Source organism: Caballeronia sp. LZ035 (genome assembly GCF_031451175.1).
Taxonomy (GTDB): domain Bacteria; phylum Pseudomonadota; class Gammaproteobacteria; order Burkholderiales; family Burkholderiaceae; genus Caballeronia.
On the sequence record NZ_JARUXS010000008.1, the window covers coordinates 1 to 45,093 of the forward strand.

The 45,093-nt window shown below is 60.3% G+C and carries 33 protein-coding genes and 8 pseudogenes; 19 read left to right on the forward strand and 22 right to left on the reverse strand.

Features of this window, described 5'->3' with window-relative positions; translation table 11 throughout:
• From QCE88_RS40495 to QCE88_RS40530, 8 genes are all read right to left on the reverse strand, one after another.
• A partial coding sequence (locus QCE88_RS40495) for a PIG-L family deacetylase (protein ID WP_309911587.1) occupies positions 1 to 357 on the reverse strand: 357 nt, incomplete at its 3' end.
• A 58-nt stretch (positions 358 to 415) separates the two neighbouring features.
• The gene (locus QCE88_RS40500) at positions 416 to 1,726 is read right to left on the reverse strand and encodes a cytochrome c (RefSeq protein WP_309911589.1); all 1,311 of its coding nucleotides are present in this window, start codon (positions 1,724 to 1,726) and stop codon (positions 416 to 418) included.
• A 4-nt stretch (positions 1,727 to 1,730) separates the two neighbouring features.
• Positions 1,731 to 2,150: a hypothetical protein gene (locus QCE88_RS40505; protein WP_309911590.1), complete on the reverse strand. Its 420-nt coding sequence runs from the start codon at positions 2,148 to 2,150 to the stop codon at positions 1,731 to 1,733.
• Positions 2,147 to 2,761, reverse strand: coding sequence for a cytochrome c oxidase subunit 3 (locus tag QCE88_RS40510; protein ID WP_309911592.1), 615 nt, complete (start codon positions 2,759 to 2,761; stop codon positions 2,147 to 2,149). The genes QCE88_RS40505 and QCE88_RS40510 overlap by 4 nt, the downstream gene beginning before the upstream one ends.
• Positions 2,758 to 3,474, reverse strand: coding sequence for a hypothetical protein (locus QCE88_RS40515; RefSeq protein ID WP_309911594.1), 717 nt, complete (start codon positions 3,472 to 3,474; stop codon positions 2,758 to 2,760). Before QCE88_RS40515 ends, QCE88_RS40510 begins: the two co-directional genes overlap by 4 nt.
• A complete protein-coding gene (locus QCE88_RS40520) occupies positions 3,471 to 4,382 on the reverse strand; it encodes a hypothetical protein (protein ID WP_309911595.1) in 912 nt (303 codons plus the stop codon). The genes QCE88_RS40515 and QCE88_RS40520 overlap by 4 nt, the downstream gene beginning before the upstream one ends.
• A gap of 17 nt (positions 4,383 to 4,399) precedes the next feature.
• The gene (locus tag QCE88_RS40525; protein WP_309911597.1) at positions 4,400 to 5,506 is read right to left on the reverse strand and encodes an enolase C-terminal domain-like protein; all 1,107 of its coding nucleotides are present in this window, start codon (positions 5,504 to 5,506) and stop codon (positions 4,400 to 4,402) included.
• 3 nt (positions 5,507 to 5,509) lie between these two features.
• Positions 5,510 to 7,306, reverse strand: coding sequence for a thiamine pyrophosphate-requiring protein (locus tag QCE88_RS40530; protein WP_309911598.1), 1,797 nt, complete (start codon positions 7,304 to 7,306; stop codon positions 5,510 to 5,512).
• Positions 7,307 to 7,568: 262 nt separating this feature from the next.
• Here QCE88_RS40530 and QCE88_RS40535 point away from each other — a divergent pair, with 262 nt between their 5' ends.
• Complete coding sequence (locus QCE88_RS40535; protein WP_409018331.1) at positions 7,569 to 8,267, forward strand: MgtC/SapB family protein; 699 nt, start codon at positions 7,569 to 7,571, stop codon at positions 8,265 to 8,267.
• 1,976 nt (positions 8,268 to 10,243) lie between these two features.
• Here the strand turns inward: QCE88_RS40535 and nikR are convergent.
• The 5 genes and pseudogenes from nikR to QCE88_RS40560 form a co-directional block, all read right to left on the reverse strand.
• Positions 10,244 to 10,702 carry a nickel-responsive transcriptional regulator NikR gene (gene nikR / locus QCE88_RS40540; protein WP_309911601.1) on the reverse strand — a complete coding sequence of 153 codons (459 nt, stop codon included), beginning with the start codon at positions 10,700 to 10,702 and terminating at the stop codon, positions 10,244 to 10,246.
• A gap of 58 nt (positions 10,703 to 10,760) precedes the next feature.
• Positions 10,761 to 10,916, reverse strand: a pseudogene (locus QCE88_RS40545) (IS30 family transposase); the annotation flags it as partial.
• Positions 10,917 to 10,981: 65 nt separating this feature from the next.
• Positions 10,982 to 11,548: pseudogene (locus QCE88_RS40550) on the reverse strand (RES family NAD+ phosphorylase).
• The gene (locus QCE88_RS40555; protein WP_309911603.1) at positions 11,499 to 11,903 is read right to left on the reverse strand and encodes a DUF2384 domain-containing protein; all 405 of its coding nucleotides are present in this window, start codon (positions 11,901 to 11,903) and stop codon (positions 11,499 to 11,501) included. Before QCE88_RS40555 ends, QCE88_RS40550 begins: the two are co-directional and overlap by 50 nt.
• Positions 11,904 to 12,552: 649 nt before the next feature.
• Positions 12,553 to 13,593 (reverse strand): IS110 family transposase, encoded by a 1,041-nt coding sequence (locus QCE88_RS40560; protein WP_309911604.1) that lies wholly within the window; start codon positions 13,591 to 13,593, stop codon positions 12,553 to 12,555.
• A gap of 238 nt (positions 13,594 to 13,831) precedes the next feature.
• Here QCE88_RS40560 and QCE88_RS42200 point away from each other — a divergent pair.
• The 8 genes and pseudogenes from QCE88_RS42200 to QCE88_RS40595 form a co-directional block, all read left to right on the forward strand.
• Positions 13,832 to 14,749: pseudogene (locus QCE88_RS42200) on the forward strand (flagellin); the annotation flags it as partial.
• Between the two features lie 177 nt (positions 14,750 to 14,926).
• On the forward strand, positions 14,927 to 15,652 hold the full coding sequence (locus QCE88_RS42205; protein ID WP_409018333.1) for a flagellin: 726 nt from the start codon (positions 14,927 to 14,929) through the stop codon (positions 15,650 to 15,652).
• A 186-nt stretch (positions 15,653 to 15,838) separates the two neighbouring features.
• A complete protein-coding gene (gene fliD / locus QCE88_RS40570) occupies positions 15,839 to 17,365 on the forward strand; it encodes a flagellar filament capping protein FliD (protein ID WP_309911607.1) in 1,527 nt (508 codons plus the stop codon).
• Positions 17,366 to 17,374: 9 nt separating this feature from the next.
• Positions 17,375 to 17,674, forward strand: a complete 300-nt coding sequence (locus QCE88_RS40575) for a flagellar protein FliT (protein WP_309911608.1) — start codon at positions 17,375 to 17,377, stop codon at positions 17,672 to 17,674.
• Positions 17,675 to 17,736: 62 nt separating this feature from the next.
• Positions 17,737 to 17,973, forward strand: coding sequence for a hypothetical protein (locus QCE88_RS40580; RefSeq protein WP_309911609.1), 237 nt, complete (start codon positions 17,737 to 17,739; stop codon positions 17,971 to 17,973).
• A 3-nt stretch (positions 17,974 to 17,976) separates the two neighbouring features.
• Positions 17,977 to 18,336 carry an EAL domain-containing protein gene (locus QCE88_RS40585; RefSeq protein WP_309911611.1) on the forward strand — a complete coding sequence of 120 codons (360 nt, stop codon included), beginning with the start codon at positions 17,977 to 17,979 and terminating at the stop codon, positions 18,334 to 18,336.
• 566 nt (positions 18,337 to 18,902) lie between these two features.
• Positions 18,903 to 19,205: a hypothetical protein gene (locus QCE88_RS40590; protein ID WP_309911612.1), complete on the forward strand. Its 303-nt coding sequence runs from the start codon at positions 18,903 to 18,905 to the stop codon at positions 19,203 to 19,205.
• A gap of 692 nt (positions 19,206 to 19,897) precedes the next feature.
• Positions 19,898 to 20,074 (forward strand): CsbD family protein, encoded by a 177-nt coding sequence (locus QCE88_RS40595; protein ID WP_309911614.1) that lies wholly within the window; start codon positions 19,898 to 19,900, stop codon positions 20,072 to 20,074.
• 145 nt (positions 20,075 to 20,219) lie between these two features.
• On the opposite strand, the gene QCE88_RS40600 is transcribed toward QCE88_RS40595, so the two are convergent.
• The 4 genes from QCE88_RS40600 to QCE88_RS40615 all read right to left on the reverse strand — a co-directional run bounded on the left by QCE88_RS40600 (position 20,220) and on the right by QCE88_RS40615 (position 26,510).
• Positions 20,220 to 20,438, reverse strand: coding sequence for a hypothetical protein (locus QCE88_RS40600; RefSeq protein WP_309911615.1), 219 nt, complete (start codon positions 20,436 to 20,438; stop codon positions 20,220 to 20,222).
• A gap of 1,371 nt (positions 20,439 to 21,809) precedes the next feature.
• Positions 21,810 to 25,088 carry an EAL domain-containing protein gene (locus QCE88_RS40605; RefSeq protein ID WP_309911617.1) on the reverse strand — a complete coding sequence of 1,093 codons (3,279 nt, stop codon included), beginning with the start codon at positions 25,086 to 25,088 and terminating at the stop codon, positions 21,810 to 21,812.
• A complete protein-coding gene (locus tag QCE88_RS40610; protein WP_309911618.1) occupies positions 25,085 to 25,522 on the reverse strand; it encodes a phosphate ABC transporter substrate-binding protein in 438 nt (145 codons plus the stop codon). The genes QCE88_RS40605 and QCE88_RS40610 overlap by 4 nt, the downstream gene beginning before the upstream one ends.
• Positions 25,523 to 25,532: 10 nt before the next feature.
• Entirely contained in the window at positions 25,533 to 26,510 is a 978-nt protein-coding gene (locus QCE88_RS40615; protein ID WP_309911620.1) for a hypothetical protein, read from the reverse strand.
• Between QCE88_RS40615 and QCE88_RS40620 the strand changes: the two genes are divergently transcribed.
• The gene (locus QCE88_RS40620) at positions 26,509 to 26,787 is read left to right on the forward strand and encodes a hypothetical protein (RefSeq protein ID WP_309911622.1); all 279 of its coding nucleotides are present in this window, start codon (positions 26,509 to 26,511) and stop codon (positions 26,785 to 26,787) included. The two genes, QCE88_RS40615 and QCE88_RS40620, sit on opposite strands and share 2 nt — an antisense overlap.
• A 907-nt stretch (positions 26,788 to 27,694) precedes the next feature.
• Here QCE88_RS40620 and QCE88_RS40625 read toward each other — a convergent pair.
• Positions 27,695 to 27,910, reverse strand: coding sequence for a hypothetical protein (locus QCE88_RS40625; RefSeq protein WP_309911623.1), 216 nt, complete (start codon positions 27,908 to 27,910; stop codon positions 27,695 to 27,697).
• A 2,586-nt stretch (positions 27,911 to 30,496) separates the two neighbouring features.
• On the opposite strand from QCE88_RS40625, the gene QCE88_RS40630 reads away from it, so the two are divergent.
• From QCE88_RS40630 to QCE88_RS40640, 3 genes and pseudogenes are all read left to right on the forward strand, one after another.
• On the forward strand, positions 30,497 to 30,715 hold the full coding sequence (locus QCE88_RS40630) for a hypothetical protein (RefSeq protein ID WP_309911625.1): 219 nt from the start codon (positions 30,497 to 30,499) through the stop codon (positions 30,713 to 30,715).
• A 756-nt stretch (positions 30,716 to 31,471) separates the two neighbouring features.
• A pseudogene (locus tag QCE88_RS40635) lies at positions 31,472 to 32,736 on the forward strand (IS256 family transposase).
• Between the two features lie 1,328 nt (positions 32,737 to 34,064).
• Complete coding sequence (locus QCE88_RS40640; RefSeq protein WP_309911628.1) at positions 34,065 to 34,289, forward strand: hypothetical protein; 225 nt, start codon at positions 34,065 to 34,067, stop codon at positions 34,287 to 34,289.
• Between the two features lie 301 nt (positions 34,290 to 34,590).
• Here the strand turns inward: QCE88_RS40640 and QCE88_RS40645 are convergent, their stop codons facing one another.
• From QCE88_RS40645 to QCE88_RS40655, 3 genes and pseudogenes are all read right to left on the reverse strand, one after another.
• The gene (locus QCE88_RS40645; RefSeq protein WP_309911630.1) at positions 34,591 to 35,886 is read right to left on the reverse strand and encodes an IS701 family transposase; all 1,296 of its coding nucleotides are present in this window, start codon (positions 35,884 to 35,886) and stop codon (positions 34,591 to 34,593) included.
• Positions 35,887 to 35,950: 64 nt separating this feature from the next.
• A pseudogene (locus QCE88_RS40650) lies at positions 35,951 to 37,172 on the reverse strand (IS30 family transposase); the annotation flags it as partial.
• A gap of 48 nt (positions 37,173 to 37,220) precedes the next feature.
• A pseudogene (locus tag QCE88_RS40655) lies at positions 37,221 to 38,110 on the reverse strand (IS3 family transposase); the annotation flags it as partial.
• A gap of 1,097 nt (positions 38,111 to 39,207) precedes the next feature.
• Between QCE88_RS40655 and QCE88_RS40660 the strand changes: the two are divergent.
• The 5 genes and pseudogenes from QCE88_RS40660 to QCE88_RS40680 all read left to right on the forward strand — a co-directional run bounded on the left by QCE88_RS40660 (position 39,208) and on the right by QCE88_RS40680 (position 42,163).
• Positions 39,208 to 39,444, forward strand: a complete 237-nt coding sequence (locus QCE88_RS40660) for a hypothetical protein (protein WP_309911631.1) — start codon at positions 39,208 to 39,210, stop codon at positions 39,442 to 39,444.
• 39 nt (positions 39,445 to 39,483) lie between these two features.
• Positions 39,484 to 40,237 (forward strand): annotated as a pseudogene (locus QCE88_RS40665) (zinc-binding dehydrogenase); the annotation flags it as partial.
• Between the two features lie 159 nt (positions 40,238 to 40,396).
• Positions 40,397 to 40,660 carry a transposase gene (locus QCE88_RS40670; protein ID WP_309911632.1) on the forward strand — a complete coding sequence of 88 codons (264 nt, stop codon included), beginning with the start codon at positions 40,397 to 40,399 and terminating at the stop codon, positions 40,658 to 40,660.
• A gap of 60 nt (positions 40,661 to 40,720) precedes the next feature.
• The gene (locus QCE88_RS40675; RefSeq protein ID WP_309911635.1) at positions 40,721 to 41,530 is read left to right on the forward strand and encodes an IS3 family transposase; all 810 of its coding nucleotides are present in this window, start codon (positions 40,721 to 40,723) and stop codon (positions 41,528 to 41,530) included.
• Between the two features lie 120 nt (positions 41,531 to 41,650).
• A complete protein-coding gene (locus QCE88_RS40680) occupies positions 41,651 to 42,163 on the forward strand; it encodes a hemerythrin domain-containing protein (protein WP_309911636.1) in 513 nt (170 codons plus the stop codon).
• Between the two features lie 77 nt (positions 42,164 to 42,240).
• Here the strand turns inward: QCE88_RS40680 and QCE88_RS40685 are convergent, their stop codons facing one another.
• On the reverse strand, positions 42,241 to 44,559 hold the full coding sequence (locus QCE88_RS40685; RefSeq protein ID WP_309911633.1) for an FdhF/YdeP family oxidoreductase: 2,319 nt from the start codon (positions 44,557 to 44,559) through the stop codon (positions 42,241 to 42,243).
• 203 nt (positions 44,560 to 44,762) lie between these two features.
• Between QCE88_RS40685 and QCE88_RS40690 the strand changes: the two are divergent.
• Positions 44,763 to 45,093 (forward strand): annotated as a pseudogene (locus QCE88_RS40690) (cytochrome C oxidase subunit II); the annotation flags it as partial.

Sequence of the window (45,093 nt, forward strand, 5' to 3'; positions counted from 1 at the left end):
GACGGCGTCATGGTGACCCGCGTGGATCACGTCGGCGAGCGCGTCAGCGATGGCTTCCATCGTTTGCGATCCGTCCTCCGCGTATTGCGAATCGAGGAAAGAGAGATGCCTGGCGCGTGCGCCGAGTATCTCCAGCGCCGCAATGTCTTCAGCGCGACGTGCTTCTATAGCCTGGTGAGCGTCGTTGAAACCGCACTCCGTGTCCCAGCCGGTCACCATCGGCCTCTCGGGCGTTCCGGCGAACACCGTGCAGACCAAAGCATCGGTTTCCGCAGCGAGCAGGGCGCCGCAACTGAAAACGGCGTCGTCGAGATGCGGGGAGATCACGAGCAGGCGTCGGGGAGGCTTCTGCATCATCGCGTGTCGGTCGTTCAGGTCATTCGCCAGGCGCAATGGCTGTGCCTTGGCGCGCAGCTCAGTGTGTCGAGCCGCCTCCCACCGCTTCGCGCATCGTCCTGACATCGCGCGTCGTGACGGGCGGTGCGTTATTGCCCCACGTCGAGCGCACGAAGGTCAGCACGCGGGCTATCTCCGTGTCGGTGAGCTGGTCAGCGAATGCGGGCATCTTCTTCGGTTCAGGACCATGGACGGTGGACGGTGCCCGTCCGCCCTGCAGCACGAGCCGCACGAGCGAATCCGGCTTCTGCGACAGCACCGCCGGATTGCCGGCCAGACGAGGATACTTGAGCGGAACGCCCATGCCATCGGCCTGATGGCAGCGCGCGCAGGTACCTTGATAGAGTCCCGCGCCGGGTCGTTCCTGCTCGCCGGTGTGCAGTGCTGCGACGCTCTGGCGGGCTTCTCGCGAATGGTCATCGTAGGTGCCCCCATCGCCGTGAGCAGGCAGGCTCTTCAGATACGAGGCGATGGCTTGCAGATCCTGATCGTCGAGATACTGCGTGCTGTCCTCGACAACCTGCACCATGGCGCCGAAAGTGGCCAGTCCCGCGCCATGGCCGGTCTTGAGAAAGGCGGCGAGGTCCGCCGCCGAGATGCGGCCCAGTCCCGCGCCCGGCAAGCCGGTCAGGTTCGGTGCATGCCAATGATCGTTGGTGCCGCCTGTGAGATAGGCCGGCGATTCGTCCGTGTAGCCGAGTTCGTCATAGGCCGGACCGCGCGGCGTATGACATGCGCCGCAATGGCCGAGCGATTGCACCAGATACGCGCCCCGGTTCCATTGCGCGTCGCGCGTCGGATCGGCAACGAAGGGTTTGTCCGGCGCGAAGGCGAAGTCCCAGAAGGTCAGCGCCCAGCGTTGATTGAACGGGAACGGCAGTTTCGTTGCGGGCGCGGCCTGCGCTACCGGTTCGACACCGTGCATGAAGTAGGCGTAGAGCGCATGCAAGTCGTCGTCGCTGATCTTCGAGAACGATGGATACGGCATCGCCGGGTACAGATGCTTGCCGCCCGGCGCCACGCCTTTGCGCAACGCGCGCGCGAAATCCTCATAGCTATAGCGCCCGATCCCATGCACCGGATCGGGCGTGATGTTGCTGGACCAGATGGTGCCGAAGGGCGAGCCCATCGGCAGACCGCCCGCGAACGGATGCGGCTGAGGCTTGCCCGGCACCGGGGCGGCGGTGTGGCAGCCGGCGCAGTCGGCGGCGCGGGCGAGATAGTCGCCGCGTGCGACGAGCCCCGGCGACGTGTCCGGGGTCTGCGCATGGACCCACGGGACGCACGCGAACAGCGTCAGACAAGCGGATAAGAGTCGGCGGCGGATCATGAGTTCACCGTCCTCCGCAAGGCGAGACGAGCAGCCACGCGAGATCGGTGGCGATCAGCACGAATACGAACAGCGCACTCGCCAACGCGCCCGCACGCGCAATGAAGGCATCGCGCGCGGCATGCCGCTCGATCGAGCCCTGCTGTTTGAGCTCTGACGCAAGCTGCCCGGTGCGCCGCCAGTTGCGCCATGCGATGACGCCGCCCGCGCCGCCGATCACCAGCGCCCCCAGCGCCGTCATCGCGAGTCCTTGTTCGAGCCACGGCAGCGCCGGCGCATGCACGGGCCGTTGATGCGGAAAGCAGCCCCATGCAGACAGCGTCTGGCCCAGCGTCGTCTGCGCCATCCACGCGAACGGCGGGAGCAGCAGGCCGAGCGTCAGCGCAAGGCCGCCGGGTCGCGCGGGAGGTTGACCGGATGTCATCGCGCCAGCACGTAGGGCGACAGATAGAGCGTCGCGAAGATGAAAAGCCACACGACATCGACGAAATGCCAGTACAGCCCGCCGATGCTGAGTGCCGCCGAGCGCGCCCGGTCGAAGTAACCGAGCGCGGTCCACAGCAGCAGGAAGGCGAGAACGATCAGCCCCACCAGCACGTGCATCATGTGAAAGCCGGTGATCGTGAAGTACAGCGAGCCATACAGATGCGTCGTCAGACCATAAGGATGATCGGCCCATTCCTTCATCTGGATCGCGACGAACGCCGCGCCGAGCGCAATCGCAATGACGAGCATCAGCACGCCCATGCCGCGCCGGCCTTTGCGCACGAAGCGCTCGCTGGCCCACACGAACACGCTGCTCGTCAAAAGAATGCCGGTATTCACGATGCCGAGCCCAAGCTTTGGCATGCCTTCGGGCGGCCAGCGTTCCGTCGTTTGCGAGGCAAGATAGAGATACGAGAAGATCAGATAGCCGAACAAGGCGGCTTCAGTCGCGACGAGCGTGAGACATCCCCACCAGCCGCCCGAACGCTGACCCGGACTGCCGACGGGCAGGCTCGCGCGTTCCGGCAAGGCTTCCGCGAGTTCGCTCATGATGCGGCCTCCGCGTGAGGGGCATCGTCGCGTTGACCGAGTTCGCGTTGCGGCCAGAGCCACGCGACAATCGCCGCGCCGCATCCGAGCAGCGAGAGGCCCGCGAACCACCACGCCTGCAATGCAAGCCCGGCAAAGAACAGCAGCGAGGCCACGCCCAGCCAGAACGGCGCGTAAGCGTCTTCGGGCATCTTGAGGATCACGTCGGGGTCGCCGTCGAGCACGCTGGTGCCCAGCGCTTCGCGTCCCCAAGCCCGGCACGGAAGCGCGTGCGCTGAAGGAGAATCGCCGTGTCCGATGATCCGCAGCAGGTTCCGCGCGGCAAGCATGGCCGCGCGCCCGATGTCTTCCATCAAGGCGCATGGCTGCCGATGCGCGAATACGATGAAAGCGAGGAAGTCGACTTGCGCGGCGAGACCGATGCGCCACGCGTCGCGCAGCATCGGCAGACGGGCGTCGCGATAGCCATCTCCGACGTCCCTGACGAGCTTTGCATCGATCAGCGCGGGCAGCGGCGCGGGTTCGCGTTCATGATCCTGCGGCACGATGCACGCGCACAGCGCCGTCAGCGCGCGCCATTCGACGGCATCGAGGAAGCGCGGCTCCGTGGGCGTTGCGAGCCGTTCGTCGATGACACCGCGCGTGACCTCGTCCCATGACGGCGTGTCACGCTTGTCCGTCACGTCATAGCCGGGATAGCGGGGCAGGTTCATCGCTCGGTCTCCCGCAAACGCTGGGCAGCGAGGCCGGCGAGCGCGAGCGCGGAAAAGCTCGGCGGCGCGGGCAGCGGTGGACCGTTGAACAGGTTCTGGCTCCAGTTGCGCCAGCCGCCCTGATTGCGGGCGATACCGCGCGCATGGAAGCCCACGCCAATGACACCGAGCGTCGCCGTCATGCGCAGCCAGAGCCGGGTGAACCAGCGTGGACGCGGCGCGGCGAGCGCGGTGTGCAGCAGCAGCGCGGAGGCAAGCGGCGGAATGGTGACGGGCGCATACATGGCGGGGTTCTGGAACGCGCCGCGAAAATGCAGCAACGCAACTTCGCCCACGGTGCCGATCAGTCCCGCACTCGTCAGCAGCGCCAGCGCCTGCCCGGCGGGGAGGCCGAAGAGTCGCGGCTCGTGTTGCGGTTCGTCGCGCAGGCGCTCCGCTGCCGCGCCGAGCGCGCCTGACAGCAGCAGCGCCATCGGCGCGCCGATGGGCGCGGCATAGAAGAGGTTATGCCAGCTCCACTGGCCGGGACGCTTCGTGATGTTGTACAGATGGAAGCCCGTGCCCGCGACGCCCGCGAGCGCCGCGCCCAGATACACCGAATCGCGCACCGGATGCCGCTGCGGCTCGTGATCGCGTCCGCCGTGCACGCCCGCGAGCAACGACAGCGCGGAGACCACGAGCGGCGTGACCATCGCGGGGTTGTCATAGGAGCCGCGGTAATGTTCCATCGCGCTGTCCGCAAGCACGGAGAGCGCGAGCAGCGCCGAGCTGCGATTGAAACTGCGCGCCGTGTCGATATGGGTCTGCACGGGCGCCGCGCGCCGGTTCGACCTCATGCCGATGAAAGCGGCGCCCGCCGCCGCGAGCCCGGCCGCCACTGCCAGATTGCCTGCCGAGAATTGCTTCATGCCGTGCCCCGTGTGCTTCACACCGCGTACCGGTGTGCATCCGTATATTTGAATTCGAGCCCGCAGCCGGGCCGCGACAGGTCCGGCGTGATGGCGCCGTCCACCGCGCGCGGTGCGCCGTCGAACAACATCTGCTCGATGCGCACGTGATCGTGGAACCATTCTTGATGCCGCAGACGCGGCGCGGCGCAGGCGACGTGCAGATGCATCGCCGGCGCGCAGTGCGCCGATAGCGGTAGATGAAACGCATCGCACAGCGTGGCCGCGCGCAGGAAACCGGTGATGCCGCCGCAGCGCGTCACGTCGGCCTGCAGCACATCCACCGCCGCGTTGTCGAGCAGCACGCGGAAGTCGTCCAACGTGTAGCCGTATTCGCCCGCTGCCAGTTCCATGCGCGCGGGCAGCACGCCGCGCAGCGAGGCGAGCCCGGCGATATCGTCCGAAGACAGCGGCTCCTCGAACCATTCGACCGCCTGCTCCGCGAAGATCTGCGCGCAGTGCAGCGCCTGCTTGCGCGTCAGCGCGCCGTTTGCATCGACGAACAGGCCCGTCTGCGTGCCAATGGCCTCACGCGCCACCGCCACGCGATGCGGATCGCGCGCAGGCTCGCTGCCGATCTTGATCTTGACCCAGCGGCACCCGTCCTCATGCACCCAGCGCGTGAGTTGCTCGCGCATCTCGTCGTCGCTATAGGTGGTGAAGCCGCCGCTGCCATATAGCGGCACCCGTGTGCGCACCATGCCGAGCAGACGCGCAAGCGGCATGTCGAGCAGGCGAGCCTTGACGTCCCACAGCGCGCAGTCCAGCGCGGAGATCGCGGTGGCTGCAGCGCCCGAGCGACCGATGTTGCGCACGCGCTGTTGCAGGCGCTGCCACAGGGCGTCGATGTGCCATGCATCCTCGCCCTGCAGCACAGGCGCGAGCGTGGCTTCGATCATCTTCGCGACGCTCGCATCGCTGTAGGTGTAGCCGAGGCCTGTCTCGCCCGCCGCGACGATTTCCACGACGATCAGCGTCGTCGCGCCCCAGGTGAAGGTGCCGTCGGCTTCGGGCTTGTCGGTGGGAATGGTGTAGGCGCGCGCCCGGATCGTTTCGATCGGCGCCTCACGCTTCGACAGCTGCATGGATCACTTGTCCTTGTGTCCCGGCAACACCGCTCCAAGCACCTGCTTCGCCGTATCGACGATCACGTTGGCCTGGCTCGGATCACCCTTCATCAGCGTGGTCGCGAACGCCTTCGCCTGCTGCACCGTGATGTGCGGCGGCAGCGGCGGCACGTTCGGGTCGGCCTTCACCTCGATCACCACCGGTCGATCCGCGGCCAACGCTTCGTCCCATACGGCCGCCATGCGCTCGGCGTCATCGACATAGATGCCCTTCAGGCCGATCAGCTCCGCGAACTTGTGATAAGGCACCGAAGGAATGTCCTGCGACGCCTCGAACTTCGGGTCGCCTTCCATCACGCGCTGTTCCCACGTGACCTGGTTCAGATCCTCGTTGTTGAGGACCATGCAGATCCAGCGCGGATCGCTCCATTGCTTCCAGTACTTCGCCACGGTGATGAGTTCGGCCATGTTGTTCATCTGCATCGCGCCATCGCCGACGAGCGCAATCACGGGCCGCTCCGGATACGCGAACTTCGCGGCGATCGCATAGGGCACGGCCGCGCCCATCGAAGCGAGCCCGCCCGACAACGAGCACAGCATGCCGCGCTTCACCTTGAGATCGCGCGCATACCAGTTCGCAACGGAGCCTGAATCGCTCGTGACGATTGCATTCGACGGCACGCGCGGAGACAGCTCCCACACGGTGCGCTGCGGATTCACGCCGCTCTTCGCCGGTTCGATCGCACGCTTCTCCAGCGTCTTCCACCAGTCGGCCACCCAGCCTTCGATGTCCTCGCGCCAGCCGCGTTCGGTCTTCTGCTGCAACAGTGGAAGCAGGGCGCGCAGCGTCTCGGCGCTGTCGCCGACAAGGTTCACTTCCATCGGATAGCGGATGCTCAGCATGTCCGCCTTCAGGTCAATCTGCACGCCGCGCGCCGCGCCTTCCTTCGGCAGGAACTCCGCATACGGAAAGCCCGAGCCAATCATCAGCAGCGCGTCGCATTCCATCATCATCTTGTAGCTCGGCTCCGTGCCAAGCAGGCCGATCGAGCCCGTCACGAAGGGCAGGTCGTCGGGCAGCGCGGCCTTGCCGAGCAGCGCCTTCGCGACGCCCGCGCCGAGCTTGTCCGCCACGGCGATGACTTCGTCGGTGGCCTCAAGCGCGCCTGCGCCGACGAGAATCGCCACCTTCTTGCCGGCGTTGAGGACGTCGGCTGCCCGTTGCAGGTCATCGTCATAAGGCACGGTCTTCGGCGCGCGATAGCCCACGCCTGAATGCAGCGTGCCGTGCTTGCGGCCGGGCGGCTCGTAGTCGAGATCCTGAAGGTCGTTCGGCAGGATGAGCGCGGTCACCTTGCGTTCGGACAGCGCAATGCGCACCGCGCGATCGACCAGATGCCTTATCTGCGAGGGCACGCTCGCCTGCTGCACGAACGCGCCGGCGACGTCCTTGAACAGCGCGGGGAGATCGACTTCCTGCTGATAGTGACCGCCGAGCGCGGCGCGCGCCTGCTGGCCGGCAATCGCAAGCACGGGCATGTGATCGAGGCGGGCATCGTAGAGACCGGTGATCAGATGCGCCGCGCCCGGGCCTGACGTTGCGATGCACACGCCGAGTTCGCCGGTGAACTTCGCATGCGCCGATGCCATGAAGGCCGCCATTTCCTCATGACGCGCCTGGATGAATTCGATCTTGCCCTTCGAGCGATTGAGGGCGCCGAACACGCCATTGATGCCATCGCCCGGATAGCCATAGATGCGGCGCACGCCCCAGGCATGCAGGCGGTCGATCAGAAAATCACCGACGGTGGTGGTCATGGGAAGCTCTCTGGAAGGTCGTGAAGCAAGCGCGGCGTATTGAACCCGCAGACAAGCCGTGCAGCGCAAACGGCATGCCGACGGAGCGTTTGTTGGCGGCTTGTTCGACGACGGAAAGAGGTTGGAAAGCTGGCGACGTGCTCGTCCCGTGTGCATACGGGATCGACGATTGCTGGACACTCGTCAGATGCCAGGCGCGACGAGGCGTCCTTCGTCCAGCGCGTTAGCCAACCATGACTCGAGGACAGGCAATATGGCGCTCATGCCACTGACATTGCATTGGAGCGACGTATGCCTGCGTCTGGCGCTCGCCGTATTGGCCGGCATTCTGATCGGCTTCAATCGCGGCGAGTCGGGCAAGGTGGCTGGCTTGCGCACCACGCTGCTCGTGTGCCTCGCTGCCTGTCTCGCGATGCTGCAGGTCAACGCGCTGCTGCTTCAGGCGGGCAAGACGCCGGAATCGTTCGCCACGCTCGATTTGATGCGCCTGCCGCTCGGCATTCTGTCCGGCGTCGGCTTCATTGGCGCGGGTGCGATCCTGCGCAAGGATGGCCTCGTCAAGGGCGTGACGACCGCGGCGACGCTCTGGTTCGTGACGGTGATTGGTCTGCTGTTCGGCGGCGGCCAACTGGCGCTCGGTGTGACCGGACTCGTGCTTGGCATCGTCGTGCTGTGGTTCCTGAAGGCGCTCGAAGTACGCATACCGCGAGAGAATCAGGCCGACCTACACATCACCTATCAACGCGGACGCTTTTCACGTGAAGCGCTTTCCGAAGCATTGAGCGTGTCCGGTTGCACCTTGTCGAGCGTGGCATCAGCGGTGAAAGCGGAGGATGGCCTGATCGAAGAGAAGTTCAACGTTCGCTGGCACGGACGGCCCGACGAACCCGTTCTTCCCGTCTTCAACGAAGCGGCGCTGGCGGCCGGGGCTTCGGAATTCGAATGGAACCTGGTGCGATGAACTCAGGCTCGTATCGAGAAAGAACGGAACCCGACTATATTGAACAATTGGAAGTAGCTTCGCTATGGCATATAACAAAAGAGTCTTCAAATGGAATCGTTGGGGGTCGAGATGCTGATCCGCTGCGCTGCGTGCAACAAGCTCATCTATTCCGATGATGCGTTGAACGATGGCATATGTCCGGCCTGCGGTTCAACTGAAACCGAATACATTGCCATGGGTATCGTATTCGAACAGGCTGCAAGTCCACTGGCGCCGGTCGTGGATACCGGTGAAGGAACCGGCCGCTCCTCTAGCGCCTCCCGACCTTTGACCCGAAGGACTTGATGACTTGCGGCATACGTTGTTAAGGCCCGCAATGTCCTTCTCCGCGCACGCACGCCTCCCCGACAGTTTGGGTGGCTTTCATTGCGCACCAACACAGTGGCATCAATCACATCATAAAACGCGCTCGGAAAATTACCGGAACATCAAGGTAGCGCCGATTTTTTTAACTTGGTCGGCCCAGTCGCCAATCAAAATCGGGCTCATATTCCAGACCCAATGTCATCGTTGAACTGCAAATGCTTTGCCACACGCACGGCACCGACTTGGTCGTCGGCAAAAAGATTGTGTTTCGCGGCGGCAATCGTAATGCACAAGATGTGCTCGTCGTGGCTGATCTGACATCGCTTTGAAAGAGCGTCGTTGGCGGCTCTCCGGTAGGCCCGGTGGTCGGCTATAGGGAATGATATTAATCACCGCCCCCAGAAGGAGGGCGCCATCAAGCACTCCGGCGCGGTCAATTCGATAGCAATGAAAATGGTGGCGGCCAATGCTGCAGCAGCTTTATCCTTGTCAACGAGGCCACACACGAAGCCCCAAGAGGGCAGCCTCGTATGAACATCGACGGAAATCAGCTTTGCGTTAATATTGGACCGTTAATTTATGCGAGCACGTTTCTCGGGCCGGTAGAACACGAATAGCGGCATCAGGATCGATATACTTGGCGAGGAATACGGCCTCGCATTGTGTTCGAGCGTGCGCAAGCGAAACGCCGGTGGTACTGGAGAACTCTACTTGCCAGCCGCCGTTAGCGGCCGGTCTGACAATGACGTCCGCACTGTCAACACCTTCCTCAGTAATCACGGGACCCTCATTTTTATCTTGTCTGAATGCAAGTATGGATGCTACTTCTGCCGTCGGCAATGTACGAAAAGTCTGCTGGGCTTATTGAGATCAATGCCTCAGGTTACCTATGGAGAGGGCCGAGAGCCCGTGTGCGTTATTGAAGCGCGCATTTCACGGTCAGCTCAGCCAATCTTTTTTCACTTTTCTGTCCGTTATGCGTGCATTAAGGGTCGCCAGCGGAAGGCGGATACCCAGGTCGTGGACCGGCGCGACGCTTGAATCTTGTCATCGGCCATAGCGCCGTTTGGAAGAAAGAGCAGGTGTATCGCCTAATGACGTGATCCGACCAGTGGCGGATCAAATAGAACAGTTCCCGAATAACGTGCGTATCGCCCCACAGATAGCGAACGAACTGCTGCTGGCGAGGGCCAAGGTGCAGGTCGCAAGCGATTTATCGTCATTGATTATTAGTTTTCCAGTGTGTAGCACGAGACTGATTATGTGCAGATGTCAGGGTCGCGACTTCGACGCTTGGGTGCTGCAAAGGTCGTGAAGCCATGCGACACGAGCGATTCCCGCGCGGGGTGGCCGTCCATCGACGCTAAATGCAATGGTGTCAGTACCGCGCCTGCGCCTCGGCCGATTCTTGGACGAGTGAGAATATCGCGATGGGCGACGCACCGCTAAACGGAATCCGCGCACCGTTCGATCAACCAAAGTCTGCCCGCATCGGCCTATGGTCCAGCAGAGTGCAACGCCTTTGGATGAATGCTTCCATCCAAAATTTCAGTCGCTCAGATGTGTCGAAATATGCTTGAAAGCCTTCGTCTCGCCGATGCGGTTGCTCGTGCCGATCGACGAGACTTTCAAACGTGCAAGTGATCATGATGCATCGAGTCTGAGCCGTGCTTGTGATGAACTCGCTCAACGGTTACGGGAATTGTGTGTAGATGCGCGTACCGGACGCTGCGTTGACTAGTCAGTCCGTCTGCAAACGCTTTAAGGTCTTGCGCTCCTCCTCGTAGCACTGACGACTCGAGGCAACTCTTGTGATCCAAATGGATGCGCATGCTCGCTACCGCCAGATCATGCCGGTCGTGATGCGCTTGTGTGACGCGCCGAGCGAGGTCGCGCGTCGCATGGTCATAAACGTAGGTCAGGGTTGCGATACCAGACTGATCCTCTTCGCTGGCCTGTTCTCGCGATCGACTCTCGCGCACAATGACCCGGAACGCCTCTGAGCGACTCGTGTATCCGCGTGCTTCCTTCAAAGCATCGACCAATGCCAGCAGATTATCGTCGACCGTAATCGTTATACGTTGCATGCGCTGGAAGTCGTGGCTAGCATATTGGGCGGATTCAGCCGGTCGTCGCAACACTCGATTATCGGACAGATTTTAGGTATTCGTCCAAAGCCTCCGCAGGCGTTTTCCAGCCGAGGGTTTTTCCGGGCCTTGCGTTCAACGTGTGAGCAACTGCCTGGAGCTCTTGAACACTCCATCTGGACAGGTCCGTGCCCTTTGGAAAGTACTGTCTTAAGGATATCGATCCCATTGGGGAGGCAAGGGCGCACGGTCCCTGATGTCCGTCGAGCTGTCCGAAGCTCAATCCCAAGAAGACTGGTTCCGCGGCAGAGCGTTATATGGATCGTAGACGTCGAATTGGTCCGTGGAGTCAAGACGCTCTGTGTACAGAACGAGGTTCGTACCGTCAGGCTTCAGTCGTGATTTAAAGAGGATACCCTTGGCACCGCTGGCGACGACCTCATCGCCAAGGATCCAGCTGGGCGGCTCGATGCGTTCATTGAACCAGCAGTGACGCCAGTCGCAATAGAAATCCTCCCACAACGCAGACCACTTTCCGCTGTCGTACCCGCCGGTGAAATCGACAATCGGAGCGGCCGTGAGCTTGTAGCTAACCAGGGTCCCCGGTGGCATCAAGGACGACAGCTGCTAATACTCTCTGATTGCCGTGTCGTGGTCGAAGGCCAAGTAGAGCGCATTCAGCCCGACACGATTCGCGCGACCGCCGTGCGTTCCCGCTCCCGCGCCGCTCGTCGGCGCAACAGCCCACCTGGGAACGTGCATACGATAGACAGTTACCCAGCCAATTCTGTGAGGATCATCCTGCCGCACCCGCCTCGAGCGACGAAACGTACCGAAGGACGTCATCCGCCCGACTTTCGGACACCAATTGCTCCGCGGTTTTGTAGTTGAACACCGGCAGCGGTTCGTTGCGATACCAGAACAGTGCCTTCGTAACGTCGCCTGAGATATCCGTCGCGGCACGGATGACCCGCAGAGCGTCGCGGAGGAATCGTTGCACGCTTTCGGACGCAGGCTGTCGGCTGATCGTGTTCCGATGTACGTGTGCTTGCTGGGCAAGGGTTTGCAAGTCAATATGCAAGGCCTCGCCGAAGCGCCGAGCGGAGACGATCGGGGCTGGGTCTGCGGGATCGCGCAAAGAGGCCATGAACCGGTCAAAGCTCACGTCTGCACTGGGAATAGCACCGGTATCCGAAGTCATGGCTCGCTCCACGCACATAATCGGGACAATTTTAGCACAAAAAGCAGTGCCGCCGCCGAGCATGAACGCCGACGTTTCTCCTCGTCGACAGTGGTGCGATTACGACTACAACTGCTTAAAATTAGCAACGTTTCAAAAAAAGGGCGGCAATAGCGCAATTATTGTGCGCCAACGCGCATGGTCGGAGAAATTTCACGTGAAACCATCCGCAGAGTTCCAGAATATTAGACTCCGTATCTACATACTTACAATTCGATAATGATGATTATGTTAAATCTGAAGCGCTTGTCCGCCCCACTGACACATGGGCTGCGACTTCCTATAAAGCATCCGCGAAACCTCATCCATCGGCCGCGGGATCGAAGAAGTGTCACGGCGCTCAAAAAGGGGGCGGTGTCTCAGCTGGGGCACCGCCAAGGGATCATCCATGTGCCGACAGAGGATTCCGGTAACTTAATCGGCTTCGATCAGCCTTCCAACCACGCCCGGAATGCGCCTCGTTGACGGATGAACCGTCGGTGTCTTCGAACGTTTTCCATCGGGGATGGAGACAAGCGCGGAGTTTGTGGTGCGCCAGTGAAACGGCCTCGAAAGCCACATTTTTTCCGGCTTTCACCTGCTTTCATGCTCGTTGTTCTGCGGCACCGTTCTATGCGTGGCAATGCTTGGACCCACGCTCGAATGTACGCGGCTCGTATTCGGTGTGGCGTACGACTAACGCCCATGCGATTCGAGCAAGGTGGTTCGCTAGCGCACAAGCAGCGACGCTCGGATGGCGACGCATAGCCAACGCTCGAGCCCAGTCGCCCAAAACGTCGCCGCCCCTGCTTGGTCGAGCGATGATGAGGTGAGCACAGAGGATAAGCAGGGTTCTCACATGTTTGTCGCCTCGTTTGGTTATACCCAAGAGCCTGGTATTGCCACCCGTACTGTGTTGGCGTGGGGTCAGGCCAATAGACGCAGCGAACTGGCGACCGTTCGAGAACTGCTGACCATCCCCCAACTCGCATAACAGCGCGCACGCGGTCACCATGCCGATACCTGGAATAGTAAGCAGCCGGCGCCCCGCTTCTTCCTTTCTGAGTCGACTGAGCATCTCTCGTTCGATCACTCCGATCTCCGTCGTTTTCATGTTGTACTGACTTGCCAAGCCCTCAAGGAGCGGTGAAATATCCTGAGGCAATTTATGCTGCTTCATCGCCTCGGCCAGACTTGACCAAAGGCGAGCCCCCCGTGAGAAGGCAAAGCCAAACTCCAGTAGGAATGCATGGGCCTGGCTTGCCGTTCGGCACCGCTCCATTACAAGGGATTGTCTGACTCGCTGCAGAGCGCATAGCACCTGCTGCGCCTCGCTCTTCGCCGAAACGAAGCGCATCGACGGTCGGGCCGCTGCCTCACAAATCGCCTCGGCATCGTTCATGTCCGACTTGGAGCTTTTAAGAAATGGCCGGACAAATTGGGGTGCGATCAGTCGGGGCAGATGCCCAAACTCCTTCAGTCGTCGAGCTAAAAAATGAGACCCCGCGCAGGCTTCCATGGCAATACAGCAAGGCTCGGCGGACGCGAAATAGTCCAGAAACTGAGTTCGCGACATACGCTTCCGTATCACCGTGTTGCCCTTCGAATCCTGGCAGTGAATCTGGAAAACGAACTTCCCGATGTCGACGCCGACTAACCGAATTTCGTCCATTGCGACCTCCAGCCGACCATCTTCGAACTATTCTAGGCGTCCGCCCTGCTTTGTCCAGCCTTGTTGCGCTCGATATCAAGTCGGCTGCGACAAAAATCTCAAGTGCCATTCGCCTAAAGTTTGTTTCCTCGCGCCCGATAACCACAAGTAGGCGGCCGGCTATCACCGAGCGCAGGACCGCCAGGCAACAACTCGGTGCCATTAGCCGAAGCCAGATAAGTCTCCCAGGAGAGAACAAATGATCGGTATCAACAGCAATATCAACTCGCTGGTTGCTCAGCAGAACCTCAACAGCACGCAAAGCGCGCTGTCTTCGGCGATCACCCGCCTCTCGTCGGGCAAGCGCATCAACAGCGCAGCCGACGATGCAGCAGGCCAGGCGATTGCCTCGCGCATGACCTCGCAGATCAACGGTTTGAATCAAGGTGTGTCGAACGCCAACGACGGCGTCTCGATGACCCAGACGGCCGCTTCGGGCCTCTCGCAGATCTCGGACAACCTGCAACGTATTCGCCAGCTGGCCGTGCAGGCTTCGAGCGGCTCGCTGTCGTCGAGCGACCAGGCTTCGCTGCAGAAGGAAGTGACTCAGCGTATCGCTGAAGTGAACCGTATCGCTTCGCAAACGACCTACAACGGCACGAACGTGCTCGACGGCTCGGCCGGCACGGTGTCGTTCCAGGTTGGCGCGAACGTCGGCCAGACGATCGGTATCGATCTGAGCAACGGCGTGTCCGCAGCTCAACTCGGTGGCGGTCTGCCGCAGAAGGGCGCGACGATCGGCACGCTGTCGGGCCTGAGCCTGACGAGCGCGGGTGCTGCAACGACGGGCACGACCAAGCCGGACATCACGCAAATCAACGTGCTGGCTGACGGCAACGGCGGCTTCTCGTTCACCGACCAGAACAACCAGGCAATCGACTCGTCGGTGTCGAGCAATCTGTTCTCGGGCAACACGACCGGCGCAACGACGGGCACGAAGACGGCACTGACGCTGACGGTCAACACGTCGGGCGCGCTGTACGGTGCTTCGCAAAGCCAGACGGACCAGATCACGAAGATTGCTGCTGCAGCGAAGGCTGACGTCGCAGCGCCCGAGAAGTTCGCGGCTGCAGATGCGTCACTCGGCAGCGTGAGTTTCACGTCCAACCTGAAGAGCGACTTGACCGCGACGCCTGCTGGCGACGACACGGACATTGCGTCGGTCAACGTCTACGCGGATGGGAACGGCGGCTACAAGTTCAAGACGGTCGACGCGGGCGGCGACGAAAGCGCTACCTACCTCAGCGATACGGACGCTGCCAAGCTCTTCACGCAGACGACGAACACCGGCGGTGTGTCGACGCTCACTGGAACGGCGCTCACCACAACGACGGCCGGCGTTAGTCAAACCGACATCAATGCGATCCAGACCGACACGACCAAGAACACCTACACCGCAGCCAGTGGTGGCAATGGCGACTATGGCAGCGTCTCGATCAACCTGAAGGCAGACGGCACGGTTGCTGGCGCGTCGGACACGACCGCCTTCACCAGCGTTGACGTCAAGGGTGACGGCAACGGCGGATACACCTACACGGCGAAGAGCGCAGACGGCAATACGACGCTCGCGTTGACCACAACGCAAGCTGGCGCACTGTTCAGCACGACCGGCGGGGCGCTGGCCGGAAAGGGCGCACTCGCTTCGAACACCAACGCTGCCGCCTCGGCTGACGGCATCGCTCAAGCCAACGCGCAGAACGTCCCCCCGAAGGTCTCCGACATCGACCTGACGAAGGCCAACGGCGCGAACCTCGCGATCGAATCGATCGACAACGCGCTCGACAGCGTCAACTCGATTCAAGCTGACCTCGGCGCCGCACAGAACCGTTTCTCGTCGATCGCTTCGACGCAGACGGCTCAGTCGACCAACCTGTCGTCGGCACAGTCGCAAATCACCGACGCGAACTTCGCGCAGGAAACCGCGAACCTGTCGAAGGCTCAAGTGCTGCAACAAGCTGGTATCTCGGTGCTGGCTCAAGCGAACTCGATGCCCCAGCAGGTTCTGAAGCTCCTCGGCTAAGCATCGCGGCCGGCGTAGCAAGGCGGCACGCATCAGGCAGTACAATGCGCGCCGCACGCAACAAATCGCAGCAAAAGCAGCAAAGTAGTCAGCGCAAAGGGAGCTCGTCTCCCTGTGCGCGTTTTCGGAAGATGACGACTTCCGCCCAATTCCAAACGATCGCGAAGTAATACGAGCGGAGCACACATGACCACCGTAGCCACGACATCGAGTTCCACTGTCGATCCGACCAGCGCCGTACAACAGGCCGCACAGTCGATCATCAGCGGTTCGACCAACTCGACGATGGACGTGAACTCGCTCGTCACCGCGATCGTCAACGCGAAGGTCGCAGGCCAGACCGACGCGCTCAACAACAAGAAGACCGCCGACAACACGCAGCTCACCGCGATCGGCACGCTCAAGTCCGTGCTGTCGCTGCTGCAGAGCTCGATCACGAATCTCGCCAACGGCAAGACGCTCGGCTCGTTCACCGCCACCGCAGACGGCAAGGGCCTCACCGGTAGCGCCGACACCACGGCAGTGGCCGGCAGCTACGCGGTCAACGTACAGAACATCGCTTCGGCACAATCGATCACGTCCGGCACGTTCTCGACCACCGACGCACTCGGCACCGGCTCGATCACGCTGAAGGTCGGCAACAACACCAGCACGATCAAGCTCGACAGCAGCAACAACACGCTCTCGGGCATCGTGTCGGCGATCAACTCGGCATCCGACAATCCCGGCGTCACCGCGACCATCGTCAACGGCTCGGACGGCGCGCACCTCGTGCTGCGCTCCACGTCGACGGGTCTCGGCAACCAGATCGGCGTCGATGTCACGGCGGACGACAGCACCTCCGCCATCAACAAGCTTCAGGTCAGCTCATCCACCACGACAACCGATCCGGACCCAACCGATCCGACCAAGACCATCACCGTCCCCGAGCACACCACGATCAGCAGCACCAGCGGCTGGACGCAATCCAGCGCGGGCGTGGACTCGCATTTGACGGTGGCCGGCACGCCGGTCACGAGTTCGAGCAACACGATCAAGGAAGCCGTGACGGGCGTCACGATGAACATCACCGCGGACTCCGTCGGCACGACGCAGACGCTCACGATCGGCCAGGACGTCACCGGCCAGAAGACCGCCATCGATGCCTTCGTCACCGCCTATAACAACTTCATCAGCACGGCGTCGTCGCTGACGTCCTTCGACTCGACCTCCAGCTCGCAAGGCGCGCTGCTCGGCGACTCGATGATGAACACGATCAAGAACACGATTTCCAGCACGATCAGCAAGGGCATCGGCGTCGGCACGGGCAAGGTGAACCTGGCGTCGATCGGCATCACGCTGCAGCCGGACGGCACGCTCTCGACCGACGAAGACGCGCTCACCAATGCGCTCACCAACAACAGCGGCACGGTGGCCTCGCTGTTCAACTCGACCGACGGCGTGGCCGCGCAGCTCAACACGAGCCTGACGGCGTTCCTGCAGACCGGCGGCATCATCGACACGCGCACGACCGCGCTCAACGACGACCTGACCAGCATCGCCGATCAGCAGACGCAGCTCACCGCGTACACCGCGCAGTTGACCACCTCGTACAACGATCAGTTCACGGCGCTCAACTCGTTGATGTCGTCGATGGCGACGCAGTCCAGCTATCTGACCGCCCTCTTCGGCGGCACCAATAGCGCCGGCGCGCTGGCCACCAACAAGAGCTAAGGACGGGACATGAACCAGCACGAACTGATTCAGGAAGCCTGGTCGCTGACCGAAGCAATCGAAACGGCAGTGGGCAACGAAGACTGGGCCCGCGCCGCCGAGCTGACCGAAGCGCGCGCACCGCTCGTCATGGCAATGCGGGCCGAGCAGCCGGCGGAGTCGCTCGCGGTCATCCGCAGGATCCAGGCGAGCATGGATGCCGTCGCATCGCGCGCGCAGATGGCGCAGACGGCGCTCGCCACGAACTATCGACGTTTGATGGATGGCATGAATGCCGTCAGCCGATATCATCAGGCGGTGCGCTTCTAAAGTCTCGGCTCGCCAATTCAAAAACAAGAACGACGCACCGGTTTTGCCGGCGCGCTGTAGTATTGGCCGACGAGGAAAAAAGGTTGAAGGCGTTGTCTGAATACGCTCTGAGCGGACAATCGCTGCCCAGTCTGGAGCGTGTTGCTAGGATCGCCGCTCGTATGTTCGACATGCCGGTTGCGGCCGTGAACATAATTGGCAACGATCATGTCTTTCTCGCCGCAAGCGGCGGTCTCGATCTGAAGGAAACCGACCGCAGGATACGACGCCCGGGACTTTTCGTATCGCCGTCAACCTAGCACTTGGGCGAAACGGGCTTCCCGCAGGCGCTCGAGCCGGAGATCACGGAAGGCATCGTTCTCGACCACGACAACTCAGTGCTGGCGTCGCTTGAGCGGCTTCGCGAGATTGGCGTAGGAATCGCGTTCGACGAATTCGGGACCGGCTATGCGTCGCTCAACCTCGTCAAGCGTTACCCGCTGAGCCGCGTCAAAATCGACCGCTCTTTTGTACAGGGCGTGCTGGAATCCGATCGAGACGCTGCAATCATTCGCGCCGTTCGTCACATGGCGCACAGCTTCAATGTCAAAACCACCGCCGAGGGTGTTGAGACAGAGCCGCAACGCAACATCCTGAGGCGGCTGGGATGCCATGAGGGCTAGGGCTACCTGTTCGCGCACCCGTTGCTGCGGATACAGTTTGCAGAGAGATTCGGACTCGCGATGCCGGGGTGTGTACCGGTCTAGTGGCATCGGGATGGCGATAGAATCTGCGGCCCCTTGCCAGGCGATTGCCGCCCCGAGTACTGCCTCCGCAAGGCGGGAGTTGATGAAAGGTGAAACGCATCGGGATTTGTCGAAGGTATTCGAATGATAAGCTTCACCAGCCCGCAATCGATACTGTCGCAGCTTTCGCTGATCGGCTCCGATCTTACCCGTCACCCCGTTCTGTCTGCACATTGAAACAAGCCATTACAGCTCGAGCAAGCCTGAGGCTATCGAACGGCTCATGAACGATATCCGCGCGGGGCGAGTCGAAGAGTTCCGGATTGACAAAGGTCGCTGGAGCGCAAGACGGATTTTCATGAATTATTTTGCACGGTGAGATGGCGACGCTTCCGGTATCCGTTGCATAAAAATGCATCCAAACGCAACTACGCCCGCGTCGCCTTACACATTCCGCAGACAGGGGACGCTCCTGAGCAACGCAATAGATGATGAGGTAACAGATGAGCTGGCTTTGGACCTGGAGCGGCGTCTCTTTTGGGTATCGCGTCGACGATCAACTGCGCACGCATGATGGTCGCCATGTCGGCCGCTTTGTCGAAGAAGAGATCTACGGGGCCGATGGCTTGTATTTAGGCGAGTTAGCGTCCGCGGACCGCTTGTTTACCAGCCAGCGGAAGACCGGTCGCTTCAAATTGCCATTCAGGCCACGAGTGAAGCGCACGGAAAGGCTGCAACGCGCGGCCCGGGCGGCTCGGCTCATGCGCCCGGGTTACAAAGACTTTCCGGCGCCTGAACATCTCTAAGATTGACAAAATGAATCGCACCATTGACTTGAGCAACGTGCAGATGCCCAAGCCCGACGCCCGATCATCCAAGCCGACTAATAGTGCGCCGCGCGAGACAGGCAAATGTGCCGAGCATTCGGTCGTCCAGGGTGTTGTCGCCAGTGGCGAGATGAACATCACCTATGCGCCCATTGATCACACCGGCAGGTTGTCCGCTCCAGGAGGCGGCCGACGTCGGAATCCTATCGCCTCAGTTCCCGCACCAGGTCCAGCGGGGTCGGCGACAGCACTCGTGGGAGCATAGGCGACAGCGAAAAAAAGGGGACAGCTGGTCGTTATGGGCATAATGAATCTGACAGTTACCTTCGTCGGCGTTTCCCTCGTTCGCGCAACGCGCGTGCTGAGCTTATGCGGCTCCGCTGTCGTCGATCGTCCTCAGTTCAAGCACACGGATGAACTTGTCCCTCGGCGAGCGCTGCGTCTTGGTTTTTAAAAGCTTCGACCGATAAAAATCGTCGCTACCTCGCTTCCCGGCACCGACAGGACGGCGACCCCTATCCACCCACCGAGTGCGCGCTCGCTCTTGATTTCCGCAGCTTCGGCAATGTCCGACCTGCGTTGTCGTCAATGCTAGGCGGCTCTGATGGAGCCGGCACCTTCCTTGCGGATTGTTCGTCGGTTACCGCAGAGAGGCATTTAGCGAGATGACGGTGAACGAAGATCAAGTGAAATATGTAGGTGAAAAGGGGAAAGGCAAGATCAATGAAGACGTTGGAAAAGTGGCCAACGACCCGGCTCAGGAAGCGAAAGGCAATGCACAGCAAATAGCCGGCCAGACCCGGAAGGAAAGTCGGCGATCTCGAGGTAGACGTGAAGGACGCCGTTGATGATGCGGCTGACCGCGATGACGATGCGCCCGCACCGGCGCCGTGAGCAAAGACGTTGGATTGATGAGCTTAGCCACGTCTTGGGCGCGTAGCACCCTCGTCGGTCCGCGAGTTTGCATGCCGGCTTCGGCCGGCGTGTTCGTCCTCAGGACAATCGGCCTTCTATCCTTGCCTCGATCACTTCATGCAGTCGGAACAGCGCCATTTTGAGATTGCCCGCTTCAAGGAGCCGGCCTGCCGTCTGCAGCACCTCGCGCTCGAACGGATCTGGGTTGATGATGTGCCGGGTTTGTTGGACGAATTCGGCGATTTCGACAAAGAACCGGTCCGGATACGGGCCACTGTGTCGGTTCAGCTGGTTCATTAAAACGGTCCACCGGTCAGCGAGCTGGTCCAGCGTTTTCGGGCAGAATGCTTTCATGATGTCACTTGCGCTAAGCGTCTAGTAGGGCTCCGTCAAATTTATCTCTTTGGTACAGCGATTGCTTGTTGATTGCCATTCCCCGTGGTGCTTCGCCCGCTATCAGCGGGCATCCTTTTGACGGGACGACCTTGGGACAGAGACATGGCCCACAGGTTCAATGTTGTGCTGCCCGCGCTTGTCGCGCAACAGCATGGCGGGACAATCAGTGCAATCGTGAGTCTTTCGCCATGATGCGGCGATCGAAATCAGGTTGGACGTCGGCTGTGCGCTTTGGTCTCCAATACGGCTCATGGCGCGCATGCCGATCATCAACCCACGAACAAACGGCGGTTGATGAAGCGATGGAGCGAGTCGGTCACACGAAACCATGGAACCCCAAAACTGATTTCCTTCAGTAGCTTAGAGGCGTTGCAGCATGACTTATATACACGGCTTTCAACGGAATCAAACCGGCGCGATAGGCGCCGGGATGGCACTGCGCCCTTCGGTCTTCGCGGCGGCTTTCGTCGATGCGGGCCAGCCGTTGCTCGGACCGATGTAGCGCACTAACAGAATGCCGTTGCAGAGCCCGTGCATCGATTCACGGCGCATTCGTCTTCCGGAACGTATTCGTCGAATGTGACGCGCCGCGGATCGTCCAAGTCGGACGCAGTGCGCCAGGAAATTTTGCTCACCGACGGCTTCCGTTAGTCATCGACGACCTCCGTTGCCAGCCTGCCGCCAGCGCATCAATCTCAACGCGGCTGAGCACCGCCGACTGCGATCGCCAGCGCGTTGCGGGGAAGCCGGACGGATATACGAAGCCCCTCTCGCGGACCGTCGATTTCTGTCCATGTCGCCACCTCGTCTAGGCAATGTGAAAAAGCGCACTGGGAGCAACCGAGGACAAAATATGAGCGTGACACGCGCAACGTCTTCGTGAGTTAATGATCTTCCGCTTGCGGTACGGAGCTGATCGGCGGCGACCCGAAGGGCAAGTTCGTCGATGCGGTTAATCGCATGGTCGACGATGCGTGCGGGCACGAAGCGGAGGTATGAGATGGGATAGCCGGTCGCTTACGATTACCGTAGTCGTCGCCACGACCGCCGACGGACGGCTCGATTTCCGCTTCGACCGGACGTACGCTGTAGCGAATGCTGACGAATTGAGCCCCCGATCGAAGTAATATATCGCCTTGACTGCGGCAATCGGCGTGGTGATTTAGTTCGCCTGGTATCGGCGCGACGCTCATTCCATCTCTTTGGCTGACACCACGATATCTATATTCCGCCATGACAGGGGATGTCATTCGCATGCTTTACCATGCCGGATCAGGCAACCTCGCGCGGCCACATAAACGGCTGCTGTAGGAGGGTCCGCAGTGCGTCCGGTGCGAGAGGCCGACTATAGCGGTAACCCTGTATCTCCGAACACGCATTCTCACGCAGAAAATCGAGTTGCTGCTCGCTCTCGACACCCTCGGCAATCACCTTCAAATCGAGCTGACGCCCAAGCGATATCACGGCCATCACGATCGCCCGATCATCGACGCCACCCGGCAACTCACGCACGAACGACTGATCGATCTTCAAGCGCGCGATCGGGAAATGCTTCAGCGCCGACAGGCTCGAATAGCCCGTGCCGAAGTCGTCGATGGACAGCTTTACGCCCATCTCCTGCAAGCGGCACATTGTGGCGATCGCACCTTCTAGGTCCTGCATGATGACGCTCTCAGTGATCTCCAGTTCGAGATACTGCGCATCCAGTCCGCTTTCGTCGAGCGCATGCTGCACCCGCTCCGCCAACCCCTTCTGCAGGAACTGCCGCGCCGATACGTTCACCGCGACTGTTATCGGCGGCAGCCCTTCGTCCTGCCACGCCTTGTTTTGCGCGCATGCCGCATGCAGCACCCAATCGCCGATCGGCAGAATCAGGCCCGTTTCCTCCGCGATCGGAATGAAGGTCGCCGGGGAAATGGTTCCCTCGACCGGATGCTCCCAGCGCAATAGCGTTTCCACGCCGAACACGCAATGCGTCTCCAGATCGACCTGCGGTTGATACACGAGGCGGAACTCGCCGTGGGCCAGCGCATGACGCAACTGCTCTTGATAACGCAGCCGTGCATGCACCTTCTGATTCATGTCCGCCGTATAGGCCTGCCAATTGTTGCGGCCCATTTCCTTGGCGTGATACATCGCCGCGTCGGCGTTCATCAGCAGCGTGTCGGCGTCGCGGCCATCGTTGGGGTAGCTCGCGACACCCATGCTGCAACTCACCTGGTAGCTCTGTCCCTGCAACTCGGCCGGCTGCAAAATCTCGTGACGCAAGCGCTCGACCATCGCCGTCACGCCTGCGCCGCTCTGATTGTCTTCCAGCAGCACGATCACGAACTCGTCGCCACCGAGACGCACGACCGTATCCGTGCTGCGCACCGACTGCACCATGCGCGCCGCTACCGTGCGCAGCAGATCGTCGCCCGCGCGATGCCCGAGGCTATCGTTGATGAGCTTGAAGTTGTCGAGATCGATGAACACCACGCTCACGCCGCGTCCATAACGCTCCGCCTGCAACAGCATCTGCTTGAGCCGGTCCGACAGCAGCGTGCGATTCGGCAGGCCGGTGAGCGCATCGTGATTCGCCATGTGACGAATGCGTTCCTCCGCCTGGCTGCGCTGGATCGCGATGCCCGCGATACGCGTCGCCAGCGCGATTGCCTGCGCTTCCGCCTCGCTCGGATAGTGCCCGTCCTGCAGATAGAGCGTGATCGCACCGAGCGCCGAGCCATCGTGCGACAGCACCGGATACGACCAGCACGATCGCACGCCGCCGAGCCCGCTGCGCATGAGATCGTGGCTCAGGCGCTCGTCGCGCGCGGCATCGATCACGCATACCGACTGACGCGTATAGATGGCCTTGCCACTCAACAGCGCGTCCGCATCGATACACGATTGCCCAACCACTTCGCGATACCGCTCCGACAGACTTGGCGCCGCGCCTACCCGCAGCCAATTGCTGGTTTCGTCGCGCAACAGGACCGCGCCGTGCGCGCGCTGAATCTGCGCCTCGAGCACATCGACCACGCGCACCAGTACCTCTTCGAGCGGCACGCTCTTCGCTATCATCTCAAGGATGCGGCTCTGCTCTTGACGACGCGCCTCGTTGCGCTTGCGCGCGCTGACATCGCGCACGATCGCGACGACGCCTTCCTCCACCGGCACCACCTGCCGATGCAGCCAACGCGTCTCGCCATCCGCGCGGCGCTGTTGCCACTCCTGCTCGCGCACCCGCGAGGTCTTCGCCACAACGACGAACTCATCGAAGATGCCGTCTTCCTGCGCGCCCACCAACGCCTGCTCCAGCGTGCTGCCAATCAACTGCTCGCGCGGCCTGCCGAGAATCTCGACGCCGCGTCCGTTGGTCGCCGTCAGCACGAACCCAGTGATTTCATCCAGCGCATTGCGTTCGCCGCGGAACACCAGGAACGCGTCGATGCTCGCCTCGGACGCGGCATAGTAGGTCTGTTGCGCCCGCCGTTCGCGCCGTCGGCTCACCGCGAGCTGCCAGCTCGAACGGCTGAGGAGCCACGCGATCGAAACGACCGCGACGCTCAGGATTGTGGTCCAGACATACGCCGCCCGGCGGCGGCTGTGAAACTCGGCAAGCTGCTCGTCCTCATCCAGCCCGACCAGCGCGATCAGCGAATACGCGTGCAGTTCGCGCAAGGTCGTATAGCGGCTCTCGCCCTGATCCCACGGATGCACCGTCGCCATCGCCGACGATTGATGATGCAGTCGCCCCAGCGCGCCTTCGGAGAAATGCGCGCCCCACGACAGCGCCTCGCCGATCTGCTGCGCGCGCGCGATGCCATCCATGCCGAGCACCGCGAGCAAGCCGCTTTTGCCCATGCGCACGGTGTCGTAGTTGCTGGTCAGATAGCCGGGATCGAGCGAGAGCATCACCGCGCCGCCGAACTGCCCATTAGCATCGCGCAGGCGTCGGCTGAACGTGATCTCCGGTGTCGTGCCGCGCTCGCCCGTCACCGCGCGACTCATGTAGGGCGCGCGGGCATCGTCCTGACGTTCGTGCTGCGCCGCGAACCACGGCTCGGCCGCCACGTTGAGCGGCATGCCCGAGCGATTGGTCGCGGTCAGCTTGCCTTTCGCATCGGCAATAGCGATGCGAAACACCATCGCCGAAGGCAGCAGCCCTTGCTCGTTGAGCCGCCTGAGACTTGTCGCGCCGTTCGATTTGTACGCGAACTGCACCGTCTTGAGCGTCTGGTCGATGGTCGAAAGATTGCGCGCCAGTTGCGCTTCGTACGTATCTGCGAGTTCGCGCACGAGTTCCGCCGCCGCATCCTGCGCGGCCTCGCGCTGCGTGTGGACGAACTGCAGCATCACGATCCAGATGACCGCCAGCAGAAACCCCGCGAACACCGGAATCAGCACATATGCCTCGAGCAGCCGGCGCATGCGGATGCGGGCACGCGCTGCACGAGGATCGGGCGCACCGCCATCCGTTTCGGGCGGCGGCGAGTCGTGTGCTTCGTGCGCCGCATCGCTCTCGTCGAGCGACTGGACCGAGCCCAGTTTATCGATGTCGAAGATCACGGACGCAGACTCAGAACGACCTTCACGCTGGGATCGACATCCTTGCGGTCCATGTACGCGATCGCCGACGGACTTAATTGCAGATAGCGCTTGATCGCGGCGGCATCGGCCATTTCGCGCGGTGGCTGCGCGCGGCCGGTGAAGATCAGCTTCGACCAGTAGGCGCGCAATTGCGATGCGGACTTGCCGGTGCAGTCGCGATAGAAATCCGCGCGCAGCGGCGAATCTTCGGGCAGATCCAGCGGCACGGCTTCCCCGCCCGACGGGTAATACGCTGCGCGGCCCAGGAAGATATCGGCGACCTGGCTTTCGGTAAGCGTTGCGCTGCCGTTTTTGGCCGACACGACGATGACCACTTCGGCCATCGCCGCAGGGGCGCAGAGGCCGAGCGCGGCTGCCATCGCTACGTCGCGCAGGAGTTTGAGGACCGGCATGATCGGCTCCTCAGAACACGAAGTCGAGCGCGGCCGAGAAGACGTTACTGCCGCTTCCCAGTCGATAACCCGGCTGCTGGTTGATGAAGGTTCCGGTCGAATTTGACGGCAACCAGACATGGTCGTACTGCACCTTCAAATCGATATTGCGCATGAAGTCCCAGCGCACGCCGACGGACACATCCCGCTGCCCGTTGTTGTAGTTTGGGATTGCGGTCGGATGACCTAGGCCGTGCGCTTGCGCGTAGGTCGCGAAGAAGGTCGCCTTCGCATAGCGCACGCCGCCCATCAGATAGCCGCTGACGTAACCCGGCGTCACCTGCTCGACCGTTACGCGCGCGAGCTCGCTCTGCACGAACCATTGGCCCGGATCGTAGCTCGCGGCGATGCTGTACACATTGACCGGCTGCTTCGTCAGAAACGGCAGATTGACGGTCGCATGCTGATAGCCGAAATGGCCGGTGAAATTGCCGATCTCGATGGTGTTATCGAATCCGAGGATGTTCTTGCCTTCGGTGCGGAACATGCCCGGATTCACGTGAAAGGTGCTGTAGCCGTAGATCACCCGCACGGTGTTTGACACGCCGCGCGCGCCGAAGCGATACGAGATATCCGCGCCGTCGCTGTTGGTGAGCGGCTGCGTGTTGTACATCTCGACTGGCAGACGGACCCACGGAAAGGCATAACCGACGTTGCGATACTCCGAGTTCAAAAAGGTCGGCACTTCGATACGCCCGACCCGCACGCTGAAATCCGGCGTGAACGCGTACTTCACGTTCGCCCATTCAAGACGCGGCTTCAAGGTGTTGTCGTACTCGTGCTGCGCGATCACCTGCACGACCGCCGAGAGCTTGTCGGTCACACGCGCGGTGAGCTGCAGTCCGAACTTCGAATCGTTCTCGAAATCGTATCTCCGGGTCGCGCCCGAGCCGTTCGGCTGCAGCGAACTGCTCATGTAATCGGCGGTATCGAGCGAGGAATGCGTCATGCCGAGCGTGCCGAAGCCGCTCAGCGTAAAAATCCGTGGTTCGTCGTCCGCTCGGGCAGGCAACGCCGCCGCTATGCCTATGCATAAAAGCGCGGCGCGCGCGGTGCATCCGAAACGGTATGCGGAAAAATTCATTGGGCGTATTGCAGAGACTTCGATTGAACGCGGCGAACCGCTATCTCACCGTTTACGGCAGGACCGTACGTTGCTTGATTACACGCCGATGAAACCCATCGAAAGAGTCAAACGAACTCGCGTTGACCATTTTCGGAGATGAACCTTCTCTCCGGCTGGTATTGTAGGTAGAGTGACATCATTTAGCGGCCGATTATTGACCTTTACTAGCGACGTCAGGTCGATCAGCCTCCGATCGCGGCTTGACACTGCAGATGCCAAACGAAGCGTTACTGGGGTCCCACGCGGTTAGCGGTCTCAGTGCGCACCGTTTCCAGAGGGCGACCTACCACAGCATGCGACCCGGCAGCGTTCGGAGCTGAATGCACTATCATCGGGGATGATGATTTCCGCCCATCGACCATCAATGAGGGAAAGGGTCCCATTAGGAATTCCGGGAACGGTCGGACCTCACCCCCGCCGATCAACGACCTTAGGCGGTCGCCTGCCATCAGATAGCCTGTCAATTGGGCGCTCGGCTGCGGGAGGTCATCTCTATACGCACACGTCTACTCAATTCAGGATGTCGCCAGCTTCCGTCGGCATTCGCCTTTGCGCTTCGACCTCCGCCCACCATACAGAGGTCCTAAAGTCAACGAGCTGTAATCGATCCGTGACCGCTAACGCAATGTCCGAACGTAGCTGGACACAAAACGATCGGGCGTCTCACCTCGCGCTGGCAGATCGACACAATACTGGAGGCGCCGCAGAATTGCCGCGCAAGCCGGCCGGGCCGAGGGGCTCGGCGAAAGGAATAAACGCACCATCCGCGGAATAGTTACTGCAAGTCATGTGCTGGAAGACCGTAGAATCTTCCTTGAGCTTCGGCACTTGAGTGAAAATCACATCGGTTGGTAAAAGCGCAGCGTTCGCCGCCGGGCCGATTGCGCCAAGGCAAAACGATCGTCCAATCGGCGTAAGTGGCGAACTGACGTCCGCCCCCTTCTTCTTCTCACAGTAGACCGGGCGGCCGACACCACCGATGACGACATCGCCGGGCAGCGAGTCATTTAAGTATCGAGCACCTGCGCTACCTCTACCGTGGTAGCGACAATTGAACCGGTTAACTGCGCGATAAAGACGCGCATTTCAGGCGCTAGATGCTGACCTTTGAATTTGTCGGTTATTTCATCAATATGCTTTTGAATGTCAGCCAGCCCGCCTTGATACGCCCGGATGGCATCAAACATAACAGACTTTTTCCAAGTGATTTCGTTGTCGTTCATAATGGAGGTCTCCGTGCCCTGCACGTCGAACTGTTGCGTTCAAACTTCGCCGGGGTTGGTTCCGGCAAGCAGTTTTGTATCTTTTGCGCTGGAACGGCAAAAAACTCCACAAACCGGGAGCCACGGTGATGAATCTCGTGTTTTGCTGAAACCTAGACCTTGCCGAGTACGAATAAATGGTGCACTCCGCGCCTAGAGGACCGAAAGCACATGAGTGAGACATGAATCTCATGGCACAGGCCACGATCCTGCCCATTTCGGTGCTGATGACTAGCACCGCCTTTCTTTACCATCGACGATGACGAGTCCAACGGCTGACGAGTCCGAGCTCTCGACCACACATATACATATTAGGGAATTAACTTGACCCGTGTGTACTCCATGTACGACCGGAATGTGGCACGCTCGAGATTCAGTAATCAATACTCGTGGAAGCGGAAAGCGCTAGAGCGCCGCGAACGACGATTCGTTAAGGAAGGCACGCGACGGTCCTCATCAAACGACCCCACCGTCTCTTACAGCCGGCCAAGCCCTTCCCTGAAATACGCCAGCCAATCCAAAAAAACCGGCGCATAGGCGCCGGCGAATGTTCTAGCCATACCGAGGATTGCTAGAACCTGAGAGATTGTATGATAAAACAAAAATCTCGGCGCATTTCACTGAATTGATGGGAAAAGTCTGACATTTTTCCTCGCTCTTGCTGCAATCTGAGAGAATACATCCTTCCACGAACGGTCATTGACTGGGCACTCGCCGGAAGTGGTGCGATCATTGGAATTACACCAGTCGCTGACTTTCGTCTTCAACACGCTAATACTGAGCCCGATGTCATAACTTCGTTCGTCGATGCACCGAGCAAAGCGGTAGCTTGACTATCCAGCGAAGGTAGTGACTTTTTTACGCGCGCTGGTTGGACCGTAGCAGTGAGTTAGCGACGCGGCTCATTCGTCAATCATTTTGTACGGGTCCCGATTGATTGCTCTGTCTGCTAGGACGGCGAGAAGGCAAAGAAAGGCGCCAGAAATACCGAATGGCGTGAAGCCGAGATAATCCGGCGCAACGCCAAAAAACCCGTAGCAACCAACCAAAACTCCTGAAAGAAGAAGTAGATAACGCAGAACTCGCATAAGCTAGGCTCGATGTGGCGGCAAGCCTTTTATTGGCTTAGCCAATTTCTGGCGGCAAGGTCACGGTTGTCCTCGGTGCGATGTCGGCATGCATGACGACCCACAGCGTCGCAGCGTTTCCCCGATTTAAATTGAGAGCGCATTGCTTTACTGACGCTGCTATCGAAAGGCGCAAAAACTAGCGTGGAGGTGATAGCATGGGCGTCCCGTCGTTCGGAAACCTATTATGCGTCAATCACACGCCCTTTTTACCGGCTCATCCGACCGAGCGTTATTCATCGGGTTGAGTCAAGGGGGGCCGTGGGCAAAGATTCCTTAGCGGTCATTTTTGCGTCGTTCGCCGCGCCTGCGAATATAATTGTCGTGGCAACGGCTTCTAGGTCGGCAGACTGGCAGGACAGACATTCATTTTGACGAGAGTCGCCGAAATAAAATAACTTACCGCAGTTAATGCAATGTATCACCATGATCCGTCCTTCGGTTTTTCGAAGCAGCGTCTTGAAGGATAGAGAACGGGCGAAAAAACCGCAACCGTCCAATTTCCACCCCTTCTAGACGGTTTTATTAGACTTTTATTGTGCACCCGGTGTTGTAAGAACGGCGAAAAACCGCTTCGTTTGCTTCGCGTCGCAGAGATGACTCAGTCACCGCTACTGACGTGATAAATTCACGCGCCTAAATGCGGGCCGCGCGTCTGGCGCTCCTTTTCTGACGGTCCCTTTTGTCACGTGATTCTGCACATTACCTAGATTGCCGACATGCCTCAGCGGTGTATGTCGCTAATGCCGAGATAAACGTATCCACCAACTCCTCGAAGACCGCACGAGCGAAACCGCCGGGGTTCGCCGTCGTTAATAAAATGACAGTAACAGGCCGATCATGACAGTTGCCACAAAACGTTCGGGTTTTGATTGCCCAAGCATGCCGATCCCGAGCTGACCGGGTGCCAACGAAGACGACCCGCGGCGCCTCGACCTCATCGAGAATCTGAAGTATGTCGTCGACGTAAACCACGCAGCGAGCTGCACTTCGCGTAATCGTAGCTTGCAAGATTCGAACCGCCGCTTTGACGAGGTCAAAAAGCGCGGCTCGGTAACGGCCCTCGAATGCCGGCGCAACATACCGCCCCACGGATTGGTCGCAACCGAACCCGTGAGAAGAGACAATTGTTGTCGGGCCATCGCCGAAGACGCGCACGTTGTTGCGCGGGCTTTCTTCATTTGAAAAGATCGCATGTAGCGGACGCGGTTTCACCATAGGCACGTCGCTCGGACAGTCCCACGACGCTTTGGTCGGACGCCACGTGCAAGCGCGTACAGCCCTTCCCGCGTGACCGGCCGCCCGCCGAAATGCATGTATCCTCCGCCAATGCGCCTCGGCAACACATAGCGAGCACGGGCTTCCAATCGGGAACAAACGGTGCTTATTCAGAGCACCACAGAAGCCGGACGAGAAGGCGATGTTTGTTTCCCTCTACGCGCAATTGCTTGCCCTACCAATGGGCGCGACGCTCGTGCTGCCTCTCGGAGTCAGTGCGCAGAGCGCGAAGTTCGCTGTCGAATGCGCGATCCGGCAATATCCGGAGAAACGCTTTTTAGTTGGAGAGCATGTCGCTCGACCCCGACAAGCGGAGGTCTTGCGTCATGTGCGCATCGAGCGCTTGGTCGACGAAATCTGAACTTGCGCTCGGCGAAAGCGCGGCGTTCACGAGTCGAGGTGCTGCCGATGCATAGCATGAGGGCGGACTCGGCTTCTGACCTCGTCCCTGTCAGTCAAAAAGCGGACGCCTGCGAGTGGAGCGCGTAGAGCCTGTGCTGATCCTTCGCGCGCTGCGGCAGATGCGCCGGGCGCGCTCAAGCCAAATCCGCAAGAATGCCGGTGCCGCGACCCACATTGCAATTGTCGATAAAGGCGCCGAAAGTGCCCCTCTCCCTTCGAGCGCTGCGTGGACAGCGGCCGGAACAACAGGTGCACCGGGTGCACCGCGAGTGGGTCCGCCGCCGCCAGCGTCGACGCCTGTTCGATCATGCGCAACGTGGCGGTCGTTAGTTTTGCGCTGCTATGCTGCTTGATCGCTTGATCGCTTGATCGACGCCCTAGTTGATCCGCGAGCACCATTGAGCCATGCAAACAATGCGAGATGGGCTAGGTCATCGCGCTCGGTGCGCAGATAGCGGTCCATCGCGTCGGTGGTTTCCGCGTGCCGCAAATCCGCGGGATCGTAGTAGAGCGGTACGATGGTCGCTGTCGGTACGCGCTGCGCAGCTGCCCTCGGCGGGTGAAGTCGGTGCGCGTGAAGTCGGTTCGCGTGAGTGGGAGCTAAGCTCGAATCTGGTGTACGGGGGAGTTGAGGCGGGAGATTGAAGGCGGTGGAGGTTTTAGCTGAGAATCTGATTGTCGAAGTCGGAAACCAGCAAACAACAAACCATCCACCATGAACAAGTTTACGGAAAAAGCGGTTGTCGGTCTATCGGAAACCGGTCTGGGCCTGGACGAATTGGTCCGTCGCGGAGCCCGGCAGGTGATTCAACAGGCGATCGAAGCGGAGCTGACGGCGCTGCTGGAGCGGTTCGAAAACGTCAAGACGTTGCACGGGCAGCGCGCGGTGGTGCGCAATGGCTATTTGCCGGAGCGCGAGGTATTGACGGCGGCCGGCCCGATTGCCGTGAAGGTCCCCAAGGTTCGCGATCGTTCAGGATCAGGCGTGAAGTTCAATTCATCGATCGTGCCGCCATATGTGCGGAAGTCGCCGCGAGTGAGTGCTGCGCTGCCGTGGCTGTATCTGAAGGGCATCTCGACGGGCGACATGAGCGAGGCACTGAGCGTGCTGCTGGGCGAGGACGCCAAGGGGTTGTCGGCCAACGTGGTGAGCCGTCCGAAGGCGCAATGGGCCGACGAGCACGCCAACTGGAACCGGCGGGATCTGTCGACATCGCGCTACGTGTACTGGTGGGTCGACGGCATTCACACCGGCCTGCGTAGCGAGAACTCGGACGGCCAGTGCCTGTTGGTTATCATCGGCGTGAGGCCAGATGGACGCAAGGAGCGTGTGGCAATCGGCGACGGGTATCGGGAGTCGAAGGCGTCCTGGCAGGAACTGCTACTTGACCTGAAGGCGCGTGGCTTGCAGGCCGGCCCGCTGCTGGCAGTCGGCGACGGCGCGATGGGCTTCTGGGCTGCACTGGAGGAAGTGTTTCCGGCAACGCGCGGCCAGCGCTGCTGGTTCCACAAGATGGGCAACGTGCTCAACGCGCTGCCGAAGTCGCAGCAGGGGCGTGCGAAGGCCGACCTGCAGGCGATCTGGATGGCCGCGACGCGCGCCGACGCGTATGCCGCGTTCGATCGTTTCGTGACGGTCTACGCCGCGAAATATCCGAAGGCGACCGAAACGCTGAAGAAGGACCGGGAGAGCCTGCTGGCGTTTTACGACTTCCCCGCCGAGCACTGGCAGCATTTGCGCACGACGAATGCGATTGAGTCGACATTCGCGACCGTGCGCCACCGGACGACTCGCACCCGCAACTGTGTGTCGCGACCAACCTTCCTCGGTCTGGCATTCAAGCTGATCGAGGAAGCCGAGAAAACCTGGCGCCGTATCAACGGCCCCGAACAGATCAAGCTGTTGCTGGAGGGCATTGCCTTCAGGGACGGCGAACCGGTGCAAGCGATCAAACGGTTCAGCAGAAACTCGCCGCCTGAAGTCGAACGCTATCAAGCTGCCCATACACCACTCTTGACGATAGCTCCGTGAGTGGCAGAGTCAACTGCCGCGGTTAATTGACTATGATTGGAACGCGCCCCACTTGCAGATCAGCGCAGTTTCGGGCGTCGGACGTCTCAGACAGTCGGTGAGAAGATTCGGAAGTCACTCACTCGCTCGCCCGAACCGTCGCTGGTCGCCGAGTTCGTTCAAGCGTACGGCCTCGCGAAGATCGGCAACGAAAACCCAGGGCTACGACTCGCCCGCGGATGCTGAGGAGACGATTCGTGAAACCAGCGTGTGGCAAGATCCGGTCGAGTTGCTTTCCTCGTAGCCTCTATCCTGAGCGCGATCAGGTTCTCGACGGTCGAAGCGGCGGAAGGACCGTCGCCGCCTCCGGAGTTAAGGAAACCAGCTTCTCGAGTATTAGCGATGTGGTTGGTGTTCAGTTGGTGCCGCCGACTCCCCGTGACGGATCCCGACGCGGAAATCGCGCCCCATCTCGCGAGGACACGAGGCACAAAGCGATATTATGTTTATAGAATTATTCTTGCCAGTTTGCAGGGGCCTGTATCGAGACGAGCCGCATCGTAGACAGACGCGTCTGTGCTCGATTTGTGGCTACGGCTTGACGGTCGCACGGGCTTCCCAAATCCCGCATCTGTTGGCAGGCGCTCGTCAGGCGCTTTCGCGGTGGCCGACTGCTAAGCCAGTGCCTTGTTCTACGTGCTATCTTTGGACCAGACGGCCAACCCCGGATTGACGCCCATGGCCGTCTTGAGGTTTGATCTGACGTGACGGAAGCGCTTAGCGCGGCTATCGGGGAAGCGTGATGGAGAACGGCAAAGACGAATTCGTGATTCTGCGTATCTATCGCCTCCCGGACGGGTTGTGGGGCCGGCGGCTCTGTGCGGGCGAGGACGTCATTGGCGAGTTAGGTGCCTTTCAGTCAGGAAAGCAAGTAGAACAGGAGCGGCCGATACTGGTGTGTATCCAGACCGCATTGAGATTGAGACGGACGAATGAGAGCGTCCGGATGCGCGGAGGTGTCGCTCGCACACACATGTTGCACTGCAAGCGAGTTGCCATCTGCGTCGCCACTTTCCCTGCGGACCTCCTGGCAGCGCCTGACCGCTTCGCGAAGTAAATGTGGCCGGACATGCAACAGGCGTACCTGTCTCGCGGACAGGCCATTACGCTTGCGCAAAGGACAACCTCCTGCTGGCATCGAAGGGCTACAGTGATATTGCATCGTCGTCCAGTCCGCAGCGCCCGTCCCAAATTTGCCCATCGCGACAAGGAGGCTCTGCATTGAGCCCAGCGAAACATGAAAATGCATTTTGAAGAGACGCGACGGACGCTCGCAAGCGTCGCAGAAAATATTCAAGTAGCGAATGTCCGCATCCGGCAGCAGGCCGAACGCATCAATCAGATGCGACAGGAGGGCTTCGACATAGCGTTGGTGCTCAGGGTGATGCGGGATTCCCACGACGCCAGCGTCGAACACCGCAGATTGCTGCTCGAGCGGATAGCGCTGTCCGCTCGCGGCTGAATGAAGAAAGCCACCCGGCTATACGGCAGCTAAATGCTCACGAAGGGCCGTTCATCGCGTGAACTCATGTTCGAGCGTGGCCAGCAAAATCAACGCTGCCTGGGAGTCACCTAAGAAAGAGGACCGCGACCGAGCCGAAGATGGAGCTTGATCACCGCCGCCTCACGTTCAGCTTTTTCAGATTCGATGGCCTCTAGTACTACTGTGTCATAAAACATTTGAGGTAACGCAGCAGTACGGACATCTCTGAAGTCGCCTGGAGATGTGAGCAGCAATTCGCCAGCGCAGCGTTGCGATCGAGTCAGGTACGTGTCGCTGCATTCGCTGGGGAGCCGCGTGGGACGTAATCCGTGGGTAAGGCAGGTGGGCTGCGGATTTCGGAGTTTTTTTTACGCCCTTCATTGAGGCGCTGTGCAACAAGAAACCCATAAGCGGCGATGCATAGGGATGCATGGTGATGAAATCCACGCCATCCACGCCCCTCGAAGTGTCCAAGGCCGAACTCCTGCTTCAGATCCTGGTAGTCTCGCTCAATGCGCCAGCGCATTTTGGCGACGTGAACAAGATGATGTTCGACAACGGTCGCGTCGGGCAATGTCGAAAGCCAGTACTTGGTTGGCTCGCTTTCACCAATGGGCCACTCAATAAGGAGCCATTCCTCATCGCGCGGCGTAGCGCGCCAATAATCGCGATGAGAGGCCCGCACGCGCAGCGCCGCAAAGCGGGAACTCAGGGCGGTACGCGTACCTTCGCGCCACGAAACGGTCTGATAGCGGGATGGTTCGAGCGCTAGCGCAAGGTCTTTCACTGCGACGGGATTATGTCCCGGTACCCGTCGCTGAAGGCTTCTTGGTCGGCAAGCCTTGCCTTTTGAAGATTCAGCAGGCAGTGGAGCAAGGCCCGGTGGCCATACGCGGGTGCTCGACTGGATACCCACCGCGTATTGCAGTCCGAGTTCACTAACGCAGTCACGAAACGTCGTGTCGTTCCCATAACCCGCATCCGCCAGCACCACTCCGTTCGGGGCACCGCTTTGCCTTGCCTCGCGCAGTTGCGCGATAGCGATCTGCGGCTTTGTTGCAAACTCAATTTCCTCGGGCACTCCGGCCAACCGCCGTCTCTCCGGATCGTCCGCCCATTCCTGCGGCAAGTAAAGCTGATAAGCGACGGGCAGGCTCGCCTCCGTGGTGGCTACGGACAGGCTCACGGCTACCTGGCAATTATCCTGCTTACCTAACTGGCCGCAATATTGCCGCGCCACGCCCACCGAATGCTTTCCCTTCTTCGGAAAACCCGTATCGTCAATGATCCAATACAACCCGTTTGATGGATTCATGTGCGGCAATACCCAGCGCCGAACCTGTTCAATTAACGCCGCGTCAGACCAATCGGACTTTGAAACGAAGTGATGCAGGGACTGGTGCCGCGCGCTCACCCGATGTGGCTCGAGATGGGCCGCTAGCGGCTCAACACTTTTACGCGCAATCGGCAGCATCAACCCCTGACAGTAGCCCACTAGACCGGCGCGACGATCACTGTGTCCGATCGTTTCGCATAGGTGTTCCAGGTACTCGTCGAACGATGTTTCCCAGTCCATCACTTCCTCATGCAAAGGATGAAGAAGCTCCTATAATGCCATGGATTTTATGACACAGTAGTATTAGAAGGCCATTGGTGTTTTCGTTCGTACCACGCTGCCATGGACTGTGCGGGTCGGCGAAGAAGACCTTTACGCCCGACTCAATAGTAAAGCGTGCGTGATCGGACAGTTCTTTGCCACGATCCCATGTCAACGATCGCCACAACTGGGCAGGTAAGTCCGACACAGTCTTCTTGAGTGCGTTGGCCATCGTGACAGCTCCATAGCCGGCGAGCGCAGGCCCGTTCTTCGTGCGTGGGATCACCCCATAGCCTTTCTCGCGAGGTAAGTGCACGAGCATCGTAAAGCGGCTTGATCTTTCCACCAACGTTCCAATGGCTGATCGATTTAAGCCAATAATCAGGTCACCCTCCCAATGGCCCGGCACAGCGCGATCTTGCACCTCTGCAGGCCGGCTAGAAATCATCACCTCCTCGCTGACGTGCGCCCAGGCCTTGGCACGCGCTCTCGCTCGGGGAACGCGCAAGGCACGCCCGGTGCGAAGACACCCCACCAACTCGCGTTTGAGTGCGCCACGCCCTTGAATATAAAGGACTTGGTAAATGGCTTCATGAGAGATGCGCATAGATTCATCATCCGGGAAATCGGTCTTCAATCGATTAGCAATTTGCTCGGGTGACCAGCCGTTGACCCACTTTCGGTCCCCGCGATGCGGTTTATTGCGCCCCTTAAAGGGCGCCTGCCTGGGACCTGCAATATCATGGCCATGCGTGTCACGCACCTTGCCCTCCAAACGCTCCCGTACATATTGGAGCAGCCGTGCATTACTTGCCAGCTTCGCCGGCTTTGGTCGTTTGGCGAACCGCTCCGCCTTCCACTGCGCGACCGAAGCACGATACTCGAGGTACCCACCACGTGTCGCCGCATTGCGGGTAAGCTCTCTTGAAACGGTTGATGGACTGCGTCCGATGCGGCGGGCGATCTCGCGTACACCGATGTCTTGAATAGAAAGCAATGCTATCTCTTCTCGCTCAGCGAACGACAAGTATCGACCAGTGATAGGTTTCGACATGAATAGTGGCATGCCGCCACGATAGCGGGAACCAGCGCGAGCCTACCGCCTGAGACACACCGACCGCCTCCGCTGCTTTCTCGCTTGTAATCCCGGTTCCGATCTGTTTCCAAAAGCGACGCTCGATCTCGTTTCCGAGCGAGGGCGCGCCCGGTGAGTACATCGCTGCTCGACCCGTCAACCGATACACCTGCTTTGCATTTCGTACCATGCAACACCCCGTCGATTAAAGGTGTTGCGTCGACCGGTTGAATCCGCCTTGACTGCCGCGATCCGTGTGCTGTATCAGGCCGGCCGGTGGTCGGTGTGACGTGACAGCCCGAAACAGCGCCCGCATTACCAGCTGTTTTGTCATGCGCTCGCTCATCGCGTAGCCGACTACCTCTCCGCTAAACAGATCTTTGAGGCCGGCCAGATACAGCCATCCCTCATCGGTCGCGATATACGTGATGTCACCGCACCAGGCCTGGTTCGGCGCGCTTACCTTGAAATCCTGATTCAACAGGTTCGGTGCAACTGGCAGGTTGTGCGTCGAATTGGTCGTCGCCTTGAACTTGCGCTTTTGCTTGCATCGCAGGCCGAGCTTTGCTCGCAAGCGCTTGACGCGATGAACGCCGATCTGAACACCGTGATTCGCCAGATCCTTTTGTAGCCGCTCCGGACCGAAGGTTTGTCGAGTTCGCTCGTGAGCGGCGCGCACCTGTGCTTCGAGTTGGAGCTCCTGCTCAGCATGCAGCGACACCGGCCGTGTGCGCCAGGCATCGTAGCCGCTGATGGACACGCCCAAGAACCGGCACATCGGCGGCACGGGGTAATGCTGTCGCATCTGTTCGATAATGCCGTACCTCACCGCGACTCCTTCGCGAAGTACGTCGCGAACTTTTTTAAAAGGTCGCGCTCCATCTTCACTTCTGCCAACTCTCGCTTGAGCCGCCCCAGTTCCGCTTCGATCTCTGTCAGTGGTTTCTGGCTTTGTCCGACGTTCTCCAGTTTGCCATCCTTTGCCGCGCGAACCCAGTTCGCCAACGTCTTCATCGAAATAGACAGTCGACGCGCCGCTTCGGACACGCTAACGCCGTCAGTCATTGCCAGCTTTACTGCCTCTTCACGAAATTCCTTCGTGTACACGGCTTTGGGGATTCCGTTCATCAATGCCTCCATTCCTCAATTCTACGGAATGTTGGCGTCCACTTTTTTCAGCCGACCTCACAGGACGACCGGTCATGCTAGAGGAGAGCATTGCTTTCGAGGCCGGATGTGATGCCTGCCTTGCCAAACCGTTCAACCTCCAGGCCCTCGCGGAGGTCATTGACCGGTTGCGCGCAGCTGGTCGATAAGCGTCAAGTCAGAGGCAGTTGCAGTGGAAGTTGATTCCCTTGATGTCGTGAGCCAAAGGCATGCAACGCCTCATCGCGATCGCGATACCGGAACCGTCCCACCATCGGCTGCCGCTGACGAGTGAGCGTTCGTTCTCTATGATTGGGTTGCGGGCTGTAGCCGGGCTCAGTTCAGCATTCGCCCGAATTCGGATTGCTGATATGCGATGGCAATACGCGAGCAAAGTCGATCGCCCTGCTGGGACGGCGCCTGTTCTGGGAGCGACGCTTCAGTATTCATACACTCACGCGCCGCCGCGTAACTTATCAGCCGTTTGGACTGCTTGAATGTCTGGCCTTCATGCCTGCGCATTTGCCGCCCATCGTGGACGCACGCGACTGCCTGCATCGGTATCTCGTTCAGGCACTGGGACAAACGTGGAAGGCGTGAGTTGCAATTCGTTTCGGGATGCGGGAAAGCGGCTGCTACGTCTTTTCGCAGCTACTATTACCAACCCGCCTGCTCTGGCTGGCTTTTCGAGGCGACGGCGTGCCTCCGAGATTACCGATCTCCGCAGGCAGGTTGCTCGCATAGGGGAATCGCAAATGGCATCTGATCCGCTCTCAATGCCGTTGGATCAAACAGCTCGTGGCTCGGATTTGGCGGCGGTGTAACGACGCTCGCAGAAACCATCTTGACGATGTAGATTGACCTCGAGAACAGCATGGCGAGCATCGTCGGCGCACGGCCGGTGAAGAGTGCAACGCCGGCTGGCGATAATCGAAAAGGCCGGGAGAGGCTGACCGTTACGCCCGTGCTAGGATTTCCTTAACGAAAAAGGGGCAGCTATGGCAGTGCACGCTATAACAGCGGTTCGGACGGACGCAAAATCGCAACGAATCACACATGTACTTTGGGGACAGGTGTCCGTGAGCGGAGAACAATTTGAGGTCACTCCGCACACATCGTCTGTAATCGAAGTGGTGGATGCACTGGCCAAGGGCGACACAGTCGTCACAGTCTTTCCGTTGGACGGGCAGCGTGTCGCAGGCCCAGAGGTTCGCCGCGTTGTTGATGAGGCCGGACGCGTAAGCATCGAGATGGTTGCCGCTGATTTCAATGCAGGCCAAACGCTCGCGGACCTGCCACGGGTTGATCGCGAGTAAGGGCTCATCCGGTCGCTTGGTTGGGCGAAGGCGGATTATCAGCCACGCGATCTGCGCGTGCCGTTCGCGGACAGAACGCATGTGAAGATCCCGGACGGACTGAGCGACGAGCATGCGCTCTTTCTCGGCGATATCTTCCCGACCGAATGGCAGGCGCCAGTTCAGTGCGAAATTGAGCCGACCGATACCGTCGCGATCTGGGGCGCGGGTCCCGTGGGTCAAATGGCGGTGCGCAGCGCCTTGCTGCTCGGCGCGAAGCAGGTCATCGTGATCGATCACGTGCCCGAGCGTCTAGCAACGGCGCGCGCGGCGGGCGCGATCACAATCGATTTCAAGGAGGAAAGCGTGCTGGATCACCTGCGCGATCTGACGCAAGGGAAAGGTCCGGAGAAAAGCATTGACGCTGACGGCATGGAATCGCACGCGACGCGCTAGTTCGATGCCCTCTACGATCGCGCCAAGCAGGCGGCCATGCTGGACCGACCGGCCGCACGTTCTCCGCGAGATGATCTATGTGTGCCGTCCGGCCGGGACACTTTCGGTGCGGGGCAGTGTATGGCGGACTGATCGACAAGATTCCGTTCGGCGCCGCGATGAACAAGGGCTCACCTGGCGCATGCGCCAGACGCACGTCAACCGCCGGACCGACGATCTCCTCAGCCGCATTCAGGAAGGGCAGATCGATCCCTCCTTCATCATCACGCGCCGTATGCGTCTGGAAGATGGACACTCGATGTACAAGGCGTTCCGGGACAAGGAAGACGGGTGTATCAAGGTCGTCCTGAAGCCTTAGCGAGGGGCGCACGTGCCCTTCCCCCGCGTAGCGCTATTTGCGAGCGTCGATCAGATACACGGCCAGTCGATGAGAGATGGCCGCGCAAATTCGGACAGTCGGATAAGTGGAAGGCTCGGGGCCTGAGCCGGCGATAATGCCGGCAAAGGAACTAGGAAGATGACGAAGAGAACCCGACGGACGCACTCAGCCGCGTTCAAAGCGAAAGTGGCGATGGCGGCGGTCAAGGGCGAGCGCACGCTAGCCGAACTGGCGCAGCAGTTTGATGTGCACCCGAACCAGATCACCGAATGGAAGCGGCTGTTGCAGGAACGTGCCGCCGACGTGTTTGGCGCAGGCGGCACGGCGTCAAGCGAGCCGCAAATCGATTTGAAGGAGCTACATGCGAAGATCGGCCAACTCACGCTGGAGAACGATTTTTAAGCGGCGCGCTCAACAAGGCGGGATTGCTGAGCGCAAAGCGATGATCGATCGTACGCACGCATTGCCGGTCTCGCACCAGGCGCGACTCGTTGGTATCGCAAGATCGAGCGTGTATTACCGGGCGCAACCGGTGAGCGAAGCAGACCAGTGCTGATGCGTCGGATCGATGAACTGCACATGGAGTTTCCGTTTGCCGGGGCGAGGATGCTGGCGCGACTGCTGCGTCGCGAGGGACACGAGATTGGCCGCGGGCGCGTGCGCACGCTGATGAAGCGCATGGGTATCGAGGCGCTGTACTGCAAGCCGAACACGAGTCGACGCAATGCGCAGCACAAGATCTGGCCGTATCTGCTGCGGGGCATGACGATCAATCGGGCAAACCAGGTCTGGGCACTGGATACGAGTTATATCCCGATGGCGCGCGGCTTCGTGTATCTGACCGCCGTGGTGGACTGGGCCAGCCGGAAGGTACTGGCCCACTGCGTAGCGATCACGATGGAGGCGATGCACGCTGTCGAGGTGTTGGAAGAAGCGTTCGCGAAATACGGGCAACCAGAGATTGTCAATACCGACCAGGGCAGCCAGTTCACAGCGACAGCGTTCACCGAGGCTGTACTCAGCCGGGGCATCCGCTTGTCCATGGACGGCAAAGGTGCCTGGCGAGACAATGTGTTCGTCGAGCGCGTGTGGCGAAGCGTGAAATATGAAGAGGTGTATCTGAAAGCCTATGAATCGGTCGGCCACGCCCGGCGCTCAATCGGCGATTACATCAATCTGTACAACCAGAGACGACCTCATTCGAGTCTGGAAGACCGCACGCCGGATGAGGCATACTTCGCGACGCTGCCTGCGATCAAATTGGCAGCATGACTGCCCCGGACGTTACACTTAAAAATCTCTGAAGACTGTCCGAACGAGCGAGGCCACCTCTATGAGCAGTCTTTCCATCATCACCCTGGCCCTCAGATTCGGATAGGAGTCGTCGTGGACATGTCATCCGTTTCCCCTTCCATAATAACGATGATCCGCATGGATCACACGCATGTGATGGCGGCATTCCATCGCTATCACGCGGAAACATTGTGGTGGAGAAAGCGCGCCATCGTCGAGCTCGCCTGCACGGCACTGGAAATACACGCGCAACTCGAAGAAGAGATCTTCTATCCCGCGCTCAGCGTGGCGATTGCCGGAGACGACCGCCTCACGAAGAGCAAACCCGAGCACGACAAGATGCGCGAAGACATCGCGAAGCTTCGTTCGATAGGTCCGGAGGATGCGTCGTATCACGCGCGCTTCATGCAGCTCATGCGTGAAGTGATGCATCACGTCGCGGATGAAGAAACGGTGCTGCTTCCAACGGCCGAGCGCGCCTTCGCATCGCAGTTAGGCGACCTCGGCAGGCGCATGACGAAGCGCCGCATGCAGCTCGTCGCGGAAAGCCGCCCCGCGCGGCTATCGCGGCAAATACCGTCGGCACGTTTCCACTCGCATCGTTTGCGTTGATGTCGATCGGCACGCTCGCGCTTGTGCACTGTCTGCGGCCTGCCTCCGTGGGCCGCCGATATCGCGAGTAACGCCGCTCAAGGTTCGCGCGGCGTGCCGTTCACCTCGACGATATGTACCGGGATGGACTTCGCGCCGGGCACCTTGCTTTCCTTCGCGCAGTGCCATAATGGCAGCAATGGATTGCACTCGGGGTAATAACCGGCGATGCATCCCTGCGGTATGTCGTACGGCTCGATGCGCAGACCCGCGACGCGCCGCTCGAAGCCATCGTCGGCGATGGTGCGCAAGGTCACGCGATCATCCTTCCTAAGACCATGGCGCGTCATGTCCGCCGCGCACATTAGAATCACCATGCGGCCGCCGCTGATGCCGCGAAAGCGGTCGTCGTGGCCGTAAATCGTCGTGTTGAACTGGCTGTCGCTGCGCAGCGTCATAAGCCGCAGCGATTGCGGTTCGCGCTCGGGCATGTCCGGGTCTTCACCGATGGTCTCGGGCACGAAGAACTCCGCCTTGCCGCTCTTCGTCTTCCAATTGCGCTCGCGTGCGGGCAGATCGCGCGGGAAGCCGCCGGGCGTCCACATTCTTTCGTTGAAGTCGTGAAAGGTCTCGGGATACGTCTTCGCGATTTCATCGCGCACGAGCGCATAGTCGTCGCGCCACCTTTCCCAATCAACGGTCGAGCTCTCGCCGAGCGTATGCTTAGCCAGTTCAGCGACGATATACGGCTCCGAACACGCATCCGCCGATGCGGGCTCGGCCACGCCGCGCGATCCGTGAATGCAGCCCGTGCTGTCTTCCATCGACACCGCCTGCGCGCCGCTTGCCTGCGTATCGATCTCGATGCGACTCAGACACGGTAGAATGTACGACTTCTCGCCATGTACGAGATGACTGCGGTTGAGCTTCGTCGCGACGTTGACCGTGATCTTCAGATTGCGCCACGCCGGTTCGATCCGCATGCGGTCCGGCACCGAGCGCACTAGATTGCCGCCGAGATTGACGACCGCGCTCACCTTGCCATCGAGCATCGCTTCGAAGGTCTCGACGATGTTCATGCCTTTCTCGCGCGGCGGCTCGAAGTTGAACTGGCTCGCGAGCTTATCGAGCGGCGCGAGCTCCGGCTTCTCGGTGATACCCACCGTGCGCTGCCCCTGCACGTTCGAATGGCCGCGCACCGGCGACGGCCCTGCGCCCGGCTTGCCAACATTGCCCCGCAGGAAGAGCAGATTGCATAGCATGCGCACGTTTTGGACGCCTTGTCTGTGCTGCGTGATGCCCATGCCGTAGTGCGCCATCACTGCGTTCGCGCGCATGTATTCTACGGCTGCAGCTTCGAGATCGCTCCGCGGCAGCCCCGCCACGCGTTCGATATCGTCCCACGACGCGGTGCGTACGTAATCCGCGAAGGCTTCGAAGCCTGTCGTATGCGCGTCGATGAAATCGACGTCGAGTATGCGCGGCTCGCCGCTCTCCTCCGCGCGGTCGTCCGCGTGAATGACGGCCTTACAGATGCCGAGCATCGCGGCCGTATCGCCGCCCGTTTTCACTTGGTGATATTGCGTGCTGATCACCGTATGCGCCGGCGTCATCATCTCGAGCGGCGATTGCGGATTGGCGAACTTGATCAGCCCCGGCTCGCGCAATGGATTGAACGTGATAATCGGCACGCCGCGCTTTCTTGCGTCCTGGAGCTGATGCAGCATGCGCGGGCTATTGGTGCCGACGTTCTGCCCGAAGAAGAATATGAGATCGGTCTTATCGAAGTCCTCGAGCCTGATCGTGCCGACGCCCGCGCCGATCGCGGCCTTCAGGCCGACGCTCGTGCTTTCATGACACATGTTCGAGCTGTCGGGCAGATTGTTGGTGCCGTACATGCGCGCGAAAAGCTGGTACATGTACGACGTTTCGAGCGATGCGCGTCCCGACGCATAGAACGCGACGCGCTTCGGATCAAGCGCGCGCAGCTCGCGGCCGATGTCTTCGAATGCTTCGTCCCAGGTGACGCTCACGTACTTGTCGGTGGTGGCGTCATAGCGCAGCGGCGCGGTGAGACGCCCCGCGGCTTCGAGATCATGATCGTGCCACGCGCATAGCTCCGTCACCGTGTGCAGCTCGAAGAACTGCGGCGTCATGCGCTTCGCGGTCAGGTCCCACGCGGTCGCCTTCGCGCCGCTTTCGCAGAACTCGAAGGTATGCGGGTCCGCCGGCTTGGCCCATGAGCAGCTCACGCAGGCGAAGCCATCGGGCTTGTTCTGTTTCAGCAGAGCCGCGCTCTCCTTCAGCGGTACCTTTTCCTGTATGAGCGCGCCGGTGACCGCCTTCAGCGATCCCCATCCGCCCGACGAATAAGGGTATGCGGCACTCTTGCGAACGCCGTTGTCTGAATCGGCCATGTCCTTCCCTCGCACGTGTTAGGTGTGTTCGCATCACGCGAGCAAATGACGTTCCCTTTCGGGCGGCCTTCAGCAGAGCGACGCTTCTGCAAGTACTTCTCGCATTTTCATTGGAACAACGATTGCTCGGTCGAACATGGCTGTCTAGACTCCGTCCATCTACGACGAGACGCAATCACTCCTGGGAAAATGGCCGACGTATCATGCAAAGCGCCCTGACACCCGCCGGCATTCAGGCCACCCGCATTCTCGATCTCTGGCATTTGACATTGGCGGTCTGCTGCGTAGTCTTCGCGGCGATCCTGCTGGCATGCCTTATCCCGTTGGTGCGCGCGCCGCGGGCCAACCGAGCGACGCCGGCTGATGTCTCCACGGTGAATCGCCCGCAACCGCGCATGCGCCTTTGGGTCAACGCGGCGACGGGCCTCAGCGCGCTCCTTCTGTTCGGCCTCATTCTCGCGGACGTGCTGACCGATCGGGCGCTGTCCCGCCTGCCGGTCGACAAGGCCCTGCATATCGAAGTCACGGGCTATC

What these genes read in the sequence shown, in the direction of transcription:
- QCE88_RS40500 (WP_309911589.1), bottom strand. Translation starts at nt 1,726, where the DNA reads ATGATCCGCCGCCGACTCTTATCCGCTTGTCTGACGCTGTTCGCGTGC.
- QCE88_RS40505 (WP_309911590.1), bottom strand. Translation starts at nt 2,150, where the DNA reads ATGACATCCGGTCAACCTCCCGCGCGACCCGGCGGCCTTGCGCTGACG.
- QCE88_RS40510 (WP_309911592.1), bottom strand. Translation starts at nt 2,761, where the DNA reads ATGAGCGAACTCGCGGAAGCCTTGCCGGAACGCGCGAGCCTGCCCGTC.
- QCE88_RS40515 (WP_309911594.1), bottom strand. Translation starts at nt 3,474, where the DNA reads ATGAACCTGCCCCGCTATCCCGGCTATGACGTGACGGACAAGCGTGAC.
- QCE88_RS40520 (WP_309911595.1), bottom strand. Translation starts at nt 4,382, where the DNA reads ATGAAGCAATTCTCGGCAGGCAATCTGGCAGTGGCGGCCGGGCTCGCG.
- QCE88_RS40525 (WP_309911597.1), bottom strand. Translation starts at nt 5,506, where the DNA reads ATGCAGCTGTCGAAGCGTGAGGCGCCGATCGAAACGATCCGGGCGCGC.
- QCE88_RS40530 (WP_309911598.1), bottom strand. Translation starts at nt 7,306, where the DNA reads ATGACCACCACCGTCGGTGATTTTCTGATCGACCGCCTGCATGCCTGG.
- QCE88_RS40535 (WP_409018331.1), top strand. Translation starts at nt 7,569, where the DNA reads ATGCCACTGACATTGCATTGGAGCGACGTATGCCTGCGTCTGGCGCTC.
- nikR (WP_309911601.1), bottom strand. Translation starts at nt 10,702, where the DNA reads ATGCAACGTATAACGATTACGGTCGACGATAATCTGCTGGCATTGGTC.
- QCE88_RS40555 (WP_309911603.1), bottom strand. Translation starts at nt 11,903, where the DNA reads ATGACTTCGGATACCGGTGCTATTCCCAGTGCAGACGTGAGCTTTGAC.
- QCE88_RS40560 (WP_309911604.1), bottom strand. Translation starts at nt 13,593, where the DNA reads ATGGACGAAATTCGGTTAGTCGGCGTCGACATCGGGAAGTTCGTTTTC.
- fliD (WP_309911607.1), top strand. Translation starts at nt 15,839, where the DNA reads ATGACCACCGTAGCCACGACATCGAGTTCCACTGTCGATCCGACCAGC.
- QCE88_RS40575 (WP_309911608.1), top strand. Translation starts at nt 17,375, where the DNA reads ATGAACCAGCACGAACTGATTCAGGAAGCCTGGTCGCTGACCGAAGCA.
- QCE88_RS40590 (WP_309911612.1), top strand. Translation starts at nt 18,903, where the DNA reads ATGAGCTGGCTTTGGACCTGGAGCGGCGTCTCTTTTGGGTATCGCGTC.
- QCE88_RS40600 (WP_309911615.1), bottom strand. Translation starts at nt 20,438, where the DNA reads ATGAACCAGCTGAACCGACACAGTGGCCCGTATCCGGACCGGTTCTTT.
- QCE88_RS40610 (WP_309911618.1), bottom strand. Translation starts at nt 25,522, where the DNA reads ATGCCGGTCCTCAAACTCCTGCGCGACGTAGCGATGGCAGCCGCGCTC.
- QCE88_RS40620 (WP_309911622.1), top strand. Translation starts at nt 26,509, where the DNA reads ATGCCGAGCGTGCCGAAGCCGCTCAGCGTAAAAATCCGTGGTTCGTCG.
- QCE88_RS40615 (WP_309911620.1), bottom strand. Translation starts at nt 26,510, where the DNA reads ATGACGCATTCCTCGCTCGATACCGCCGATTACATGAGCAGTTCGCTG.
- QCE88_RS40625 (WP_309911623.1), bottom strand. Translation starts at nt 27,910, where the DNA reads ATGAACGACAACGAAATCACTTGGAAAAAGTCTGTTATGTTTGATGCC.
- QCE88_RS40630 (WP_309911625.1), top strand. Translation starts at nt 30,497, where the DNA reads ATGTTTGTTTCCCTCTACGCGCAATTGCTTGCCCTACCAATGGGCGCG.
- QCE88_RS40640 (WP_309911628.1), top strand. Translation starts at nt 34,065, where the DNA reads ATGAAAATGCATTTTGAAGAGACGCGACGGACGCTCGCAAGCGTCGCA.
- QCE88_RS40645 (WP_309911630.1), bottom strand. Translation starts at nt 35,886, where the DNA reads ATGGACTGGGAAACATCGTTCGACGAGTACCTGGAACACCTATGCGAA.
- QCE88_RS40670 (WP_309911632.1), top strand. Translation starts at nt 40,397, where the DNA reads ATGACGAAGAGAACCCGACGGACGCACTCAGCCGCGTTCAAAGCGAAA.
- QCE88_RS40680 (WP_309911636.1), top strand. Translation starts at nt 41,651, where the DNA reads ATGTCATCCGTTTCCCCTTCCATAATAACGATGATCCGCATGGATCAC.
- QCE88_RS40685 (WP_309911633.1), bottom strand. Translation starts at nt 44,559, where the DNA reads ATGGCCGATTCAGACAACGGCGTTCGCAAGAGTGCCGCATACCCTTAT.